The sequence below is a fragment of the Candidatus Poribacteria bacterium genome, from assembly GCA_016866785.1.
Classification (GTDB): domain Bacteria; phylum Poribacteria; class WGA-4E.
On sequence record VGLH01000012.1, the window covers coordinates 1 to 50,342 of the forward strand.

The window sequence follows — 50,342 nt, forward strand, 5'->3', positions numbered from 1 at the left end:
GGTCGCGGAACGGCTCTCCCATGATGTCGTGCGGCGGCACGCAGACAGCGCCTTCGCCTCGTTCATGGACGACCATCAGATGGCGGTATTGGACTCCGGCGTGGAACCCGCGGTCCGGGGTACCGATGGCGGCGCTCACCGCCTCGATCAGCTCGGACGCCTCCTCGGACGTGATGTGCCCCGCCGAGTAGTCCAGCATCAGATCGCCGTCGAGCGTCACCAGGTTGCACCGAAACGCGACGTCTGTTGGCGACAACGGCACGCCCATGCTGGCGGCTTCCAGCGGGGCTCGGCCGGTGAGGTACTCGTCCGGGTCGTACCCCATCACGGACAGGTTGCCAACATCGCTTCCGGGCTTTTGGGTGGCAGGAATCACGTCGACGAGTCCCACGACCCCGGCGGCGGCGATGGCATCCATGTGCGGCGTGTCGGCGGCTTCCAGCGGCGTCTTTCCACCCAGTTCGTCCAGTGGGAAGTCCGCCATTCCGTCTGACAAGATGACGATGAACTTCGTGTCGGCGAGTGCCCTCACCCGAAAACCTCCGCGAGAATACGGTCGGCGTGTGCCGGAACGACGACGGGCTTCTCCGCGACCACGATGGCGCGGTCCGGGTCCTTCAAGCCGTGCCCCGTCAGAATGCAGACGATGGTGTCGCCCTTTCGGAAGTACCCCTGCTGATGCAGCATGATCGTCCCGGCGAGGGAGATCGCCGACGCGGGTTCCACGAATACGCCCTCCATCGCAGCCAGCATCTTGTAGGCTTTGACGATGTCCTCGTCTCGCACCTTCGCGATGGTTCCATCGGACTCGTCGCGAGCTGCCACGGCGAACTGCCAACTGGCTGGGTTCCCGATCTTGATCGCTGTCGCGATGGTCTGCGGATGGGGCACGGGCGCTCCGTCCACGATGGGCGCGGCTCCCCAAGCTTGAAACCCCAACATGTGGGGGCGCTTCTCGATCCTGCCCAGGTCGCGATACTCCGTGTAGCCTTTCCAATAGGCGGTGATGTTGCCGGCATTGCCGACCGGCATCGCCTGGAAGTCGGGCACCCGTCCCAGTTGGAGGCAAATCTCGAACGCGCCGGTCTTCTGCCCCTCGATCCGGTGAGGGTTGACGGAGTTGACCAGCGCCATCGGATGGTCTGCCGAGATCGCGCGGACGAGCTCGAGGGCGTCGTCGAAGTTGCCGTCGATGGCGATGACCTTCGACTGATGCACCATCGCCTGGGCGAGCTTGCCCAGCGCGATCTCGCCGTTGGGAACCAGGACGACGTTCGCGATGCGCGCCTTGGCAGCATAGGCGGCGGCGGATGCGGACGTGTTGCCGGTCGATGCGCAGATGAGCGCCTTCGCTCCTGCTTCGACCGCCTTCGAGACGGCGACCGTCATGCCGCGATCTTTGAACGAGCAGGTCGGGTTCAAGCCTTCGAGTTTGAGGTGTATCTCGAGGTCCCCGCCCAACGCTTCGCTGATGTTCCGCGCTGAAACGAGCGGCGTGTTGCCTTCGAGCAGCGTGATAACGGGGGTGGAATCGTCAACAGGGAGGTGGCTGCGGTAGCCTTCGATGACGCCGCGCCAAGGGAGCATGTCTGGCGGATCCGCCATCCGTGGGAGTTCCTCGGTGTCGCGTCGTGAGGTCACAGGTCTGCCTCGACGCGGATGCAGGCGGTCGGAGCCTTGACGCACGACAGCCGATCGATCTCATCCAGAGCCGACCGCAGGTTCCGCTCGACGGCGCGATGCGTCATCAGGACGATCGGCACCGAATCCTCGCAGTGCGGTTCCTTCTGGATCACCGCCGAGATGCTGATGTCATGGCGACCTAGAATCGTCGCGATCTCGGCGAACACCCCCGGGCGGTCATCGACCTGCATGCGCAGGTAGTAGCGTGTCACACAGTCGCCGATGGGGTGGATCGGGACGGTCACGGCGCGTTCGGGATGCCAACATCCAGGTATCGTCGCTGGCGCGCCGGAGGCGACCGTTCGAGCGGCATCCACCAGATCGGCGACGACCGCGCTGGCGGTCGGCATTCTGCCCGCCCCTCTGCCGTAGAACAACGTCGGACCCACGGCGTCGCCCACCACGACGACGGCGTTGAAGGCGTCGTGAACGTTGGCGAGCATGTGGCGTTCTGGGATCATCGCGGGGTGCACGCGCACGTCCACTTTCCCGTCCACGCGACGCGAGATCGCCAGCAGCTTGATGACGTAGCCGAGCTCCCGCGCGTACTGAATGTCGTCCGGCTCGATCGCTCGGATGCCCTCGATGGAGACCGCGTTCACATTCACGTTGAATCCGTAGGCGAGTGACGACAGGATCGCGATCTTGTGCGCCGTGTCGAACCCGTCGACATCGAAGCTCGGTTCGGCTTCTGCGTATCCGAGCTCCTGAGCAGCCGCCAGAGCCGTCGCGAACGACTCACCCCGCTGGGTCATCTGCGTGAGAATGTAGTTGCACGTCCCGTTGACGATCCCGTAGATGCCCTGGATCTCGTTGGCAGCCAAGCCTTCGTGGAGGGCTTTGATGATGGGGATACCGCCGGCGACACTCGCCTCGAGGTAGACGCCCACGCCCGCCTTGTGAGCCGCTCGGAACACCTCATCGCCGTGGAGCGCGATGAGAGCCTTGTTGGCGGTGACGACGTGCTTGCCGTGCGCCAACGCTTCGAGGACGAACCGACGCGCATCGTCGGTTCCGCCCATCAGCTCGACGACGATGTCGATGTCGGACCGGCGAACGAGCGCCAGGGTGTCCGTGGTGAGGAGCCCGGGTCGCAAGGCGAATCCGCGCTCTTTGGCGAAGTCGCGCACCGCGACCATCCTCAGGTCGATCTGAGTGCCGACGTGGTTGGCGAGCCAGTCGGCGCGCTGCTCTAGGATTCGGACGACGCCGCCGCCGACGGTTCCTAGACCGATCAACCCGACGCGGATCGCGCGCGCTGCCATACCGATACCACTCCCGCCCGAACACGCTCGCTGGGATTTCACGCTGGGACGGCTGAACTATAGCACGGCAGGAAGCGCTGAGACAACGCGCGACGACTGAGCCTGCGCGCGACAGTCGCCCCCCTACGGATGGATGTCCTCGAGAACCTGCCGGACGAGATCCGGGCGATCCGAGATGATGCCATCGACCCCCAACGCGACGGATCGACGGATCGACGGCTCATCGTCCGCGTCGTACACGTGGACCTCGACTCCCCACCGGTGTGCCGCCCAAATGAATCCGTGTGACGCGATCTCACATCTGCGGTGTCGGAGCGGAACCTGCAGGGCGTCGTACGGAACCGACCACAGTCTCGGTAGCCATCGCAGGACGTAGGCGAACAGGCGCGCCTCGAACGGGGACGCAGACGTGGCGACTCGTCCCGAGCTGATCTCGCGGAACCTCTCCAGCGCGCCATGGTAGAACGAGGCGACGCAGACGCGATCTCGGGCTTCCTGTCCGTCGATGGCGTCCAAGGTAAGTTGCGCCAGTTCAGGCTCTTGGGATTTGAGATCCACGTTCACGCGGGTCTCAGGAAAGGCACTCAAGACGTCCGAAAAGAGCGGAACCACGACGCCGGTTCCACGGTAGGGATAGGATTTCCCGCCGTCAGGCGTGAACCGGTAGCCGGCGTCGAGCGACGACAGCTCGTCGAACGACATCCCGGCAATCGGTCCAGACCCGTTGGTCGCGCGGTCGACGGTCGCATCGTGGCTGACGACGACGCGACGGTCCCGGGTCAAGTGGACATCCAGTTCGAGCACGTCTACGCCGATTCGGACAGCGTTTTCGAACGCGACCATCGTGTTTTCGGGGGCGAGGGCGACGCCGCCACGATGCGCCATGTTGAGGGGCTTGCGTCGGGACTGCGATGAGAGTCCGGGTCCCAAAGCCGACATGCCTGGGTGACACTCCGTCACGCGCTGGCGCGTGCATTGAGTGGGGCGAGCCTACCGGACTTTGCGGGCGTTCCTCGTCTGGATGAGCTCGGCGACGATGCTGATCGCGATCTCCGGGACCGTCTTGGAGCCGATGTCGATGCCGATTGGCGCGTGGATCTCGGTGAGTCGGTCCTCCCTGGCGCCAAGCGCCCTGAGATCGTCGAAGATCAGCTTGAGCTTCCGGCGGCTCCCGATCAGCCCTTTGTAGCCAGCGTCCGAGCCCAAGATCGCGTCCAGGCACTCCTCGTCGTTGCGGTGACCGCGCGTGACGATGACCACGTACGACTGCGGTCCCAGCACACGCTCGCGAAGTGACTGGGCGATGTCCGCGACGACGATCGCGTGGGCGTCCGGCAGGTTCGTTCGGTTGGCGTACTCGGGGCGGTCGTCGATGACGGTGACGCGGAAGTCGCAGAGCGCTGCGAACCGGCACACCGCAGCCCCGACGTGTCCGGCTCCGGCGATCAGCAGATCGATCTGCGGCAGAAGCGGCTCCGTGTAGACGATGACGCCTCCATCCAGCGCAGTCCAGGTGCAGGCGTCGCGGTCCTCGATGGCATCGATGGCGACGCCGAGAGCCTGGTCATCGGCGGCATCGGATCCGAGGGAGCCCCACCGCCGACCGTCGGCGCAGACCAGCAGCTTGGACCCAACTGTCCGCCGGTCGTCCGGATCACGCGCTTCGATGACCGTGGAAAGCGTTACCGGCGATCCCTGTCCGTGGCATTCTTCGATTTGGCGATAGATCGCCGCGTCCTCGTCACGGTCGGTCAGATCGACGAACACACGCATGGTTCCGCCGCAGATGAGTCCGTCGTCCCAACCGTAGTCGTCGTTCAGGCGAAACGTCAGGAGCTCTCGCGTCCCGGACTGCATCGCGCCCGCCGCGCGCTTCCGGGCTTCGGCTTCGACACACCCGCCGCCCAGCGTTCCCATCGACGTGAAGTCGGGCAGAACCAGGAGCTTCGCGCCGGGTTTCTGCGGCGTCGAGCCCGTCGTCTCGACGACGGTGCAGAACGCTCCCCGGGCTCTCGCGGTCGCGAGATCTGCGGCATGCCGGAACGCTTCGCGCATGTCCACCGTTCCTCGGATGTCAGTCCGTCCAGTCGCGAGCCAACTGGGTCAGGAGCCGCGTACCGAACCCGCTGGCGCCTTTGACGGAATAGCCTGTCGTCTTGTCACTGGCGAAGACACCCGCGATGTCGAGGTGCGCCCAGGCGTGATTCCCGACGAACCGCTTGAGGAACGCCGCGCCCGCGATGGTTCCAGCGGCGCCACTCCCGACGTTCTTGATGTCCGCGACGTCGCTCTTGACGTCCTCATCATAGTCGTCCCACAACGGCAACTGCCACACGCGCTCGTGGGTCGCGGCGGCGGCGGCACGAACCCGATCCATGAGGGCGGCGGAGGAGTCATCTTCCCTTCCGAGCATGCCGCACGCTTGGTGTCCCAGGGCGGTGACGACGGCTCCGGTCAGCGTGGCAACGTCCACGACCGCCTTTGGGTTCAGCGACACCGCGTACGCCAGCGCGTCAGCCAGCACGAGGCGACCCTCGGCATCGGTGTTGAGCACTTCGATGGTCGTGCCGCCATACGCCCGAACCACGTCGCCCGGACGCTGCGCGGTTCCGCTCGGCATGTTCTCCGCTGCCGCGACGATACCGACGACCCGTCTCGCGATCCCGAGCTCCGCGGCTGCGAGCACCGCTCCGATGACCGCCGCAGCGCCCGACATGTCGTGCTTCATCTCGACCATGCCGCCCGCCGTCTTGAGCGACAGTCCCCCGCTATCGAAGCAGATGCCCTTGCCGACGTAAACGAGCGGCGCTTCATCAAGGTTCGCGTTGTGTTCGAGCACGATGAGAGCGGGAGGGTTGGCGCTTCCCTGACCGACTGCGAGAATTGTGTTGAAGCCCTGCTCTCGGAGCTGCTCGGGCCCCAGAACGGTGCACGCCACGCCAGCCGACTGGGCGAGCGCCGACACGCGGTCAGCGAGGACAGCCGGCGGGAGGCGGTTCGGTGGCTCGTTGCTCAAGTCCCTGGCGATGATAGTCGCCCGCGCGATCGCCTCGCCGATGGCGGTCCCGCGCTTCAGCTCCTCCCGGCGTCCTGGGTCCGCATCCAGCAATGACATGGAGGCGAGGCGCTTGGGCGGACGTTTCGGGTCGGGTGAGCGGTATTCACAGAACTCGTACAGGCCCAGCAGAGCGCCTTCAGCCAGAGCTTGACCAACCGATTCGCCGGTTCCCGGCACGCCTGAGTGGAGAACGCTCCCGGCGGAGCCGAGCCCGAGTCCGCGCAGATGGCGCAGCGCGTTCCCCGACGCTCGGCGCAAACCTTCAGCCGTGACTTCATCGCGGGGTCCCAGACCGATGAGCAGCACGCGCGGCGCCGGGATGCGACCGTGGACATAGACCAGCGCGAGCTGATCCTTGCTGCCGTCGATGTCGCCCGACTCCAGCACAGACGTCAACACGCCTCCGAGCGTGTCGTCCAGTGACCTGCCTGCCGGACTGAGTTCCTTCTCGTGGAACACGCCCACGATGAGCGCATCGCCCTTGTAGAGGACGAACTCGTTCCCGACCGTGATCGCCATCGGCTTCGCTTGGTCGTCGTTCGCGGCGGTCATCTACTGGCTGAGTCCTTTCAGCACGCTCCGTGTGACGGCTTCGACCAGTTCCTCAAGGTCCGAACCCGAAAGCCCCGGCGATGCGACGGTCGCCGATCCCGGTTCCTCAGTGTCCGATTGAGGAGCATCCGCGGACCCGATGGGTCGATTCGGCGGATAGCACACGTCGCACTCGACGCAGATGTCCGGGAACCGGTCGCAGACTCCGGCGCTGCCGAAGACCTGCATCTGCCTTGCGATGGTCGCGCGGATCGCCTGCCGCACCGTCGTCAGCAGCAGTGGGTAGCTGACAAGGTCCGGGTCGACTGTGAGCGTCTCACGGGCGGATTCGATGGCGGCGACACTCAATTGGGTGTAGTAGTTGATCTTGGCGATTCCGAGCGAGATGGCTCGTTTGAAGTCCCCATCGCTGACGCCGGTTCCACCATGGAGCACGATGGGCATCCGTGTCCGACGGGCGATTTCTGCAAGCCGGTCGAAATCCAGCTTCGGCGTGCCCTTGTAGAGACCGTGAGCCGTCCCGAAAGAGATCGCCAGCGCGTCGATGTGCGTTCGACGCGCGAAGTCCTCTGCCTGGACGGGATCCGTGTAGAGGGACGGGTCCGCCTCGAAACGCTCGCTGGTGCCTTCGCCGCCGAGCACCTGTCCGAGTTCGGCTTCGACGGTGACCCCCATCGCATGACAGACCCGGACGATCTCGGACGTCTCCCGGACATTCTCCTCGTACGGCAGGTGAGAGCCGTCGAACATCACCGACGTGAATCCCGCCCGAATCGCCCGCATGATCGTCTCGAACGTCTCGCCGTGATCCAGGTGGAGCGCGACTGGAACCGGAGCGCGTTCACCGGCGCGGCGCGCGACATGAGCCACGTCGTCGAGGTCGATGTACTTCAGATGGACCTCCGCGACGTCGATGATGACCGGCGACCGCTGCTCGGTTGCGACGTCGAGGATCGCCTGAAGCGTCTCGTACTCGGGCACATTGAAAGCGCCGACGCCGTAGCCGTGAGCTCGCGCGTGAGCCAGCAAGCCAGCGAGGTTGACCAATGCCATGGGTATCGTCCGTCGTGCGTGGGGTCTAGGCTGGATCGGCGGACTTCGGTTCGTCGCCAGGATCCGCGAGCGACTTCAGAGTAGCCAGATTGCGCGCATGGTATTGTAGATCATCCGGCGTCTCGATGAAACACGGCACGTGGCGCAGCCGGGAGTCGTTGACGACCCGGCGGAACGGCTCGATCCCGAGGCTGCCCTCCCCCGGATGTTCGTGCCGGTCCACTCGCCCTCCGAGGTCGCACTTGGAGTCGTTCAGGTGGATCGCCATCACTCGGTCGATTCCGACGGTCTGGTCGAACGCCTTCCATGTCGCGTCGTACCCATCGCCGCGAAGGTCGTAACCGGCGGCGAACACGTGACACGTGTCGAAGCACACGCCGAATCGCGCAGACGGCTCCAGGCGCGCCAACAGTCGTGCCAAGTCCTCAAACCGGTCGCCGACCGAAGCCCCCTGCCCCGCCGACGTTTCGAGAAGCACGACGGCGGTTCCATCTGCCGCTGCGATGACCTCCTGGAGACCATCGACCACATGGGACATCGATTCCTCGCGCGACCCGTCGAGTCCCGATCCCACATGGAGCACCACGCGGTCGATGTCGAGCAGTGCACACCGATTCAGTTCCGCTTCGAGCGCCTTCCGTGAGTTGAGGCGGACGTTTTCCTTGGGAGACGCCAAGTTGATCAGGTAGGATGCGTGAGACATGACGATGGGATTGCCGTGCAGCGCGCGCTCTTCGCGATACTGCGAGAGCTCTTCCTGGGTGAACCGGCGCAGAGCGTGCTGACGCGGGTTCCCGGTGAACACCTGGATCACTTCGGCTCCGTACTGGTCCGCGCGTTCGAACGCAGTAGCCATGCCGCCGGCTGCGCTGACATGAGCCCCCAAGGGCGGGCGATTCGGCATCATTCCTCCCAATCACGCTGCAGCGAACCCAGGTCATCCAGCCCGATCCGTGGGACAAGATGGCGCGCGTACCCGAACTCGCGCCCGTCCGGGTCCTTCTCAATGCGCTCGGCGCATTCCCGAGCCCTGCTCAACAACGCGGACACGTCGATGCCATGGAACTTCGGCGCGTAGGCTGCCAGATTGGTCGAGCCCCGTCGCAGCAGGTTGACGGCTCCGCGCCGGTTCCCGTTCCGCCAGTGGTAGAACCCCACAGACAACTGGATGAGTCCCTGGTAGAAGGGACGGCGGTTCTGCCGCCATTCAGAGCGCCAGACCTGCTCGAGCGTCTCATGCGCCTCGAAGAAGAGCTCGCGGTTGAACTCGTCGATTCCTCGACGAATCCACTCGATCATGCTCACCGGTACATCGGTCACCGTGACACTTCGACCAGAGTCGACGGGTGGTTGCCCCACTCCGCCCAGGAACCCGCGTAGTTGCGCACACGGGGGAACCCGAGCGCGCGCAGCACCCCGTACAACTGCGCCGAACGAAGACCGCGCTGACAGTAGACGACCACGTCCTTGTCCGGCGTGATCCCGCTGGATGAAAGCTCAGCCCGCAGTGCGTCTGTCGCGCGAAGGGACGCGATGCCCGATGCATCGACGGCGAGCGTCCGCACCCAATCGAAGTGTACAGCGCCGGGAATGTGCCCCGCCTTCTGCGACTCGCGCTCCGCGCCGGAGTACTCGCCGGCAGACCGTGCGTCGACGAACACCACGTCCCCGTCGCCGATCCGCTCCATGATCCACTCCATCGAAACGACCGAGGCGCGTTCCCCTCGCGGCGCGTAGGCGACGGAGCCCGACGACTGCATGGCGTTCGTCAGCGGCTTCCCTCTCGAATGCCATCGACGGATCCCGCCATCAAGCATGGCGACGCCACTGTGGCAGACTCGATCCAGGAGCTGCAGCGCGCATCCGACCTGCATCAGCGATCCGTCGTCGTAGAGCACGACTCGATCCGTCGAGCGGATCCCTGCTGCGCTCAGCCAATCGCCGATCCGTCGAGTTGCCGCTGGGCTCGCGAGATCAGGCGAGCAGTGTCTCGTGACATCGAAGGTCAGGGCGCTTGGAAGGTGGGCTCGGGCAAACAAGGCGGAGGGACGCGCGTCGACGACACATGAACCCTGGGTCGGTTCCCAAGCGCCGGCATCGACGATCTCCACGGCGTCGATCACCGCTCGACGCCTCTGCCGTCGGTCGGCATCGTGTCCTTCACCTCCTCGTACCAGATCATCTGGATGGCTTCGAGGGTTCGTTCGTTCGACGCCTCGGGGTCGTCATCGAAGCGTTCCAGTTGGCAGATCCAGCGATGGAGAGTGGGGAAACTGATCGAGAGCACATCGATGTCTGGATGCGCATCGATCAAGTCGAGGGCGATGTCCTCATGGTCTTCCCAAGTCAGCTTTGCCATGGAGTCGCTCGCAAAGGGTTCAGCTCAGATAGGGGCGACACGTGGCACGCGCTACGGGCGCGTCTACGGTCAGCCCTGAATCGTCCGTGGCTTGTCAGGCGGCGTCGCCCTTGCGGCTGCCCTTGGCGGCGGAGCCCACGGGCGCGCCCCAGGGCTTGGCGAACTCGTAGATCAGGTCGTTTCGGTCGTAGGTCGCGTACTCGAAGTCCTTGGTCATCTTCAGGCATTCCGTTGGGCACGCCTCGGTGCAGAGCCCGCAATACATGCACTGGGACATGTCGATGTCGAACCGCGACGCGTTCCGCCGGATGGGCATGCCGCCGGAGGTCGTCGCGAACTGCATCCCCTTGGGAGCCTCTTCGTACTCGATGTGGATGCAATCGACCGGGCAGTCACGCTGACAGGCGAGGCAGACGACGCAGTCCTCGAAGTGGTTGTGCAGTCTGCCGCGGTACCCGTCTGGAATCCGTGGTCGCTCTTCCGGGTACTGGAGCGTCACGGCTGGAGTGAAGAACTCCTTGATGGTGATTCGCATTCCCACCATGGCTGTCCAGACGCCCGCGTAGATGTTCCGGATGTATTGACGCATCTCGCGTACGATCTCCTGCTAGTCCGCGCCTGCCTGCTCGCGGTACTCGACTGCCTTCTCCCGCAGCCCCAGCGCGACGGCATCGGCTTCGTCGACGCCGCGTATCTTGGCGAACTCCCGGATGTCCTGCGTGATCCGCATGCTGCAGAAATGGGGCCCGCACATACTGCAGAAGTGTGCCACCTTGGCGGCGTCGGAAGGAAGAGTCTCGTCGTGGAACTCTCGCGCCGTGTTGGGATCCAGTGACAGGTTGAACTGGTCTTCCCATCGGAATTCGAATCGTGCTCGTGACAGTGCGTCGTCCCACTCCTGAGCCTTGGCGTGTCCCTTCGCCAGGTCAGCGGCATGCGCGGCGATCTTGTAGGCGATGACGCCCTCGCGCACGTCGTCACGGTCGGGGAGCCCGAGATGCTCTTTCGGCGTCACGTAGCACAGGAGCGCCGTGCCGTACCAGCCGATCATCGCCGCGCCGATCGCCGATGTGATGTGGTCGTAGCCGGGCGCGACGTCGGTGGTCAACGGGCCCAGCGTGTAGAACGGCGCTTCATCGCACCATTCCATCTGCTTCTCGACGTTCTCGCGGATCCGGTGCATCGGGATGTGACCGGGTCCTTCGTTCATCACCTGAACGTCGTACTCCCACGCGATGCGCGTCAGTTCGCCCTGGGTCTTGAGCTCTGCGAACTGGGCTTCGTCGTTTGCGTCGGCAATGGAACCAGGTCTCAGACCATCGCCCAGTGAGAACGCCACGTCGTAGCGGCGCATCAGATCGCAGATGTCGCGAAAGCGGGTGTAGAGGAAGTTCTCCTGGTGGTGAGCCAGGCACCACTTCGCCATGATGCTGCCGCCCCGCGAGACGATCCCCGTCAACCGGTTCGCCGTCATCGGGATATACCGCAGCAGCACCCCGGCGTGGATCGTGAAGTAGTCGACGCCCTGTTCCGCCTGCTCGACGAGCGTGTCATAGAAGATGTCGAACGTCAGCTCTTCCGCCTTGCCGCCCACCTTCTCAAGCGCCTGGTAGATGGGGACGGTTCCGATGGGCACTGCCGAGTTGCGGAGGATCCACTCGCGCGTCTCGTGGATCTGCTTGCCCGTGGAGAGGTCCATCACCGTGTCGGCTCCCCACCGCGTCGCCCATCGGAGCTTGTCGACCTCCTCCTCAGTGGAGGACGCGACGGCGGAGTTCCCGATGTTCGCGTTCACCTTGACGAGGAACCGCCTGCCGATGACCATCGGTTCCGATTCGGGATGGTTGATGTTCGCCGGCAGAATGGCGCGTCCAGCGGCGATCTCATCGCGGACGACCTCGGCGGACTCACCTTCCCGCAACGCGGCGAACCGCATCTCCTCGGTAACGGTCCCTTGTCGCGCATAGTGTAGCTGCGTGACGGTCTGGGTCCCGCGTAGCACGCGCCGCCGAAGGGTCTCCGGGATCCGTTCGGCGAGTCTGCTGCGCCGCTCGGCTGGGACATCCTCGACCCCGGGACGGGCGGCGATCCACTCGCTGCGCAACGCCGGCAACCCGACGTGCGGGTCGTGACCCTGGGGCCCGCTGGTGTCGTAGAGATCGACGTGGGGCGAGCCATCCGACAGATGGACGCGTCGTACCGGCACTCGGATGCCGCGCGAACCCTCGACGTACGCCTTCTCGATGCTGGGCACCGACGACCCGTGTTCGGCAGCGGAACGATGGCGCGGGCGGCTCTGCGGAGCCATGGGTTCCTTCCCGTTCAAGACTCTCGTTCAGCCGTGAGCGAAGCGCCAGCCCCTGCAAAGCTGAATACTAGCCGCCAATCCGCGACATGTTGCGGTCGGGACGAACGAACCCCGCCACGTTGATCATGTGTCCCCGCTCCTTGCCGGCGACGGCGTTGACCAGAGCCCGAGCGATCCGGTCGTCATCGGAACCGTCGCGGAGCATCTCGCGGAAATCGGTCTCCTGGACCGCGAACAGGCAGGTTCGCAGTTTTCCGTCGGCTGTCAATCGGATGCGGTCGCAGCGGTCGCAGAACGGGTCGGTGACCGAGGCGATGATCCCGATGCGCCCTCTGCCGTCCACAAACGCGAAATCCTCGGAGGGGCTGCTCCCACGTCCATCGACCGGTTCCAGCGGATAGACGGCGTTGATGCGGGAGAGGATCTCTTTCCGTGACAGCAGCTTCGTCCGATCCCATGCGCCGTCGCCATCCAGCGGCATGTATTCGATGAAGCGCACGACGATGGGGCGCTCGCGCGCCAATCGGGCGAAGTCGATCAGTTCGCGTTCCGAGATTCCCGCCATGGCGACGACGTTCACCTTGAGCGGCGTGAATCCCGCCTCCAGTGCGGCGTCGATGCCATCCAGAACCGCATGGAGGGCGTCGCGGCGGGTTAGTTGGGCGAACAGATCGCGGTCCATCGTGTCGAGGCTGACGTTCAGTCGGTGAAGTCCCGCGTCGCGCAGGGGTCCGGCGAGCTCGTCGAGACGAACGCCGTTCGTCGTAAGGGCGAGGTCCTCGACGCCCTCGATCTCGCCGATGGCTTTCACGAGGCGCGGCAACTGACGCCGGACGAGCGGCTCGCCGCCTGTGAGCCGAACCTTGCGGATGCCGAGTCGAACCGCGATTCGAGTGAACCGCTCGATCTCGCCGAACGTGAGCACCTCGGAGCGGTCGTAGAACGTCATCTCTTCGGGCATGCAGTAGACGCACCGGAAGTTGCAGCGGTCCGTCACGGACACGCGCATGTTCCGAATCACTCGCCCGAATCCGTCCGAGAGATGGTCGGGAAGCGGGGCGTCCGGGTCCGACGTGGCTACGCCTGGTCTCTCACCGGCGCGCCATGTAGTCGGGATCGAGGTCCATTCGTGGCTCATGGCTCAGGAGCCGTTCTCTGTCGAAGATGAAGTCCTCGCGACGACCGAAGACGGGAACCGTGACGTTCGTGTCCATCCGGATCGCATCCTCGGGGCACGCCTCGACGCAGTAGCCGCAGAAGATGCACCGGAGCTCGTTGATCTCGAACACGGCGGGCATCTTCTCACGGTCTGCCCACTCCGCCGGCGTCGGCTGGGCGGCGATCGTGATGCAGTTCGCCGGGCACGCCGTCGCGCACATGAAGCACGCGACGCATTTGACGCGCCCCTGGGAGTCCTTCGTCAGCCGGTGCATGCCGCGGTAGCGTTCCGGGTTCGGGCGGAGGTGCTCGGGACGCGTCTCAGGGTACTGGATTGTCTCTTTCTTGGCGGGGATGTGGCGCAGCGTCGTGGCGAGCCCGCGGAACACTGCGGGGACGTACATCCTCTCCCACCAGCCCATTTCGTGCGTCTGTTGCTTCACCGACAACTCCTCGCGGACGGTTGGGACACTCCGTCGTCAATATATGCCGTATTCGGTCAGCATGTCCAGTGCAGCTGCCATGTTGACGGGCGGGACACTCGCCTCGACGATTGGGCACGGGCTCCAGATGAGCCCGCCGCCAGGCGCGAATGCGTCGAGCGTACGCTTCACGGCGTCCTGGGCGTTCTCTTCGGTTCCAAGGAGGAACACTTCCGGTTCCGTGGTCGTCGCGCCAACAAAGGTCAGCGAGTCGCCGTACTCACGCTTCAAGTAACGGTCATCCACCTGGGTGGCGCTCCGAGGCGCGAGTCCGACGACACGAACCCCTTCGCGGATGAGAAGGGGTAGGACCTCGTGACGGTACGAAGGGCAGAAGAGCGCGATGTGCGCATCTGCCCGGATGCGTCGGATCGCTCCCAAGACGTCGCGCCAGAAGGGCACCAGCAGGTCCTCGACCTCGGCGTCGTCGAGCGGAAGTCCCGGAACGATCTCGAGCCGTTCCGATTCGGCAACGATCAGCGGTTCCAGGTCGCTGAGGAGCGGATCCGCCAGTCGGGTTTCCCAATACCGCGATTTCGTCTCGCTGACGCGCTCGAGGATCGACGCGGTGGGCCCGGAACCGGTGGCGAGGTCTCGCAGCACGTCCGACGCGCCCCGCAGCCGCAGAGCCGTCTCGAGAACGCCGCCGCCAAGCCCGCGCACGACGGACACTCGCCCGTCCCGGGTCGGGGTACCCAGCCAGCGCAGCGGATCCTCCGGGTCGGGCAGACGGAACGCCGTGGCGTGATCGACGGACACGGGCCCGGACAGTGGCGAACGCTCGATGGTGTAGTGGGGCTCGGCGCTTTCCCGTCGCCATACAACGCCCCAGTCGTCCTCGACTCGCTCGAAAGTCTGCGTCCGGGCGTCGGCTCCGCTTGCCGATGACTGGAAGGACTTCGTGCGCCACTCGTAGCGAGCGTCGCCGTAGTCGTCAGGCGGGATGAACGACCCATCGGATGGTCTGAGGAGCGCGAGAGCGAGGTCGTATCGCTCGATCAGTGCCTCGTGCGGCGACGCCAGTCGCTGGATGTCGTTCGCGACCGACTGGGTTCGGTCGTCGATCCGAAGGTGATCGAGGAGTCGATCATGGGCTTCGACACGGAACCCCGTGAATCCGGTCGCGCCCCCGTCGATCGGGACGCGATCGGGCTCGCGGTGGGCGAGCGCACAGTCCACGCGCGCGCGAGCGTCGAGCTGAGGCATGTCGCCCTAGACTCGCGGTCGTTCGCGCAGCCGGTTCACGGCGAGCTTGGCTTCCCAGCGAACGGCGGGGGTCTCATCCATGTCGCGGGCGATCACTTCGAGCGCCTGCCGAGCGGAGACATTCCTCACGGCGGTCAAGGCTTGGATGGCAGCCCGTCGAGCCCCTACCGTGCCCTCGCGCACGACTGCGAGAAGGGGATCGACAGCGGATTCGCCGATCATGCCCAAGGCGCGCACCGCTTCTTGGCGCACCGCGCCATTGGGGTCGTCCAGCACCGTGACGAGGGCTGACACAGCCCTGCTGTCTCGGATCGCGCCGAGGCACTTGGCCGCCTGACCGCGCAGGTAGTGGTCATCCTCTTCGAGTAGAACGATCAGCGAATCGACCGCCTCCTCGCCGAGCTCGACCAGCGCGCGCGACGCCGTGTACCGGACGTTCCAGTCCGGGTCGCGCAGTCGGACCAACTGAGATTCGAGGTCCTTCGGCGCCCGATCCGCACCGGATCCAACCTTTGCCTGTCTCATCTTGGTGCTCCACCTCGGGCAGTTCGCCCTAACCGTCGTCGACGCAGATCAGCTTCCTCGGCGACGTCTCGCCCGTCATGATCCGGACCTGCGACGGGCGGACGCTCAGATTGTCGGCAATCACTCGCAGGAGCTCCCGGTTCGCCTTGCCGCGCTCGCGAGTCGCGTGAACCCAGACCTTCGCATCGCCGTCCGGGAGCCACTCCAACGCTTGTCGCGAGGACTTGGCGACAACGACCACCCAGAACGTGCGCATACGTTCGCTCCTGATGCGCTCAGTCTATCACGCGAGACCCGTCGCCACAACGGGCGGGCGGCGCCGAGTACGCTGAGACGCCGATCAGTCGCTGAGTGCGTCCGTCACCGCGTCGACGATCTCCTGCAGTCGGTTCGCGTCGCGAACCCGCTTCCTGTCTGCGTCGGTGACGTAGAAGACATCCACGGCGCGGAACGCCTCCGTCGATATCTTGGCGAGCGAGATATCCAATCCCAGTTCGCTCAACGCGTGCGCGATTCGGTACAGCAACCCGACGCGGTCGTTCGTACGCACGTCGATGATCGTGTAGTCCCGGGAATCCTCGTTGTTCGCCCGGACCACCGTCTCGATGGGAACCGTGCGGTGCTGCGGCTTCGATCTGCGACGAGCGTGCGACGCCAGCAGCGCCTCGATGTCCAGCTCGCCTGCATCCACGGCGATCAGGCGTTCCTCCAAGTGCTTGACCCGATCCTCATCGATGGACAGACCGGTCGCCCCGTCCGCCACGTGGAGCGTGTCCACGGCAATGCCGTCCTGCCGCGTGTTCAGGTCCGCGGATAGAATGCTCACGCGATCTGATGCAAGCACGCCTGCGATGTCCGCGAACAGACCGTGACGGTCGCGTGCTGCGAACACGATTGATGAGTAGTTGTGCGAACACTCGAACATCTTGATGACGCAGCTTCCGTGAGAGAGCTCGCTCACGGCGCGGACCTGCGCTTCGATCTCCGCCGGCGTAAAGAACGCCATACGCTCCAGTCCCATCGCGGCGAAGTGGGATTCGAGGGAACCGTGCCAGTCGGGGCCCATCTGCTCCTTCACGCGCGCGAGCACGACATGCGCCTCGTTCGGGTCGAGGTGAAGCTCGCCGCGATACAGGCGCATCGCTCGATTGTAGAGCCGCTGTACGAGGGTCGCGGTCCAGTCGGTCCACAGCTCCGGGTTCACGGCGCGTATGTCAGCGTACGTCATGAGATACAGCATCTGGAGACGCTCTGGCGTTTGGACCACGTCGACGAAACGCTGAATCGTCTCCGGGTCGTCGAGGTTCCGACGCTGCGCCGTGTGGGACATCGTGAGGTGCTCTCGGACTAGGAACCGGATATCGTCCCGCTGCGTCTCCGATAGCTGAGCCAGGCGACCAACAGCCGACTCGACGAGCGCCCATCCTCGCTCCACATGACCGCCCTCTCCGTCTACTCCCTTGCCTATATCGTGCAGCAGCAGAGAGATCCTGAGAGCCACTCGCTGAGCGTCGGTTAGTTCTTCGAGCACCTCGCTCAGCGACCGACCATGGTGGAGGGGAGCCACGACGCTCGTGTCCAGGTTCTCGATGGCAAGCAGCGAGTGTTCGTCTACGGTGAAACGATGGTAGTAGTCGTACCGCACCAGGGCTCGGAGCTTCTCGAACTCCGGCATGAGCCAGCCGAGAACGCCGAGATGGTGCATGTCGCGGAGCGTTTCGCCCACATGGTCGCGCTTGGCAAGGAGCCGAAGCCACCCCGTGACGGCAGGCTCGGTCGGCTCGACCGGCACGGTGAAGGCGTCGACGATCTGCTGCCTCGTCCCGACACTCAGGGGCAGTCCTCGCTCGGATCGATGGTTGAGCAAGGAGAGCAACAGAGCGTCGGCTGCCTCGCGGGACGTGCACCTGCCCAACGCGCCGCGTTCGAGCCGCACACGTTGTCGGAGCTCGATGACGCCAGGCGCGATGCGACGGCTCTGGATGCGATCGACGAGTCGTCGCCAAGAGCTCCACTCCCATCGGCTCTGCATGATGATGATGCGAGCGCATTCGTGGAGCCATTGGATGTGGCGGAAGAAGTCGCGCATCAAGCGCTCTTCCGCGAGGCGATCCTCCTCGTCGACGTACCCGAGCGCCTTGGCGACGTGCTCCTGCATGGCGAACGTCAGGACATCGCTCCTCCGCTTCGCCAGGTAGTGGAGCTCGTTGCGGACGCGCCACACGAAGTCGAGTGCGTCGCCGAACGCGTCGAACGCCGGTTCCGGCAACACACCATGCGAGACGAGCTCCCGCATATCCCAGATGCCGAAGCGAGCTCGGGCGACCCAGCGCGCCGTGTGCACCTCACGCAATCCGCCGATGCCGAGTTTGATGTCGGGCTCCAGCACGTACACGGTGGCGGAGGGGTCGCCCATGGTCGTCCGCCAATCGTGCACCTTCTCGTCGATGAAGCCGCGAACGCCTCGGCGCATGGCTCGGTTTTGGATCTCGCTCTCGTATTCTGCCCAAAGCCGGCGGCTGCCGGTGATATACCGTCCCTCCAGCATCGCAGTGCGTGCATCGACATCGGCGTACGCCGACTGCTTGCAGTCCCGGATCGTTCGTACGGCGTGACCAACTTCGAATCCGATGTCCCAAAGAGCCGTGATCAGCAGGCTGGAGAACTCCTCGAGGGACTTCCGAGGGCATCTCTCGGGAGCGTGGAGAATGAGGACGTCCAGATCGGAGTGGGGGTTCAGCTCAGCACGACCATACCCACCGAGGGCAATGAGAGTGAGAGACGCTTCGTCGCTGATGACGCCTTGATGGATGGCGCTCGTGTGGAGCCGTCGGATGACGGTGTCGGCGAGCTCGGTATGCTCCTGGACGATCTCGCTCCCGGTCACGTACACGCCATCGGAATGGTATCGATGGCGCGCCATGATGCGCTCGACACTCGTCTCGACGAACGCGCGCAGCGTCGTCACATCGGAGCTCAAAGACGGGGGCATCATCGTGCGTCCCTCACCGGGGGGTGCCGTTGTCTGCCTTCTCATCCTGAGAGCGCAGCTCGATCCTGCGTCGGAGTTCTGCGATCTGGGCGCTTCCAGGGGCTGCCGCGTCGGCGCGCGCGATCATGTCGCCTGCCAGATCCCACTCGCTCCGGTCTGCGTACAAGGTCGCCAGCGCGTACAAGGCGCCGGCATGGTCGGGCTTCTGCGTGAGGAGTTCTGTGAACTCCGTACGCGCGCTATCCACGCGGTTCGCGTACATGCTCGTGAGACCATACAGATAGAGGAGCTCGGCGTCTGAAGGGGCTGCGGCAAGCGCCTGCGCCAACTCCGCCCGCGCGTCCGCATTCAGGTTCGCGGCTTCTAGGCGAGCCTGCTGCGCATCCGGCGATCCTACGGGCAGCGAATCGATGCGTTCGCGGATCCGCTCGACTTCGGACAGATAGACGATGGCGCGCGCCTGTCGGAGCTGTGCCTCGGAGCCGAGGATCGCGTCACGTTGGGCGAACATCGTCAGACCGACGATTGGCAGAACCGCCAGGAGCCCGTACGAGACCGGCAGCATCCTGCGGTACTTCCGAGCCTGCGGGTCGCCCGCGATCACACGCTCGACGAATGAGGTGCGGTCAGCTATCGGCGGGTGCGTTTTGGTCCAGCCCACCCATCGACGGATTCGGGTCGGCAGGGCGTGAAGCTCAGCCAGCTTCTGGAGGGCTCGTATGAACGCCTGTGGGTCCGATGCGTTCGTCGCCGCGAAGTAGTCCGCCTGGCGTTCCAGACGTCGAGACAGGAACCCCAGCAGGACCACGAAGTACGCGTAGAAGAAGACGATGACGATCGCGGCTCTTCCCAAGCCGGTGTCGGTCACTACCTTGGGAAGAACGGGTACGAGCAAGCCCAAGAGGGTGAAATACACTCCGAAGTAGGCGACTGAAAACGCCATGTAGAGCCACATGTGACCGTGCCGCACGTGACCGATCTCATGCGCGACGACGCATTCCGTCTCGTCGGCGTCCATGTTGCGCAACAGCCAGTCGGTCACGAACACCTCGCGAGATCGCGGCAGAACGCCCGAAACCGCCGCGTTCGCGATCCGCAGACCGCGTGTATACCACACGGAGAAGCGGTCCAGCCGCAGGTCGTGGCGCGCCGTGATCACACGAGCGCGCGCGCGAAGCTCACCGTCCGGCAACGGTTCCACCGGTAGGAGCCACCGGAGGAGCTTGGGCGCGTTCAGGTACGCGGCGACGATCAGGACCAGCACGATCAGCAACTGGAGCGAGGGATGGGAGGCGGCAAACAGTCGCACTGCCAGCGGCGCGCGCTCAAGGGCAGATGACGACAGCACGAACAGCGCGAACGGAACTAGCGGCAGCGCAGCGAGCTTGATCTGCCATCTCACAAACTCGCCGTACGCCTGAGTCTTCCCATGCAGAACGTACCCGGCGAGCCGACATGCCACAATCCCAATGACCAACGGGACCACAGCGATGGCGCGACGCACATCCGAAACGGGCAGAACCTCGAGCAGGCGATCAGCGATTCCGCCGAGATCGGACATATAGACATGGTAGAGGAACGACGCCAATGTCGCTGCCTCCGAGGCGGCAACCAGTGCGCGGAAGCGGGGTTGTAAACGCTGCCACAGGGAGTCGTGTTTTCGAGCTGCCCATGTTACGACCCAGAGCAACGCCCCTGGAGCCCACACGGACGCCACAGACGCCAACCCGCGAAAGGCGTCGTCCGGGCGAGGAGCGCTGTGCGGGTCCATGGTGAACAACGCGATCAGAGCGACGATGATCGGAACGCTGACGAGCGTCATCGCGGTTCCCGGGAGGAGCGCAGTTTGTGGCGGCGGCGTCGCAGGCGAGTATCCCACACGCGCGAACGATCTGACAAACCGTGGCACTGCCGAACGCGCCGGGAAGAAACATCACGACGCAACGATTGCTGAAAACGCTGTAACGGGTCACCGCCCATGCACGTATGATCCGACGTGGCATTGGAATCATCGCACTCGTAGGATGGCCGGCGTGACTCGCCGGCTTTTTCTCTGTACGTCAGAGACTGTTCATGCTTGACGGGCAGGCCCCGCGCTCCTACACTGCACTGCACCGAACGCGGGTTGGATTCGGAAGGCGACTGGCAACGACGACGCGGTCGAGCCCAGAGCCTTGTTGCCCTCCGTACCCACGCTGAGAAGGCGGTCTCTCATGGATAACGACCCGACTCACGGATCGGATACAGGAGCGGACGCGAGCGCGGAAACAGGACTCGAACGCAGTGGTCCCGTCTGGGAAGACCCTCGGGACGTACCGCTCGTCACGGCTTTCTTCCAAACTGTGGTGGCCGTTCTTGGCAGACCCAAGGCGGCGTTCGCCACGATGCGCGTTTCACCCTCAATCGGTCGAGCCTATCTGTTCACAGCAGTTCCGGGCATCGTCTCGGCGGTGATTTCATCGGCGCTCCAAGGCGCGACCAGCGCCATCTTCTCCAATTTCATGCCCACGGACCAGTACGAGCCGACGCCGCTGGGCACGCAGCTCATGATGGGCGTTGTGGCAACCGCCGTGCTGCCGTTCGTCTTTGCCGCCGTCCTACATCTGCTGCTCATCGTCGCCGGGGCGGCTAAGAACGGTTACGCCGCGACGTTCCGGGTCCTGGCGTATGTCGGCGGCAGTTGCTCGCTGTTCGTCTGGGTGCCTTGCGTGGGAGCACTCGTCGCCCTGGTGTGGGGCATCTACTTGTGGACCGTCGGAGTCCGTGGCGTTCACGAGACGAGCACGGCGCGCGCGGCAACCGCCGTCGGAATCTTCGTCGCGATCCTGCTGACCGTGGCAATCGGCGTCGGTTTGGCAATGGCGCTGTCTGCCATGTCCTCGCCTGGTTTCCGCGGCGAGGTGTAAGGTTGCCTGAGCCGACGACCACGATGCGACACGCCGTCCTATACTACGACGCGGGCTGCCGACTGTGCCGAGCCTGGGCTGAGTGGGTGGTGAACCATCGCGACCCGGCAACGCTCTCCTGCCTGCCCGTGCAGAGCATGGACCGCACCGATTCTGGAATCGATCCTGGTGACGCTCTCGTCACGCTGCACATGGTCGTACGGGATGGCTCGCGGGAGCATGTGTTGCGGGGCGTCGACGCGGTCCTCTACGCCCTTCGCGCGTGCCGAGGGTACCAATGGCTAGGCAGGCTCGGAAGCAGGCGCCCGTTCCGTGTCTGTGCGCGTGCGCTCTATTCATGGACGTCGAAGCGACGGGCACGGCGGGGCGAACGCCATGATGCCTGCTGTGGCTACCCGTCGGATCGCCTTCCGCACGGGACGGATGACGCGTCTTCTGTGAGCGTTTCGCCAATCAGGAAGGGCGTGTGAACGCGAATCGCATGTGGCACCTGATCGCAGAGATGGTCGCGAACTACGCCGAGGAGGGCGACCTCGACACGGCGATGGAGACCTTGAAGAAGGCGCTGGCGTTACAGCCACAGTGGGTTCCCAACGCCGTCTTCGACGAACGAACGCGCGCGTTGCGCGGCCGCTCGGACTACGCCGAAGCTGTGGCGCTGCCCCCCGATGACGCGCCGGCACACTACAACATGGCGCAGGTCGCCGTCGAGTATCAGAACGTCGATGCCGCCTGCGAGTACCTGACGGCGGCGTTCCAACTGGCACAGGCTGACGGTACGGTCGAATATTTGGTCGAGGCAGTGCGCGAAGACGACACGTTCCGCGCCATTCTCGCCGACGCTCGAGTGTCGGAGTTGCTGTCCCAGCACGCGTCCTAGCGCCGCCGCAACGACTTTCGCGTCCTGGTTCCCCGCGTAGCGATCTGCCCCTTGGCTTTCTCCGTCCGCGCTCGCCGGAGTTCCTCCCGCCTCTGCTGGGTCTTCTGAACCCGATCGCGGTGTCGCCGCTGGATTCTAGACAATGGGCGGCTCTTCGTCCTACTGCTGGTGAACCGTGCGGCGATGTACGGCTTGGGCATTGGCAGCCGCCGCAGAAGCGCCAACACCGATTGAACCCAGTGCTGCTTCGATCGTCGCGGCTTCGACCCGTGTCCGCAGATCTGCGACGGGGCTCGGAAGCGTCTCCCGACGCCGAGGCTGTACTCGCAGGTCGCGCAGTCGGCGGCGTCTCGATTCAGCCCCTCGATCAATGGGCACCGCACGATGGTGCGCTCGCCGACGCGGTATTGCCGTATACGTCGTGGTCGTGTCCGCACAGGACGCAGCCGGGCGAGCGCACTGTCAATGAGACGCCGCAACTGCACGGTCGGCTCCGCACTCAAGGGCTGTTCCGTCTACTTACCGTCGTGTCCCAATGCCGGTTCGTGGATTAGGAGTTTCGCGATCCCGTCAACGTCGCCGAACCCGAACACGCGTCCATCCCAGTCGACCGCGTCATCCGTCACCAGAGCCAGCAGATGCGGGTCCTCGAGGCAGATCGGGCTGCTGCTGTGAGCCCGCCTGAACACCTCGACCTTGGGCAGTGGGCTCCATTTGAACCCCTCGGCGATGACCAGGTCCGCCCCCGCGAAGAGGCGTGATGCAATCTCACCCGCGCCCGACGGCACCCGGTAGTCCAAGTACATGGTCGCCGTGGGGGTGACGAGAGCGACCTGCTGAGCGCCCGCTCGCGCATGTCGCCAGGTATCCTTCCCGGGCACGTCGAGGTTCAGTCGGTGGTGCGTGTGCTTCAGCGTTGCCACCGTGACGCCCTTGGACCGAAGCGCCGGGACGACCGCTTCGATCAGAGTCGTCTTGCCGGATCCGCTGGCTCCCACGATGCAGACGATGCGGGGATTGGTCATGTTGCTGCCGATGGGTGCGTGCCGGACGCTCCTCGATGCGGTTCCGCCAAAACCGTCACTAGGCTACGGATGTCGTCACCGAATGGCAAGCGACGCCCGAAGCGCGTGCTATACTCGTCACCCGCAGAGCCCGATGCACCCACACGGAGGAACCGATGCGCCAACCGAAGAACCCGACTGCCATCTACGATGACCATCGGTGGCTCGTCGTCGAGGGGCATGCGTCCTACGTCGTCTACCTGATGAACGGTTGCGCGACGAAGCCATATCTGTCGATGATGACTGCCGCAAGCGGACGCAACCTGATCGCCGATTGCCCGGCAGATCACCTGCACCACCACGGCGTGTGGTGGGGACATGGAGACGTCGACGGGGTCACGTTCTACCTCGAGCTGCCCTCGGAGAACCCGGGCTGGATCATGCACCGAAGCTGGCTGGAGCACATTCGGACAGATCGACAGTTGGGCTTCCGCGAGTCGCTCGACTGGGTGGCGCCATCGGGCGAGACCCTGATACGCGAGGAGAGACGTCTCAGCGTCCGGTTCGGTCTGGCGCAGGGTTACGGGATCGATGTCTCTCTCACGCTCTTTCCGTCACGCGAGTTGCGACTGGGAACGACGAAAGAATCCGGGATGCCCCTCATCCGGCTCGCGGATTCGTTCAATGGCAGAGCCGGCGGGATCATCGTCGACAGCGAGGGGAGATCCGGGGAGGCGACGACGTTCGGGCAGCGGTCACGCTGGGTGGACTACCATGCGCCCGTGCCTCCCGCGTACGGTTCCCATGGTCGAGAGGGGCTCGCCTGTTTCGACCACCCGGCGAACCCCGACTTCCCGAACGCATGGTTCACCAGGGAGTATGGTCCGCTCTCGCCGCGGGAGGGGAATCACTTCATCGGAGAGACGATCCTACGTCCGGGCTCGCCGCTTAGACTCCGGCATCTCCTCTACTCCCACGTCGGGGATGAAAAAGCCGGCGACGTGGAGTCGGTCTACCAGCGGTTTGCCACGGACTCGTGGGAAGCCTAGTTTTCAGGCGTCCCTGCGGGGAACTCGCTCGGAACGCTCGGGGCGACCAGCGAGGCGGCGCGGCTTCGGACATGGTCGGACGGTTTCTGGGTCACGCCCGCGTCGAAGTACCGTACGATGCCGGATGCGTCGACGTAGACGCACGTCGGCAGCGACCGAATCTGGTAGCTGCGGAACGCGTCGGATGACGCATAGAGGTGACGGAACGGCGCATGGACGGACGCGAAGAGGAGCTCACGAGACGTGTCGCTCGCCCGGTTGACGCCCACGACATCGATGCCCAGGCTGTCTAGCTCCGGCAACGCTTCCGCGATGGCTTTCAGCAACCGCTCGCTCGATCGCGACTGGGACTCCCAAAACACCAAGATCGCTGGCTGCGTCGCGGGTTCCCAGGCGGCTTCAGCCCCAAGCTGATCGCGTCCTGCGATGGGTGGCGCTTGTGAATCGATCAGCGCGGTGCCAGGCTCGATCTGCGTGCGAAGCTGTCTGGCGGCATCGGATTGGTCCCGCTGCTCGTAGATGGACGCGATCCTGTCGATCATCTGCCGAACCAGCGGGTGGCTCAGCGACGTGCTCGCCGGCATCGCCCTGAGGAGCCACATCGACGAGTCCAGAGCCGCGTCCAGATCGCCAGCCGCATACGACACGTCGCTCATGGCAACGCGGTAGCCGAAGCTCCTGGGTCTCATCACGGACTGAAGCGCTCCGTAGATCCTTTGCACACCTTCTGTGTCGCCCGACTCGGCGTAGATCGCTCCCAGTTCGCGGATGACATCTACCGTATCCGGCTGTAGCTCAAGCCCTCTTGAGAACTGCTTGACCGCTTCGTCACGCTGATCGGAAGCCTCCAGCAGCACTCCCGCAAGGAAGTGGACTTCGGCGTCGTCTGGGAGGAGCTGGGATGCCTCTACATAGGCTTCCCGAGCGCCAGCTTGGTCCTTAGCCGCCCGGCGAAGGGCTCCGACAAGCTTCAGCAATCCGCCGCGAGCTCCGCCGGCACCGAGGGTAAGCGCTGATTCCGCCTGCTCCAGCAACGCGTCTCGCGCGTCAGAAGACAGCAGGTCAGCCACGCCGAACGAGCTCCGCACGAGCTCGTAGCGGTCTCGGCGGCGAACCGCGGTCCGGACCTCCCGAAGGATCGTGTCGAGCACTGCCGAGTCCTCGGTCCACTCCGGCAAACTCGTGACGACACGCAGCCCACAGTCGAGCCCCAAGACGGTCTCATGGGCGAGCCCGTCGGATCCCCTGGCAAGAGCCAAGTGGTGCCAGCACCGGAGCACCGGAGCGTACGCCCCGTATAGCCGCTGAACGCTGCGGGCGTTCTCGTAGTTGGAGGGGGCGAACTCGTACGCGTAGCTGGTCTTGACTCGCGGCTCGGGGTCGCGACGGAAGACCGGATCGCCACCCTCTTCGTCGGCTGGGCAGATCAAGACCGTCGAGTCGGCGATGTAGGTGGGAACCATATCGGACAGCAGCTCGGGCCATGCACCATTGTGATCGAGCCGGTAGAGCCGGAAGCCCTCCCCAACCTGGCTCAACTGCTCGCGGCAGATCGCGGCTGCCTGGGCGTCGAAGCGCGCCGTGACCGGTGCCACGGGCTGTCCATCGGCACCGTCGACGTCGGGTCCGAACTCGATCACCTCGCCCGATGCCCAAGCATCATCTGGAGCCGGGTCCTGCGCCCACACCGAGGGCGCGGACCGCAGCGACAGCCCGACGAGCAGCAGGACGTTCAGGCAGCGCCGCAACGTGCGTGCAGTCCGGTCGAGGGTCCCGCTCCGGCGACTACGCCGACAGCGAGACACGCGCATACCGCAAGTCAGTGCCATCACCGGGTCCAAACAGGTCGAGGGTGTAGGACGGCATCGAGCCGCCGCGCTCAGGCGCGGTGAAGAACATCGAGAATGGCTTCGCGAGCGGAAGCGTGATTGGCTCGCCGTCGCGATCCACGGGCAGCATCCAGTTTCCGGACGTCGCCGAGCCGTTGTTCACCCGCGAGGTGACCTGGCAGACGACCCAGAGCCCTTCGGGAGTGGCATGGAACCGGGCGTACCCGGGCATGGGGGTTCTCAGGTTCTCACCGCCCGAAAGCAGCTCGCGGCTTTCGACCACAGCGCCATCCCGCACGACGACGTAGCACAGATGCGCCGTCAGCGCAGTGTCGAGGAAGAACCGGTCTCGCATCGCTGCTGACTGGACAGGTCGTTTTATGTAGAGCAGATGCGCTGAACTGTCCGACCCGATCCACATGTCTAGGTTGAGGATGTGCCCAGCGGTGTCCTCGACGGAATCGATCTCGATGGGAGCCGCGAACCCACGCGACGTCACGTCGGGCGTCCAAGTGTAGAAGAGACGCCGGAACACATAGTCCCATTGTGACCCGGTCGACTCGAACTTGAACCGTCGCCACGCTTCTACCGGCTCGACGATGTCGCCAATCGCCATCACGTGCCCTGCGCGGCGGCGCAGCGCCACTTGGGGGTAGCACGAGCGGATCGGGAACGCGATGCGTCCTCGTGCAGCCCAGTTGCCCTCTGCCCCTCGCCATGACCAGAACTGGTCGCCGGTGGGCGCATCGATGTTGAGCAGCAATAGCTCGCCGCGCTCTCCGTCTGCGGCGACACCACGGTATGAGTGGTCTGTGAACCGAGCCCCCGGTTCCCAGATCGGTCGATGGATCACAGGCTGCCGGTACGGGGCGCCGGCTGAGAACTCGAGGAGTTGGGGCTCACACGCCTCATACTGGGCCCCGGCGGGTCGCGTGGACGGGTTCGCCGAGAGGAACAACCTGCCATCCCGGAAGCCGACCAATGGGCACGGCTCACGTTGGCGGAACTCGCCATCGGCGTAGGCGAGCTCCCAGGCGGAGCCCTCGCGTCCTGCGAACAGCCGCGCGCGCGTGTTGCACAGTGGCGGGACGCTCCGCGACGCCTCCATGGCTTGTACCAGCACCATCGAGCCGTGACGGAAGACCAGCGGGGAACCGTAGCACCAATACGGTCCAGCGCCGTTGCCAGGGGGATCGCACGCCCCGATGACGACATCCTCTTCGACTCGAGGACGAAGACTTACCACGTTCCAGCCCTCCCTGCCGCGTCGCGTTCGACACTCGTCCGAGACCGATCACAGCGACGTGCGACCCAACCGAGGCGCTTAGCCTGCGGATGGCGCGATTGTGTAAGCCTGTATGACGGAGTTGACGAGCAGTCGGGAACAGATCCGCTCGACGTCGGTTCTGCCCAACGGTCCTGATAGGTAGACCCGCCTGCCCGTCGCCACTCGCTCCACACCCGGAATGCCGATGTCGCGCGCGCCTTTCAGGGCGCTCTCACCGACGGCGTCTGTGACTCCCGGCTTCAGCCGGACCTCGATCGCCCAGTCCATCCCGGCTGGAACCTGAAGCATCCCGTCATCGATTCGGACGACGGCTTCCTCGGCGATCCTGTCCGCGAGCAGACGGAACGCCATCGCCTCAACGTCAGCCTCTTGCGCGCCGCCCTCGACCCAGTACGCGCTCGCGCACCGCGCGTGGACGCCATCGGCGATGCCAAGATCGGCGATGTCGTGCTCCACTTGGCGTGAGGCGGCGTCTGCCAATCCTTCTCGAACGAAGACCTCGACAACCCACCGCTGCATGGCGCGCTAGTCCTCCCTCGACGGCGACGATGGTACCACATAGCCGGTTGGATAGACCTGAACGTTCCCGATCGTTGTGCGGAACACCCCCTGCTTCGGCGTCACCAGCGCAATGTCCATCTCGCCCAGCACGGAGTCGGCTTCCTGGTCCGCGTTGATGGCATGATAAGGCACGATACCGAGGAGGGAGCGATACGAATCGACGTAGGCGATGTTCCAGTGCAGGTCTCGAAGCCGTCCGAGGTAGATTTCCTTGTGCCGCTGCCCGCTCTTCAGAGACCAGACGCTGACGCGCGTGTCCAGTTCCGAGCTCGGAAGAGGGGACATGCCAACGCTCGAAAGGATGCTGCTCTCCCAGTAGAGGCGGTTGCCCGTGTCGGTGGTCAGGAAAACCTCGACCCGGATCCCATCCGCGTAGAGCTGCGCGGCAGCCTCGATGCCGCCAAGGTTCTGGATCGTCTGCGAGTCGCACCCAATGCTTGCGAAAGCGAGTGCCGCGAGCACGACGAGCGCGGCTGCCGCCAACCGGTCTGCCGACGGTAACGTTCGCCGGACTCGATGGTTCACTCGCGATCTCCCGGCATCCCGGATCCGTCTGCCTCGACATGGGGATGGATGGTCACGCCCTGCACGACACGGCTGTATGACCCGTTGGGCCCTGCCGGATCATCGGGATCGATCCCGAGCGCGATGGCGCGAAAGACCCCGAGCATCTGACCCACGACGACGGCGATGGGAGCCCGGAACTCGTCAGGCACGTCCGAGTATCCGTGAGGCGAGACGATGGTGTCCGTCGGTACGGAGGGCGCGTCGCAGTCTTCACCGACGAGGATGCGCGGCGTATCCGCCACCTGTGCCAGCAGGTCTCTCTCGTACCTCCGCGCGTGACTCGTGGACGCCGACAGAAATGCCACAACCAACGCGCGCTCCGAAAGCGCGGCGATGGGCCCGTGACGGAAGCCGAGAAATGTCTCTGACTGCGTCATCACGGTTCCGCGCGTCAGCTCCTGCATTTTCAGAGCCGACTCGGTGGCTGCTGCGTGCAGCCCGCCAGTGCCGAGGTAGAAGGCACGTTCGAGGCTTCCGCCAACCGCATCCGAGATCCGGTCAGACTCCGTGTCGATGAGGTCTTCGGCGCATCGGGCGAGTTTGGCAGTCAGCGACATGAGCCCATCCGGGTCGGCGAGCCAATACCCCGCCAGCACCATGTTCGTGTATGAACTGGTCATCGCCAATCCCTGATCGTGCGTCTCCGGCGGCAGGACGGTGAGCGAGTAGGACCGGGGATGCCGTAGCGCCAGTTGAGCGAGCTGTCCGTCGGGATTGCAGGTCACGATCCAGTGGCGAATGGCGTCTGTGTCCTCGCTCAACGCCACTCGCAGCGTCTCGCAGCTCTCCGGACTGTTCCCAGACCGTGCGAAGTGAACCATCAGCGCCGGGCGACGGATCGGGAGGGCGCGATCGGGCTCTGCGATGATGTCCGTTGTCGCGCACGCGTACGCTGGAATGCCACGACGATACCGTACAGCGGGGGCGACCGTTCTGCCGACGTAGTCGCTTGTGCCGGCGCCGCAGAAGACGATGGTCTTCAAACCCGACAGGTCGCGCAGGTCTTCGGGAGCCGCGTCCGAGAGCAGCTCTGCCGTGCGCATCCAGGTCCAGGGCTGCTGGACGATCTCTCTCGCAGTCACGCATCCGTCCACTCGCCGCGCGATGGCGGTTGTGCGTTCGGCGCGTCGTCGCAGATAGTGTTCGACGGTTGTCAACGGTGTTCTCCGACGGACGCATGCGGCGGCTGAGCAAGCCCGCCGAACCTTGACTGGCGGATGCGACGATTCTACAATAGCCAATGGTCGTTGGCGAGTCTGGATGGTTGGCTCTGGGCGGTCCGACCATCGTCTTCGTCGTTCGGGCCCGTCCGTAAGTCCGGCTAACGACCGTCTGTCTGGTACCCAGATGCTCACCGTTCACCACATGCCCAAGGTAGTCTATTCGTGCTTCACTCGTGAGTGCGAGGCATGCGTGTTGTCTCGCATCGCGGGTTCACGTGTTGCTGCGCAACGGGAATCGCGGGCACCTGAGGCGGCGTTCAGCCGATGACCATACCGGAACACCGACCGGTGCTGTTGGGCGAAGTGTTGACGTACCTCTCCCCCATGCCGGGGATGACGGTCGTGGACGCCACCGTGGGGTTAGGCGGACACTCGGCGGCTGTCCTCGAAGCGACGGCTCCCGACGGAGTGGTCGTGGCGATGGACCAGGACCCCGACGCGCTGGCAATCGCACGGGATCGCCTCGCGTCCTACGGGAACCGCGTCCGGTGGCACTCCGGGTCTTTTGCCATGTTTGGGGCGGCGTTGGACGCCGCAGGAGTCGGCAGCGTCGACGGAGTCCTCATGGACCTCGGTATGTCCTCATACCAGCTTGAACACTCCAAGCGGGGGTTCTCGTTTCTACGCGATGAACCGCTCGATATGCGGATGAATCCCGAAACACGAGAGACCGCAGCCGACGTAGTGAATAGGTGGAGCCGAGACGACTTGGAGTGGATTCTGCGGACGTACGGCGAGGAGCGTTGGTCGAGGCGCATCGCGACCGGCATCGTCAGCGCCCGCGCGCAGCAGCCTCTGTCTACGACGGCGGACCTCGTTCGCGTGATCGACCGATGCGTGCCGCGACCACGGGGCAACCCAAGGGCGAGGATCCACCCGGCGACGCGCTCTTTCCAGGCGCTTCGTATCGCGGTGAACGATGAGTTGAGCGCCCTTGAAGCAGGAATCGACGCCGCGCTTCGTCGGCTGAAGGCAGGCGGTGTGCTGTGCGTCATCGCATTCCACTCCTTGGAGGATCGCGTCGTGAAGCATCGGCTGCGCGGCGCCGCAGGAGTGGGCGTTGACGCCGCCGAGTTCGAGCTGTTGACCAAGAAGCCCGTCGTCGCATCGGCAGACGAGGTGGCGTCGAACCCTCGGGCGAGGAGCGCCAAGCTCCGAGCCATTCGACGTCTGGCAGTCTGACACGAAGCGCACGGACTCGCGGCGCTCCGGCGCCGATCATCGACGTGTTGGACCGGCAGGTGTGCCGGTATCAGAAGGCATTCCACCCGATGAGACCTGATCGCTCATCCGCCTCAGCCACGCCGAACGAGTCGTTGTCGCCCGCACGACGGTCGGCAGACGACGCGTTGCGGAAGGCACGAGGACGTTTCGTCCGCTACTACTTCGTCTGGGCCCTGCTGCTGCCTGTCGGGATCGCCCAAGCCTGGTTCGCTCAGGCTCGGCGGCACATCGCTTACACGCTGCCCGACGTGGAGAACCAGATATCGCTGGTCCGGTCTCACATCGACCAACTCCACATCGAGAGCGAGTCGCTCAAGGCGCTTGCGAACGTCGATGCGATGGCGAGCCGCCTCGGGTTCGTGAGACCGGAGTTGCCACCGATAGTGCTCGCGCCACTGGACCCCAGTCGGGTGCCAGGTCCTAGCGCGTCCAGCGCCGCCGGTCCCACGGCATCGACGACGGCTTCTGCCGCCCCAACGACGCAAGCCGGGCTGCTCCCGCTGAAGGTCCCTTTCGTTGGGAACCAGAGCCATAGCGTCGAGCGGGCAGCACCTCAGACGGAGCAACAGCCATGAGCCCGGTCCCCTTCGACAAACGGCTCCGCATCCTCCTTGCCGTCTCGCAGGTGTTGTTCGTGGTGCTGGTGGGGCGTCTGTTCCAGGTCCAATGGGCGCAGAGCGATCGGTTCGACGCGAGAAGCAAGCAGGAGCGCGCGATCGTCACGAGCATGGTCAAGCGCGGAGCGGTGTTGGATCGCCGCCACCACGAGCTCGCCGTGACCAAGACGGTCTACTCGATCGGGGCGTATCCTCAGTTCTACCGCGATCTCATCACTCGCGGCGGGAAGTCTCCCGACGTCGTTTCCGAGCGGGTACAGCGCGTCGCCGAGATCGTCGCTCGTCACACGGACCAAACGGTCGAGTCCGTGCGCAACGCGCTCGAAAGCCCACGAGGCTTCGAGTGGATCCAGCGAAGGATCGAGTTCGCCAACATCCTCGCCATCGAGGACGAGCTGCGCGCCATCAAGATGCTGTGGTTCCCGCGCAGCGCCCTCGTGTATGAGCCAGAGGAACGACGGTTCTACCCACGGGGTTCGCTCGCCGCGCAGACCATCGGGTTCACGAACATCGACGGCGAAGGCATGGAGGGCGTCGAGCTCGCGTACGACAGCCGACTGAAGTCGCGACTCGTCGCCACGCGAACGCTGCAGGACGGCAAGGGAAGGTCGATTGATCCGGTCGCAGTCGCTGCCGAAATTCCACAGAGCAGCGAGTGCGTCGTCCTGACGATTGACGAGCGGATTCAGTACACACTGCAGACGGAGCTGACGAAGCAGATCGCCCAGTTCGAAGCCGCTGGCGGCGTCGGAATCGTCATGGATCCCAGCACCGGCGAAGTGCTCGCGATGGCGAGCATCCCAGACTACGACCTGAACCACTACAACGACCCGGATATCGCGCCGGTCGTCCGACGTAACCGCGCGACGTGGTGGCCCTATGAGCCCGGATCCGTGTTCAAGGTCGTGACATTGGCAGCGCTGCTCGATTCCGGTCGTATGCCGTTGACCGAAACGATCCACTGCGAGAACGGGAGCTACAAGCCCCACCCCAAGATCAAGACGATCAGAGACGCCCACCCATACGGACCTTTGACGTTCGCTGAGGTCATTCAGAAGTCCAGCAACATCGGCACGCTGAAGGCAGCCCAGCGGCTCAGCCAGCAGGAGTACGCCGCATACGCCCGGAAACTGGGGCTGATGGCGACAACGGGCATCGACATCCCGTACGAGCGTCGCGGCAACATGGTTCAGCTCACGGATCCGAGCGTCTACTACGGAATGTACTTCGCACCGTGGGGGCAAGGTGTGTCGGTGACACCGCTCCAGATGCTGAACGCCGTCAACGCGATCGCGAACGGCGGAGTCCTGCTCAAGCCGCGCATCGTCAAGGAGATCGTCGACGCTGACGGCGTCGTGGTTGAGCAGTCGTCGCGTACTGAGGTCGGGCGAGCGATCAGCGAGTCGGCTGCGCGAGCTGCGACGGACGTGCTCGTCGGAGCCGTCGAGCGCGGCACAGGAACGGCAGCCAAGCTCGATGGGATCCGCGTCGCGGGAAAGACCGGGACGTCGCAGAAAGCCAGCGAAAGCCAACGCGGATACGAACACGGGCAGTATATGAGCAGCTTCGTCGGCTACTGGCCCGCTGAGAAGCCGCGCTACTCAATGCTCATCGTGATCGACGAGCCGCATGGCCTTCACTACGGTGGGCAGGTGGCAGCGCCGGTCTTCCAGCGTGTGGCGACCCAAATCAACGCTTTCGAGCGGCTTGGTGACGTGTTCGAGGCGCAGATGCCCCGGATGCCGGAGGGACAGGAGTTCCGACGCAGCCGCAGCGAGGCTCCCAGCCTAGTTCCAGACGCGGTTGCCAGTCCCGCGATTGCCGCACGCGACTCCTTGCCGTCCACAGGGACCGCAGGCAGATGACAGTCTCCGAGCTCGTCATGGGGGTTCCGGGCGCAGTCGTCACGGGCGATTCTGCGCGCCTCATCATCGACCTGGTGGCGAACCACACGAAGTGCACGCCGGGGTCGGCGTTCGTCGCGATCCGTGGGGCGAGGTTCGACGGACACGCATTCGTCTCGCAGGCGATCGCTTTCGGAGCCACGGCGTTGATCGCCGAAGAAGAACCCATCGCCCATACTGACGCCACATGGATTCGGGTCGGGGACACGCGTCGGGCCCTGCCCCGTCTCGCGTCGACCTTCTTCGGGAATCCTGCCAACGGGCTTCGGATGGTCGGTATCACCGGAACCAACGGCAAGACCTCCACCGCTCACTTGGTTCAGGAGCTGATCGAAGCAAGCGGAACCCCATGCGCCCGTCTCGGCACCATCGGACACGAGATCGGCGGCGAGCTTGTCGAAGCGCCGAACACCACGCCGGACGCGTTGGAGCTCAACCGACTGCTGCGCGACGCCCTGATAGCGGGCGACCGTGCCGTCGCGATGGAGGTGTCCTCGCACGCGCTCTGCACGCACCGCGTCGAGGAGGTCCTCTTCGACGCCGCGATCTGGACGAACCTGACGCAGGATCACCTCGACTTCCACAAGACGATGGAAGCCTATCGAGACGCCAAGCTGGTTCTCCTCCGACAACTGAAGCCGGGAGCGGTCATCGCCCTGAACCGAGACGATCCGTCGTTCCCGGACTTCGCCCGGGCAGCCGTGGCACAGCGCCACGCAAGACTGTTGTCATTCGGTCTGTCACCTGCTGCCGACGTGCGGGCGACGAACGTCCGGTCGACGCGCGAGGGCTCCCGGTTCGACCTCGAGTACGAAGAGCGGCGAGTCCCGATCCATCTCCGACTTCTGGGCGACTACAACGTGTCGAACGCCTTGGCGGCTGTCGCGGTGGGCATTGGCTTCGGGCTCGACGACGATACGTTGGCTGCGGGTGTCGAAGCCCTCGGCGCGGTTCCAGGAAGATTCGAGCCGGTTCCGAGCGAACGCCCCTTCTCAGTCGTCGTCGACTACGCCCACACCCCCGATGCGCTGGAACGGCTGCTTCTCGCCGCGCGTTCGCTGAACCCACGCCGGCTGCTCGTGGTGTTCGGATGTGGAGGGGACCGCGACGCGACCAAGCGTCCGATCATGGGCGAGATCGCTTCGCGCCTGGCGGACGTCGCGATTGTCACGTCGGACAACCCGAGAACCGAGGACCCGGCGGCGATCATCGACCAGATCGTGGCAGGCATCGACGCCGACGCCTCGGCGGTCTCGATCGCAGCCCGCGAAGAAGCCATCGCCCGCGCCATCTCAATGGCACGAGACGGCGATATTGTCGTGATTGCGGGCAAGGGACACGAGGACTACCAGATCGTCGGCACGACGAAGACGCACTTCGACGACCGAGAGGTCGCGAGACGCTACCTCGATCGCGGCTGAGCCGGTTCGCGGCTCGCACAGGGAATCATCGTGAATCTCTCCGCTGAGCGTATCGCTCAAGCCACCCAGGGCGTTGTCCTCCGGGGTCCTGCGGACACCGCCTTCACGTCCGTTTCGACCGACTCCCGGACTGCCGCGCCCGGAGACCTGTTCGTCGCTCTCGCTGGCGAACGGTTCGACGGGCACGACTACGTTGCCGACGCCGTCAGTCGGGGCTGCCGTGGCGCAGTCGTGCGGCGTGATCGTGGCATCGACCTGAACGACAGGGATGTCGTGCTGATCGGCGTCGATGACACGACCGAGGCGCTGACTCGCTGGGCGCGCGAAACGCGGCACAGCATCGCGGTTCCCGTGGTTGGCATCACCGGCAGCAACGGAAAGACGACGACCAAGGAGTTCGCGGCAGCCATCCTGGGAACCGACACGCTCAAGGCGGAGGCGAGCTTCAACAACGTTCTGGGCGTCTCACGCACGTTGTTGAGGTTCGAGCCGCACCATCGATACGTCGTCCTGGAACTGGGCACGAACCATCCCGGGGAAATCGCGTCGCTCGTCGATCTGGCGACTCCCGACGTCGGAGTTCTTCTCAACGTCACGGCGTCGCATACGGAGTTCTTCGGCGACGAAAAGGGTGTGCTGCGCGAAAAGAGCGAGCTCCCGCTCGCGACGGATCGATCCATCCTGAACGCAGACGACCCGCTCGTCGCCGCGCTCGTTCCACGGTGCAGGCATCCCCTGACGTTCGGCTCGTCCACTGGCGCAGATGTTCGTGGAACCGACATAACTCTCGACTCCCAGGCGATCCCATCGTTCGAGCTGAGCATCCTGGGCGGCTCGCCGATGCGTGTTCAACTCTCGACGCCCGGTTCCCACAACGTCTCGAATGCCTTGGCGGCAGCGGCGATCGGCACGCTCATGAACGTCGACGCCGATGCCATCTGCGCTCGTCTCCGCGACGCTCGCCCGCCCAAGATGCGGATGGAGCGCGTCGAGGTGCGCGGCGTCGTGGTCTACAACGACGCCTACAACGCCAACCCCGCGTCCGTGCGGGCCGCGTGGGCGTTCATGCGGGCTCTCGGCGCGTCCGGTCGGAAGTGGATCGTGCTCGGCGAAATGCTCGAACTGGGCGAGGAATCGCCCTCGTTGCACGAGCGCGTCGCGTCTGAGTTGACTCCCGATGCCTGCGACGTGTTCGTGCCGATGGGTCCCCATGCCGATGCGATGGCACAGGCTGCGCACGGGTCGAGAATACACGCCATTCTGCGCTGCTCTTCGTCGGAAGACGTTGCCTCCGCCATCCAGGACGGGACGGAACCGGGAGACGTGGTGCTGCTCAAAGCGTCGCGCGGTGTGAAGCTGGAGTCGATTCTGCAGTCGCTGACAGCCCAGGAGAGATGATCGCGTGCTCTATTTTCTGCTGTACGAGCAACTGCAACCATTCGTGTCTGCGTTCCGCCTGTTCCAGTACATCACGTTTCGGGCTGTCTATGCGACAATCCTGTCGTTCCTACTGGTGCTGCTGCTGGGACCGGCGACAATCCGCTGGCTGCAGAAGCTCAAATTCGGGCAGTACATCCGGCGCGAGGGACCCGAGTCGCACTACTCGAAACAGGGCACGCCGACCATGGGCGGCTTGCTCATCGCGGGAGCCTGGTTGGCGAGCACGGTTCTGTGGGCCCGATTGAGCAATCCATTCATCCACATGGCGCTGTTCGCTGTCGTCTGGTTTGGGACGATTGGGTTCCTTGACGACTGGTCGAAGATCAAGAAGAAGCAATCGCTCGGACTGACCGGGAAAGCGAAGCTGGCTCTACAGTTCGTCGGGGCAGCCGTAATCGCCATCTACATGACTGAGGTGGGCTCAGGCACGATGTCGTCGCCGACGACGCTGGCGGTGCCGTTCTTCAAGACGGTCCATCCAGAACTGCCCGTCTGGATCTATGTGCCGTTCGCGATGATCGCCATCGTCGGGTCGGCGAACGCGGTCAATCTGACGGACGGACTCGACGGTCTTGCCATCACGTGCTCCATATTCGTGGTCGGGACGTTGGCGATCCTCGCCTACCTCACGAGTCACCTCGACGTCGCGACCTACCTGGCGATTCCTCACAACGCGGACTCCGGGGAGTTGGTCATCTTCGGGACGGCGCTTGTAGGAGCCGGGCTCGGGTTCCTCTGGTGGAACTGCTACCCAGCCCAGGTCTTCATGGGAGACACGGGTTCCATGGCGATCGGCGGGGCGATCGGCACGATGGCGGTGGCGATCAAGCAAGAGCTGCTGCTCGTCATCATGGGCGGCATCTTCGTCGCCGAAGCCGTCTCCGTGATCGCGCAAGTCCTCTACTTCAAGCGCACGGGCGGCAAACGCCTGCTCCGCATGTCGCCGCTGCATCACCACTTCGAAAAGGGCGGTATGCCCGAACCCAAGGTGACGGTCCGGTTTTGGATCGTCGCAGCGCTGTTGCTCCTGGTCGCCGTCAGCACGCTCAAACTGCGCTAGCCCAGGTCATCGCACCCATGCCACTGCACGTCCTGAAGCCGCACGACATGTCGGATCGCTCGCGGTTCGCCGGGCTCCGGGTTCTCGTCGTCGGGCTCGGGCGGGTGAGTGGCGTCGCGGCGGTTCAGGTGTTGTCGCGTCTGGGAGCAGCCGTCGTCGCGAACGATGTCCGCCCCGAAGTCGAGCTGGGAACCGAGCTCCAGTTGTTGTCCGATGATCCCGCCACTCGCGGCGTTCGCGGAGTGTACGGAAGCCATCCTCTCGAGTTGGTGGAGAACACGCAGCTCGTCGTCATGTCACCAGGCGTGCCGTACGACCTGCCCATGCTGCGGGCGGCTCGCGACGCGGGAATCCCGACGATCGGCGAGCTCGAACTGGCGTACCGGCTCACATCGGCTCCATTTGTCGCGATCACGGGAACCAAGGGGAAATCCACGACGACGACTCTCATCGGACACGCGCTCAGCGACGGTTTGAGCTCTCAGGTGCGCGTCGCGGGGAACATCGGCATCGCTCTGTGCGCCGAAGCGATGGAAAGCCGCGCGGACGACACAATCGTCGCCGAAGTGAGCAGCTTCCAGCTCGAGAGCATCGAGACGTTCCGACCGTCCGTCGCCGTCGTGTTGAACATCAGCGCAGACCACTTGGATCGCCACGCATCGATGGGCGAATACGTCGCTGCGAAGGCGCGGATCACGGAGAACCAGCGCCCAGACGATCTGATCGTCGCGAATGCCGACGATCCCGTGGCGATGCGTATCGCGGCATCCAGCGCCGGACGCCGCATCGCGTTCGGCGTGAAACACGGCGAACCGACTTGCGCGACACTCGACGGTCACTTGCTGATATGGCGAGAGGGCGGGACGGAAACCGTCGTGGCTTCAGTGGCTGACATCGGCGTTCCCGGCAAGCACAACGTGCTGAACGCGTTGGCGACGATTGCCACGACGATGCCGCTGGGCGTCGATTCCGAGGCAGTTCGCGGCGTGCTACGCCGGTTCCGAGGCATCCCTCACGCCTACGCGTTGGTGGGCGAGATACACGGCGTCCGCTACATCAACGATTCGAAGGCGACGAATATCGCAGCGGTTCGCGCCGCGTTCGATGCGACAGACTGCGAAAATGGGCGTATCGTCGCGATCATGGGCGGCGTAGACAAAGGCAACGACTATGGTCTCCTGTTGCAGCCCGTCAAAGACCGAGCGCGCCATCTAGTTCTTCTGGGCAAGGACACGTCTCGGCTGGCAGAGTCGTTCTCGGGAGTCGTTCCACTCAGCACAGCTTCGACGATGCACGAGGCGGTTCAGATCGCATCGCGCGTCGCTCTCGCCGGGGACACGGTCCTCATGTCTCCCGGACACGCGAGCTTCGACTTGTTCGCGAACTGGAAGGAACGCGGGGATGCGTTTGAGCAAGCCGTCCGAGAACTGGGTTGACGAAGGCGCGCGGCAGTCGTTCCGGGCTGCCAGGGAGACGCTGGCGGAAGAGCGCGCGCCGCGTCTTCGCCAGGCGCGTCTGCCGCTCTGGCTGCAGGTGGACCCGTTCCTCGCGTTTTGTATCGTCAGTTTGACGGCAATCGGCTTGGTCATGGTGTACAGCTCGAGCGCCGCCATGTCCGCGGATCGTGCTGGGTCCACCATCAACTACTTCCGCATCCAACTGATCGCCGCAGCGCTCGGCGCAATCGGCGGCGTCGTGGCGATGCGCGTGCCGATGACCTTCTTCTCCCGAAACGCCAAGCCGATCCTCCTGGCGTCCCTCATCGGCTTGATCCTGGTGTTTGTGCCGGGCATCTCGTCAAGCAAAGGAGGTTTCCATCGGTGGATACGGCTGTTCATCTTCCCGTTCCAGCCGGTCGAGATCGCCAAGATCGCGCTCATCATCTATGTGGCGCGGTTCCTGAGCTCCGGCAACAAGAGCGTGCGGAGCCTTTTCCAAGGCGTGTTGCCGAACGTGATCGTCATGCTCGTCGTCGTGGGGCTCCTGATCCTCCAGCCGGACTTCGGATCGGCGGTGCTCATCTGCGCTGTGGTCTTCACGATGCTGCTCGCGGGTGGCGCTCGCGTGTCGCACGTCGTTCTGCTGGGCATTCTGGCGGCGATACCGGCGTACCTGCTCATCGTTTCGGACAGCTACCGGTTCCAGCGCGTCACGTCGTTCGTGAAGTGGATCGGGGGAACCGCTCCGACGCCAGACGACAAGGGCTATCAGATTTGGCAGTCGTATAACGCACTGAGCGCCGGTGGTCTGTGGGGAACCGGTCTGGGCGAAGGCATCTACAAGCTGTTCTACCTGCCTGCGCCCCATACGGACTTCATCTTCGCGGTCATCGGCGAAGAGCTCGGGTTCATCGGCGGAGCGGCGGTCATTGCGCTCTTCGCAGCGCTCGCGACGCGCGGTGTCATGATCTCGTACCGGGTCCGCGATCCGTTCATGCAGATGCTCGCGTTCGGCGTGACGATCCTGCTGTGCCTTCAGGCGATTGTGAACATCGGCATGGTGCTGGGTCTCCTGCCGACGAAGGGCTTCACGCTGCCGTTCATCAGCTATGGCGGGTCGTCGCTCATGATGACGCTCATCGCAGCCGGCATGCTGCTCAATGTGTCGCGCTACGCCCAACCCGACGAGGCGGAACGATGAAGCGCGTCTTGTTCGCGGCTGGAGGAACGGGGGGTCACGTGCTCCCTGCTATCACGGTCGCCAATGAACTCCGATCCCGGGACCTGGGCATCGACATCGCCTTCGTCGGGAGCAGATCGCGGATCGAGGCTCAGATGGTGCCGGATGCCGGATATCGATTCATTTCGGTTGCCGCCGCCGGTTTCCCCGGTCGTCTCAGCGTGCGATGGATTCCTGCGCTCGCGACCCTGGGTCGCTCGTTGGTGCAGGTCCGAAGCGTCCTGCGGCGTGAGAACCCCGCAGCGGTCTTCGGCACGGGAGGCTTCGTCTGCGGACCGCTCCTGGCGATGGCGGCGCGACAGGGCATACCCACGATCATCCACGAATCGAACACATTGGCTGGGAAGACCAACCGCTGGCTGGGAAAGTCGATGACGGAGGTCCACGTCGGTTTCCCAGATGCGGTCGCCGGATTCGGATCGTCGAAGGCGCGCGTGAGCGGGAACCCGATCCGTCCCGATATCCTCGGCGTTGCTCACCGAAGGCGTGAGCGGCAAGGACGGAACGAAGTGCGCACACTCGTCGTCCTCGGCGGCAGCCAGGGTTCTCGACAGATCAATGACGCGATCGTGTCCTCGCTGCCTGAACTGCGGCGGATGTCGGTGCGGATCGTCCATCAGACCGGACACGGCGACCATTCGGCGATTCAGGAAGCCTACAAGCAGTCGCTGAATGACGACCCCGTTTCCGAAGACGTGGGCGCGCTCTGCGCGACGCACGATGTCCGTGTCGAAGCCTTCATCACGGACATGGCGGCGGTCTACGCCGAAGCCGATTTGGTCGTGTGCCGCGCGGGGGCGATGACGGTATCTGAGCTGGCTGTGTGCGGCGTCCCGGCTGTCTTCGTGCCGCTGCCCGGTTCCCAGGATCAGCCCAGGAACGCGGCAGCGGCAGCCAGAGCGGGAGCCGGGGTCGTCATGGAGTCATCGCCGCTGGATGCGCAGGCGCTCGCGCGGACGATCACGTCGCTCCTGACGGACGACGCGAGGTTGGGTGCGATGTCCGCGGCATGGGGTTCCATTGCCAGACCCGATGCAACGCGAGTCCTGGCGGACGCCATCGAGAGATACCTGTAGCGCTGACCGCGAGTTGGGGGGCTGAGATGTTCGGCAAGACGCGCACCATCCACTTCATCGGCATCGGCGGCTCCGGCATGTGCGGCATCGCTGAAATACTCATGACGCACGGCATGGCGGTCAGCGGATCCGATCTCGCCGACGGCGAGAACACGAGTCGATTGCGCAGCCTGGGAGCGGCTGTGGCAATCGGGCATCGCGCCGAGAACCTGGGCAGCGCGGACGTCGTCGTCGTCTCCTCAGCGGTGCCCGAATCCAACCCGGAGATCGTCGAAGCTCGTCGGCGGAAGATACCCGTGATCGCCCGCGCCGAGATGCTGGCTGAGCTGATGAAGCTCAAGTATTCGATCGCTGTCGGAGGAACCCACGGCAAGACAACGACGACTGCCCTCGTCGGCACGGTTCTCGAGCATGCAGGGCTAGACCCGACGGTGATCGACGGCGGACGGCTTGTGCACCTCGACTCCGGCGCGCGAGCCGGAAAGAGCGAACTGATGGTCGTCGAAGCTGACGAAGCCTATGGCAGCATCAAGCGCTTCGACCCCACAATCGCGGTCGTTACCTCGGTCGACGCGGACCACCTCGACTACTACAGGAACATCGACGAAATCCGCCAAGTGTTCCTCGACTTCGTGAACCGGGTGCCGTTCTATGGGATGTCGGTCCTGTGCCTCGACCAGGAGAACATCCAGGCGCTGATCCCCCAGGTTCAACGGCGCTTCATGACCTACGGCATCGCGACCAACGCCGATGTGACCGCGTCGGACCTCATGTTCAACGGCGTCAACACCCAGTTCATCGCCCGCTACCGGGACAACGTGTTGGGCAAGGTGAGGACGCACCTGCCCGGTGAGCACAACGTGCTGAACTCGCTCGCAGCGATCAGCGTTGGGCTCGAAATGGGAGTGCCGTTCACGACGATGGCGGACGCGTTGGGCGCGTTCCAGGGAGTGCGCCGTCGCTTCGAGGTGGTCGGCGAAGCGCAAGGCGTTCTGATCGTCGACGACTACGCCCACAACCCCGCGAAGCTTCGCGCGGCGTTTGCAGCGGCGCGAGCCGGCTACCCGGAGCGTCGGCTGGTGGTCGTCTTTCAACCGCATCGTTACCATCGCGTTCACCATCTGTCCGCTGAGTTCGCGCGTTCGTTCTATCAGGCGGACGTCGTCTACGTCACCGAAATCTACGGAGCTGGCGAGGAACCCATCGAGGGCGTCAGCGGAGAAGGACTGGTGGCGGCGATCCGTGAACACGGTCATCGTTGCGTCATTTCAGCATCGTCAAGGCCGCAACTAATCGAAGACCTCAAGCGCGAGGTCGCTCCGGGCGACACGGTCATGACGGTCGGAGCAGGCGATGTGTGGAAGGTAGGCGCCGAGTTCTTGCAGTGGTTGAACGCCGAGGAAACCGCCCTTGAGTGAGGTGCGCGCGGCTTGGATGCGCCGACTGGAAAGCATCGCCGGACTCCGCATCAGTTGGGATGAGCCGCTGTCGCGGCACACGTCCTTCAAGATCGGAGGACCCGCCGATGCTTTCGTCTGGGCGGACACGCGGGACCAGCTCGAAGCGGTCGCTCGGATCGTTCGAGAAGAGAGCGTGCCGCTGCTGGCGATTGGGCGTGGCACAAACCTGCTGGTGGATGACGATGGCTTCCGCGGCATCGTTCTCCGCCTGGGCAAAAGGTTCGAATCCGTCTCAATCGAGGGCAGCAGGCTCCGTGCTGGAGCGAGCGTGCCGATGAGCGTGCTCAGCAAAGAGGCTGCGAAGCACGGGTTGGCGGGCGTCGAGTTCGCCTTCGGCATTCCGGGGAGCGTCGGCGGAGGCGTCCGAATGAACGCCGGCGCCCACGGCCGCTGCATGGCTGACGTGGTTGTGGACGCTGAGGCGCTAGATTGGGAATACCGCCTCCGCGTGCTGACAGCGTCCGAGCTCAAGTTCGCGTATAGGACATCGTCGCTGGGAGACTACGTGTGCGCCACGGAAGCGCTCTTCGCGTTGGAGCCGGATGACCCCAACGAAGTCGAACGCCGCACGAAGTCATACTACAACCAGCGCCGAGCGACGCAACCGCTGTCGATGCCGAGCGCGGGCTGTGTGTTCAGGAACCCGGACGTCGGAGCTGCGGGAAAGCTGATCGATGAATGCGGTCTCAAGGGATTCGCCATCGGCGGGGCGAGGGTCTCGGAGATCCACGCGAACTACATCGTCGCCGAAGAGGGTGCTACTGCAAGAGACGTTCATGCGCTGATCGACGAGGTTCGGCGGCGCGTGCGGGAGAGTACTGGAGCTGACCTTGAACTCGAAGTCAAGATCATCGGTCCGCAGGGCCCGACGCGGTAAGGGGTCGGTGGCGGAGGCGTGGGAGAAGGGGTTCGGACGCGACAAGCGCTCGTCCCTGGGCATGGATCGCGCTCCAGTGCCGCGGCCGAAGCGCCGACGCGGAGCGTTGCCGCCGCCACAGGCGGTTGTCGCAGGCGACCGGACGGAGCGCGCGTCGAGACGTGCGACCCGTCCTGACGCTCAGCCGGCGTTGCCGCGACGCTCCAGATTGTCTCGCAGAACCGTGCAACGGCGTGCCAAACGATATCGTTGGTACTTCGTGATCCTACTCGCCATGGCGGCTGTCGGTGTTGCGGGCTTTGAGGCGTACCAGTATCGGTCGTCCAAGACGTGGGGATCGGAGCTGTTCCTCCTGGAACAGGTCGCCGTCGAAGGAGCCCAGCGCATCTCGGAATCCGAGTTGATCGATTCCGCTGGGCTGGTTATCAACACGACGACGATGCAGGAGGTGGTTCCCAAGAGGATCGAGGAGACGCTGAGCACGGCGTACCCCGATCTGAAGAGCGTCGAGGTCGCCCGCGAAATGCCGGGCAGGGCGGTCATTCGCGTCGTCGAGCGCGTGCCAGTCGCTCGCGTACGGATCGGCTCCGAGACGCACATCGTCGATGAAGAAGGCGTTGTGTTGGTGCGACCATTCGTGATACGGTCTGAGTCGCATCTCCGAGCTGAACCGCAGACGCACACACCCGCCCATAGAAACCCGATGGCCCCGGCGCCAATGGATGCCGTCCTGCTTGCACGTGAGAGCGGTCGGCTACCGTGGGTCGAGGGGCCCCTAGCTATCGTCGGCGAACCGGTGGCGCATGTCGAAGGGACGAGCCTCGCATCGGCGCTGGACCTAGTCGCGATGAATGCTCGAATGTCGCTGTCGGATTTCGTGCCGAACCCTCTGCCGCCGGTGCGTGCGGTTGTCGCTGACGAGGGCGGCAGCGGGACCGTGCGAGTCGAGCGCGATCCTGCGGAGCGTGTGCTGCGGCGTGACGAGATCGAACGGCGTCCATTGTCGATTGAGCGTGTCCGAGCGCTGGGGAACGGTCAGTTGGTCGTCACGTTCCGCCAGCATGCTCGGCGTGGAGTTACCGCGTGGTTCTCCGAGGGTTACCTGAGTTCCGGCCTGAGTAACCTGTACCGTGTCTATGTCCATCGCCTCCTTACCGTCCCGACGCGATACTCGGGACTTGAGGACGCTGACGGCGTCGCGTCGAGCGTCGCTGACTCATCGTCATCCCTGCCCCCATCGTCTCCGCACGTGGATGTCAGCAGGGAATCATCGCCGTCTCCGGCGTCTGGGGCAGGTTCCCGGGTCGAGGAACCCGTCGCCTCCGCTGGAGCCGATCAGGAACAGGAATCGCACGTCCGGCGAGCGAACGTTGCCGCAGACTCGCAATCCGCAGACGCGCGCAAGCAACGACCGTGGATTGAGGAGCGGTACGACGCTCGTTACGAAAGCACTCTATACATATCATCCATAGCGCAAATGAGCGGAGGACAGAATGGCGCGGGAGGACATCGTAGTCGGTCTTGACATCGGCACGAGCAAGATCGCCGCAATCATCGGGGACGTCAGCCGCGGCGTCATGGACGCCATCGAGATCATCGGCGTCGGAGTCTGCGAGTCCACGGGTCTCCGCAAAGGCGTGGTGGTCGACATAGAGAAGACCGCCGCGTCGATCCGCCAAGCCGTCGAACAGGCGGAGATAATGGCGGGCGTACAGATCGGCTCTGTCTACACCGGGATCGCCGGCGGACATGTGATGGGACAGAACGTCACGGGTCTCGTCGCGGTCTCAGGCGACAAGCACGTCATCGGTCGCGAGGATGTCGAACGGTGCATCAACGCCGCCAAGGCGGTGGCGATTCCCGTCGAGCGCGAGGTGCTGCACATCTTGCCCCAGGGCTTCATCGTCGATGGCGAGGAGGGCATTCGCGACCCGATCGGCATGACCGGTGTGCGGCTCGAAGGATCGGTTCACATCGTGACGGGAGCGGTTACGTCGGCAGCGAACCTGGTTCGTTGCGCTCACCTCGCGGGCTTGTCCGTCGAGGACGTGGTACTGGAGCCCCTGGCGTCGGCTGAAGCCGTGCTGACGGAAGACGAGATGCAGATCGGCACGGCCCTGATCGACATGGGCAGCGGCACGACCGACATCGTCGTCTACAAGAACGGGTCGCTGATGTACACCGCCTCGCTGTCGATAGGCGGGTGGCACATCACCAACGACCTGGCGATGGGTCTGCGCATGACCCCCATCGAAGCCGAAGCGCTGAAGCGCAACAGCGGCGCAGCGTTGGTCGACGCGGTAGACGAACGCGAAACCGTCACGCTCACGACGCTCGGGTCGAGCAAGCCCAAGGTGGCGCTGCGGCGACACGTGGCAGAAATCATCCAGCCTCGCGTCATCGAGATCATGGATCTCGTCCTGCAGGAGCTAGGGCGCAGCAAGCTGATGCTGCCCGGTGGCATCGTCATCACCGGCGGGTGCGCTCTGCTGGAAGGCATCCAGGAGCTCAGCGAGCAGATGTTCAACATGCCGGTCCGGATCGGCTACCCGCGACAGCTCAAAGGGCTGTCCGACCGAGTCCACTCGCCGATCCACGCCACGGGCGTCGGGCTCCTGCTTCACGGCACGCGCGAACGATGGAGCGGCAAGGGGAGCCAGCGGTTCATCAAGGGGAACCTGTTCGACAATATCCTTAAGAGGATGAAGAGCTGGTACTCCTACCTGAAGGAGGACTACTTCTAGTCCAGACACCCATCCAGGGTCGAGATCGAATCACAGGAGGGGAAGGCGGATATCCGCCTTCCGCCTCCTTTCCCTGTTTGGTGCGGTTTGGCGTGCTGCGATCCGCATCGGGAAGCTGAACCGGGAACGGCATTTCGAGGGTGCGCCCCATGGGCGCCCATGTTACACTGGCGGTCGGGTCGCGTGTGGAGCCGATCTCGTTTTGGTAGACGAGAGCGGCTGGGGTTCGTCGGGAGTAGGGGCTTTCGATGCTGGAGTTTGAACAGGAACAGCAGTACGCCGCCACGATCAAGGTGATCGGTGTCGGCGGGGGTGGCAGCAACGCAGTCAAGCGGATGATCGAGTCGGACCTGGACGGCGTGAGCTTCTATGTCGTGAACACGGACGTCCAGGCTCTCCAAATGTGTCACCATGCCGAGAAGGTCCAGATCGGCGCGGAACTGACTCGTGGGCTCGGCGCGGGAGCCGATCCGGAGATCGGTCGCAAGGCAGCGCAGGAGGATAACGAAGTCCTGCAGAAGATGGTCGCGGGAGCCGACATGGTGTTCGTCACCGCAGGAATGGGCGGGGGAACCGGCACCGGTGCCGCCCCGATCATCGCGCAGATGGCGCGAGAAGCCGGCGCGTTGACCATCGCCGTGGTGACGCGTCCGTTCAACTTCGAGGGCAAGAAGCGGAAGATGGTCGCCGAGGAGGGTCTCGACGCCCTCAAGTCCGGCGCCGATGCACTCATTATCATCCCGAACCAGAAGCTGCTCGAGAACCTGGACCGGTCGACGCCCCTGATGCAGGCATTCCGCCGGGCTGACGATGTACTGTCGCAGGGCGTCCAGAGCATCTCCGACCTCATCACGAAGAGCGGCGAGATCAATCTCGACTTCGCCGACGTGAAGACCATCATGGCGGGGTCGGGTTCCGCTCTGATGGGCATCGGCACCGCCCAGGGCGAGAACCGGGCTGCCATCGCCGCCGAGAAGGCGATCACGTCGCCGTTCCTCGAAGAACAGTCGATCCGTGGCGCGACGGGCATTCTCGTGAACGTGACGGCGGGACTGGACTTCACGCTCCACGAGCTCGACCAGGCGATGCAGATCATCCACAACGAGGCATCCGAAGACGCCGAGATCATCTTCGGCCTCGTCCCCGACGTGGAGATGGAGGGTCACGTCAGCGTGACCGTCATCGCCACCGGGTTCGACCATCGCGCGGGTCATCGCGCCACGCCGCGCTCCAGCGCCGGCGACGTCGTCGACCTGAACCGCATCCTCAAGAAGGATTTCGACACGGATGAGGACGACCGCGACACGGTGGGTCGGCCCTCGGCGACGCCGACGGCTCGACCGCGACCGGTCGCGCCACATGAGGGCGACGATTCGCTGGATATCCCCGCATTCCTTAGGGTGAACCCGAAGGCGACCAAGAAGTAGGTCGCCATGCGCAAGCGATGTCTGGGGCGTTGCGGTTCGGGTGCCGTCTGAGCCGCACGCCCCTTCGTTCTGCCGACTCCCAGAGGGCTACATGCCGCATCGCTTCCTCGATCCGACGGCGCTGGTTCGCCTTGGAGGGATGGAGTTCGTCGCACGTCTGGTCGTCGAGGGCTTCATCACCGGCATGCATCGGAGCCCCTACCAGGGCTTCAACGTCGAGTTCGCGGAGCACCGGCAGTACATGCCTGGGGACGACCTTCGACGCGTCGACTGGAGGGTCTACGGCAAGTCCGACCGGTTCTACATCAAGCGCTACGAGGAGGAGACCAACCTCCGAGCCTACCTCGTCGTCGACGCCAGTCGTTCGATGACCTATTCCCGGGACCGGGGCAGCAAGCTGGAGTATACCTGCTACGTCGCGGCGTCGCTCGCATATCTGATGCTGCGACAGCGGGACTCCGTGGGTATTGCGACCGTCGACGACCGCGTCCGGGTCTACATCCCGCCTCGAGCGACACCAGCCCACATGAGCGCGATGCTTTCCGCCCTCGAGTCGATAGACCCAGGCGCCGACACGGATCTCGGACTGGCACTTCACGAGCTCTCCGCGCGACTCGTGAAGCGTGGACTCATCGTGCTCCTGTCCGATCTCCTGACCGATCCGGATTCGACGCTCAAGGCGCTCCGCCTGCTTCGGCACATGAAGCACGAGGTGGTCGTCTTCCATATCCTGGACGAGTCGGAGCGGACGTTTCCCTTCACGCAGCCAACAATCTTCCGAGACGTCGAATCCGGCGAAACGCTCGCGACCAACCCGCGTGTCCTCAAGGCGAGCTACCTGGAAGCTTTGAACCAGTTCGTCGCGACCTACCGAGACGGATGCCGGGCGCACGGGATCGACTACGTCCTGATGGACACGTCCACGCCATTCGACTTCGCGCTGTCCACGTACCTCTCACATCGCAAGTGAGCGGGTCTGCCGTGCACTGGTTGAGGCAAGGAAGAACCATGTTTGGGAACGCTGGCGTGTTCCGACACACGATTCGGCTGGTCTGTCTGTTGGCGGCAGCGATGGCGCTGATCCCAGGATGTCGCAAGGGCGATGTCACGGATTCGACGTCAGGGGCGAGGAACCCGGAGCTCTTCGCCCCGGGAGCCTGGGTGACGCGCGGCGCGGCTTCCGTGACCGTGCGAGACGCCGCCGGCACGGAGTTCGAGGCGATGCCGGACAGCAGGATCGTTTCCGTGGCGCCCAGCGCGACCGAGGTCGTGTTCGCGTTGGGATTGGGCGATCAAGTCGTCGGAGTCACGACCAACTGCAATTACCCGCCCGAAGCCGGTCTGAAAGACAAGGTCGGCGACTACAACCTGAGCTTTGAGAAGATCATGGCACTGAAGCCGAACCTCGTGATCGGCGCCTCCAGCTTCACCGACGCCGCCGCAGAGCCGCTGCGCCGCGCCGGGATTCCGTACTTCGCCATCGCGCAAGCCAGCTTCTCCGATCTGCTGGAGTCCGTGTACGCCCTCGGTGTCCTGTTCGACAAGGAGCCAGAGGCGGAAGCGATCGTCGCGAGTTTCAACGCCGCGGTCCAGGAAGCGAAAGCCCGCTCCGGCGGCTCGCGAACGCGTGTGTTCTGGGCGCAGTGGAACGAGCCGCTCTCGACCGTGGGCCCGGGGAACTTCCACCACGACCTGATGCAGCTCGCCGGGGGCGACAATATCGCGGCAGACATCGGCGTGCCGTACGGTCAGTTCAGCGAGGAAGTGCTGGCGGAACGACAGCCGGACGTCATCCTGGTTCCCAACACGGACATAGCGCAGTGGATCGAGAGACGGTTTCCGGCGCTGCCGGCGGTGCGAAACCACCGCGTGCACGTGTTCTCCTCGGACGAATCCGCCAGACCCGGGCCCCGGCTCCCGGTCGCGCTGACTGCCCTGGCAGCACTGCTCCACCCGAGCCAATGAGTCGCCTACGATTGCCCCTGCGCGTACACACCGCCTGGGTGTTGGCAGCCTTGGGAGCCGGCAGCCTCATCGCCGTTCTGTCGGCGTGCGCCGTCGGAGCTGTGTCCATCTCCTTCGCCGACCAGTTCTCGATCCTGGCGCGATGGGCGACGGGACAGTCCGGCGGCGGCGAGTTCGACTACATCTACCTGTCCATCCGGCTTCCCCGCGTCATGACGGCGTATCTCGTCGGCATGTCGCTCGCCTGCGTCGGGGCGTTGTTCCAGTCGCTGCTGCGGAACCCGTTGGCGGAGCCCTACATCGTCGGCGTGTCGCCAGGCGCATCGTTGGGAGCCACGGTGTTCCTGGGCATGACAGCGAGTGGCGGCACGGCCGCGGTGTCTGGCAGCGGGCTGGGAGGTATGCTCGCCTTCGCGTTTGTCGGAGGGATCGTGGCAGTCGGGGCTGCCTACATCTTGGCGAGCCAGGGCAAGTTCCTGAGCCTGGCGGACATACTGCTC

47 protein-coding genes are annotated in these 50,342 nt (G+C 64.5%); 21 read left to right on the plus strand and 26 right to left on the minus strand.

Going from position 1 to position 50,342, the window contains the following annotated elements:
* The 20 genes from FJZ36_03190 to FJZ36_03285 form a co-directional block, all read right to left on the minus strand.
* On the minus strand, nucleotides 1–484 hold a 484-nt coding region (locus FJZ36_03190; GenBank protein MBM3213903.1), incomplete at its 3' end, for a phosphoglycerate mutase.
* Between the two features lie 44 nt (nucleotides 485–528).
* Complete coding sequence (locus FJZ36_03195; protein ID MBM3213904.1) at nucleotides 529–1,587, minus strand: threonine synthase; 1,059 nt, start codon at nucleotides 1,585–1,587, stop codon at nucleotides 529–531.
* A 50-nt stretch (nucleotides 1,588–1,637) separates the two neighbouring features.
* On the minus strand, nucleotides 1,638–2,948 hold the full coding sequence (locus tag FJZ36_03200) for a homoserine dehydrogenase (protein MBM3213905.1): 1,311 nt from the start codon (nucleotides 2,946–2,948) through the stop codon (nucleotides 1,638–1,640).
* Between the two features lie 123 nt (nucleotides 2,949–3,071).
* Entirely contained in the window at nucleotides 3,072–3,887 is an 816-nt protein-coding gene (locus FJZ36_03205) for a glycerophosphodiester phosphodiesterase (protein MBM3213906.1), read from the minus strand.
* Nucleotides 3,888–3,938: 51 nt separating this feature from the next.
* Nucleotides 3,939–5,003, minus strand: coding sequence for an XdhC family protein (locus tag FJZ36_03210; protein MBM3213907.1), 1,065 nt, complete (start codon nucleotides 5,001–5,003; stop codon nucleotides 3,939–3,941).
* Between the two features lie 19 nt (nucleotides 5,004–5,022).
* A complete protein-coding gene (locus FJZ36_03215) occupies nucleotides 5,023–6,558 on the minus strand; it encodes a leucyl aminopeptidase (GenBank protein MBM3213908.1) in 1,536 nt (511 codons plus the stop codon).
* The gene (locus FJZ36_03220) at nucleotides 6,559–7,611 is read right to left on the minus strand and encodes a class II fructose-bisphosphate aldolase family protein (protein ID MBM3213909.1); all 1,053 of its coding nucleotides are present in this window, start codon (nucleotides 7,609–7,611) and stop codon (nucleotides 6,559–6,561) included.
* Nucleotides 7,612–7,636: 25 nt separating this feature from the next.
* On the minus strand, nucleotides 7,637–8,518 hold the full coding sequence (locus FJZ36_03225) for a deoxyribonuclease IV (GenBank protein MBM3213910.1): 882 nt from the start codon (nucleotides 8,516–8,518) through the stop codon (nucleotides 7,637–7,639).
* Nucleotides 8,515–8,931: a DUF309 domain-containing protein gene (locus FJZ36_03230; GenBank protein ID MBM3213911.1), complete on the minus strand. Its 417-nt coding sequence runs from the start codon at nucleotides 8,929–8,931 to the stop codon at nucleotides 8,515–8,517. Before FJZ36_03230 ends, FJZ36_03225 begins: the two co-directional genes overlap by 4 nt.
* Nucleotides 8,928–9,734 (minus strand): sulfurtransferase, encoded by an 807-nt coding sequence (locus tag FJZ36_03235; protein MBM3213912.1) that lies wholly within the window; start codon nucleotides 9,732–9,734, stop codon nucleotides 8,928–8,930. The genes FJZ36_03230 and FJZ36_03235 overlap by 4 nt, the downstream gene beginning before the upstream one ends.
* Nucleotides 9,731–9,970: a Fe-S cluster assembly protein IscX gene (gene iscX, locus FJZ36_03240; GenBank protein ID MBM3213913.1), complete on the minus strand. Its 240-nt coding sequence runs from the start codon at nucleotides 9,968–9,970 to the stop codon at nucleotides 9,731–9,733. Before iscX ends, FJZ36_03235 begins: the two co-directional genes overlap by 4 nt.
* A gap of 94 nt (nucleotides 9,971–10,064) precedes the next feature.
* Nucleotides 10,065–10,559: an NADH-quinone oxidoreductase subunit I gene (locus FJZ36_03245; protein MBM3213914.1), complete on the minus strand. Its 495-nt coding sequence runs from the start codon at nucleotides 10,557–10,559 to the stop codon at nucleotides 10,065–10,067.
* An 18-nt stretch (nucleotides 10,560–10,577) separates the two neighbouring features.
* The gene (thiC, locus tag FJZ36_03250) at nucleotides 10,578–12,278 is read right to left on the minus strand and encodes a phosphomethylpyrimidine synthase ThiC (protein MBM3213915.1); all 1,701 of its coding nucleotides are present in this window, start codon (nucleotides 12,276–12,278) and stop codon (nucleotides 10,578–10,580) included.
* A 67-nt stretch (nucleotides 12,279–12,345) separates the two neighbouring features.
* Nucleotides 12,346–13,416, minus strand: a complete 1,071-nt coding sequence (gene moaA, locus FJZ36_03255; GenBank protein ID MBM3213916.1) for a GTP 3',8-cyclase MoaA — start codon at nucleotides 13,414–13,416, stop codon at nucleotides 12,346–12,348.
* Nucleotides 13,370–13,858 (minus strand): NADH-quinone oxidoreductase subunit I, encoded by a 489-nt coding sequence (locus FJZ36_03260; protein MBM3213917.1) that lies wholly within the window; start codon nucleotides 13,856–13,858, stop codon nucleotides 13,370–13,372. The genes moaA and FJZ36_03260 overlap by 47 nt, the downstream gene beginning before the upstream one ends.
* A 57-nt stretch (nucleotides 13,859–13,915) precedes the next feature.
* Nucleotides 13,916–15,124 carry a hypothetical protein gene (locus FJZ36_03265; GenBank protein ID MBM3213918.1) on the minus strand — a complete coding sequence of 403 codons (1,209 nt, stop codon included), beginning with the start codon at nucleotides 15,122–15,124 and terminating at the stop codon, nucleotides 13,916–13,918.
* Nucleotides 15,125–15,130: 6 nt separating this feature from the next.
* Nucleotides 15,131–15,649, minus strand: a complete 519-nt coding sequence (locus FJZ36_03270; protein ID MBM3213919.1) for a HEAT repeat domain-containing protein — start codon at nucleotides 15,647–15,649, stop codon at nucleotides 15,131–15,133.
* Nucleotides 15,650–15,677: 28 nt separating this feature from the next.
* Nucleotides 15,678–15,905 (minus strand): DUF167 domain-containing protein, encoded by a 228-nt coding sequence (locus tag FJZ36_03275; GenBank protein ID MBM3213920.1) that lies wholly within the window; start codon nucleotides 15,903–15,905, stop codon nucleotides 15,678–15,680.
* A gap of 84 nt (nucleotides 15,906–15,989) precedes the next feature.
* Nucleotides 15,990–18,686 carry a [protein-PII] uridylyltransferase gene (gene glnD, locus FJZ36_03280; GenBank protein ID MBM3213921.1) on the minus strand — a complete coding sequence of 899 codons (2,697 nt, stop codon included), beginning with the start codon at nucleotides 18,684–18,686 and terminating at the stop codon, nucleotides 15,990–15,992.
* Nucleotides 18,655–20,463 (minus strand): hypothetical protein, encoded by a 1,809-nt coding sequence (locus tag FJZ36_03285; protein ID MBM3213922.1) that lies wholly within the window; start codon nucleotides 20,461–20,463, stop codon nucleotides 18,655–18,657. The genes glnD and FJZ36_03285 overlap by 32 nt, the downstream gene beginning before the upstream one ends.
* Before the next feature lie 391 nt (nucleotides 20,464–20,854).
* On the opposite strand from FJZ36_03285, the gene FJZ36_03290 reads away from it, so the two are divergent.
* From FJZ36_03290 to FJZ36_03300, 3 genes are read left to right on the plus strand one after another with little or no spacing between them, the layout of a single operon-like run.
* Complete coding sequence (locus FJZ36_03290; GenBank protein ID MBM3213923.1) at nucleotides 20,855–21,547, plus strand: hypothetical protein; 693 nt, start codon at nucleotides 20,855–20,857, stop codon at nucleotides 21,545–21,547.
* 23 nt (nucleotides 21,548–21,570) lie between these two features.
* On the plus strand, nucleotides 21,571–22,017 hold the full coding sequence (locus FJZ36_03295) for a DUF393 domain-containing protein (GenBank protein MBM3213924.1): 447 nt from the start codon (nucleotides 21,571–21,573) through the stop codon (nucleotides 22,015–22,017).
* Nucleotides 22,014–22,427 (plus strand): hypothetical protein, encoded by a 414-nt coding sequence (locus FJZ36_03300; protein MBM3213925.1) that lies wholly within the window; start codon nucleotides 22,014–22,016, stop codon nucleotides 22,425–22,427. Before FJZ36_03295 ends, FJZ36_03300 begins: the two co-directional genes overlap by 4 nt.
* A 515-nt stretch (nucleotides 22,428–22,942) precedes the next feature.
* Here the strand turns inward: FJZ36_03300 and mobB are convergent.
* Nucleotides 22,943–23,452, minus strand: coding sequence for a molybdopterin-guanine dinucleotide biosynthesis protein B (gene mobB, locus FJZ36_03305; GenBank protein MBM3213926.1), 510 nt, complete (start codon nucleotides 23,450–23,452; stop codon nucleotides 22,943–22,945).
* Nucleotides 23,453–23,607: 155 nt separating this feature from the next.
* Between mobB and FJZ36_03310 the strand changes: the two genes are divergently transcribed.
* A complete protein-coding gene (locus tag FJZ36_03310; GenBank protein MBM3213927.1) occupies nucleotides 23,608–24,480 on the plus strand; it encodes a hypothetical protein in 873 nt (290 codons plus the stop codon).
* On the opposite strand, the gene FJZ36_03315 is transcribed toward FJZ36_03310, so the two are convergent.
* From FJZ36_03315 to FJZ36_03335, 5 genes are all read right to left on the minus strand, one after another.
* Nucleotides 24,477–26,309, minus strand: coding sequence for a redoxin domain-containing protein (locus tag FJZ36_03315; protein MBM3213928.1), 1,833 nt, complete (start codon nucleotides 26,307–26,309; stop codon nucleotides 24,477–24,479). The two genes, FJZ36_03310 and FJZ36_03315, sit on opposite strands and share 4 nt — an antisense overlap.
* Nucleotides 26,266–27,555: a hypothetical protein gene (locus tag FJZ36_03320; GenBank protein MBM3213929.1), complete on the minus strand. Its 1,290-nt coding sequence runs from the start codon at nucleotides 27,553–27,555 to the stop codon at nucleotides 26,266–26,268. The genes FJZ36_03315 and FJZ36_03320 overlap by 44 nt, the downstream gene beginning before the upstream one ends.
* A gap of 78 nt (nucleotides 27,556–27,633) precedes the next feature.
* Nucleotides 27,634–28,116 carry a hypothetical protein gene (locus FJZ36_03325; GenBank protein ID MBM3213930.1) on the minus strand — a complete coding sequence of 161 codons (483 nt, stop codon included), beginning with the start codon at nucleotides 28,114–28,116 and terminating at the stop codon, nucleotides 27,634–27,636.
* A gap of 6 nt (nucleotides 28,117–28,122) precedes the next feature.
* Nucleotides 28,123–28,683: a hypothetical protein gene (locus tag FJZ36_03330; GenBank protein ID MBM3213931.1), complete on the minus strand. Its 561-nt coding sequence runs from the start codon at nucleotides 28,681–28,683 to the stop codon at nucleotides 28,123–28,125.
* Nucleotides 28,680–29,882 carry an SIS domain-containing protein gene (locus FJZ36_03335; GenBank protein ID MBM3213932.1) on the minus strand — a complete coding sequence of 401 codons (1,203 nt, stop codon included), beginning with the start codon at nucleotides 29,880–29,882 and terminating at the stop codon, nucleotides 28,680–28,682. Before FJZ36_03335 ends, FJZ36_03330 begins: the two co-directional genes overlap by 4 nt.
* Before the next feature lie 330 nt (nucleotides 29,883–30,212).
* Between FJZ36_03335 and rsmH the strand changes: the two genes are divergently transcribed.
* The 17 genes from rsmH to FJZ36_03420 form a co-directional block, all read left to right on the plus strand.
* Nucleotides 30,213–31,130 (plus strand): 16S rRNA (cytosine(1402)-N(4))-methyltransferase RsmH, encoded by a 918-nt coding sequence (gene rsmH / locus FJZ36_03340; protein MBM3213933.1) that lies wholly within the window; start codon nucleotides 30,213–30,215, stop codon nucleotides 31,128–31,130.
* An 89-nt stretch (nucleotides 31,131–31,219) separates the two neighbouring features.
* Entirely contained in the window at nucleotides 31,220–31,747 is a 528-nt protein-coding gene (locus tag FJZ36_03345; GenBank protein MBM3213934.1) for a hypothetical protein, read from the plus strand.
* Complete coding sequence (locus FJZ36_03350) at nucleotides 31,744–33,654, plus strand: penicillin-binding protein 2 (protein ID MBM3213935.1); 1,911 nt, start codon at nucleotides 31,744–31,746, stop codon at nucleotides 33,652–33,654. Before FJZ36_03345 ends, FJZ36_03350 begins: the two co-directional genes overlap by 4 nt.
* Nucleotides 33,651–35,114 (plus strand): UDP-N-acetylmuramoyl-L-alanyl-D-glutamate--2,6-diaminopimelate ligase, encoded by a 1,464-nt coding sequence (locus tag FJZ36_03355; GenBank protein ID MBM3213936.1) that lies wholly within the window; start codon nucleotides 33,651–33,653, stop codon nucleotides 35,112–35,114. The genes FJZ36_03350 and FJZ36_03355 overlap by 4 nt, the downstream gene beginning before the upstream one ends.
* A gap of 24 nt (nucleotides 35,115–35,138) precedes the next feature.
* Nucleotides 35,139–36,512, plus strand: a complete 1,374-nt coding sequence (locus tag FJZ36_03360) for a UDP-N-acetylmuramoyl-tripeptide--D-alanyl-D-alanine ligase (GenBank protein ID MBM3213937.1) — start codon at nucleotides 35,139–35,141, stop codon at nucleotides 36,510–36,512.
* 4 nt (nucleotides 36,513–36,516) lie between these two features.
* Nucleotides 36,517–37,614, plus strand: a complete 1,098-nt coding sequence (locus FJZ36_03365) for a phospho-N-acetylmuramoyl-pentapeptide-transferase (protein ID MBM3213938.1) — start codon at nucleotides 36,517–36,519, stop codon at nucleotides 37,612–37,614.
* Nucleotides 37,615–37,631: 17 nt separating this feature from the next.
* Nucleotides 37,632–39,050, plus strand: coding sequence for a UDP-N-acetylmuramoyl-L-alanine--D-glutamate ligase (murD, locus tag FJZ36_03370; protein MBM3213939.1), 1,419 nt, complete (start codon nucleotides 37,632–37,634; stop codon nucleotides 39,048–39,050).
* Entirely contained in the window at nucleotides 39,016–40,254 is a 1,239-nt protein-coding gene (gene ftsW / locus FJZ36_03375) for a putative lipid II flippase FtsW (protein ID MBM3213940.1), read from the plus strand. Before murD ends, ftsW begins: the two co-directional genes overlap by 35 nt.
* The gene (gene murG, locus FJZ36_03380; protein ID MBM3213941.1) at nucleotides 40,251–41,369 is read left to right on the plus strand and encodes an undecaprenyldiphospho-muramoylpentapeptide beta-N-acetylglucosaminyltransferase; all 1,119 of its coding nucleotides are present in this window, start codon (nucleotides 40,251–40,253) and stop codon (nucleotides 41,367–41,369) included. Before ftsW ends, murG begins: the two co-directional genes overlap by 4 nt.
* A gap of 26 nt (nucleotides 41,370–41,395) precedes the next feature.
* Nucleotides 41,396–42,787: a UDP-N-acetylmuramate--L-alanine ligase gene (locus tag FJZ36_03385; GenBank protein ID MBM3213942.1), complete on the plus strand. Its 1,392-nt coding sequence runs from the start codon at nucleotides 41,396–41,398 to the stop codon at nucleotides 42,785–42,787.
* A complete protein-coding gene (gene murB / locus FJZ36_03390; protein MBM3213943.1) occupies nucleotides 42,780–43,706 on the plus strand; it encodes a UDP-N-acetylmuramate dehydrogenase in 927 nt (308 codons plus the stop codon). The genes FJZ36_03385 and murB overlap by 8 nt, the downstream gene beginning before the upstream one ends.
* Nucleotides 43,707–43,713: 7 nt before the next feature.
* On the plus strand, nucleotides 43,714–45,231 hold the full coding sequence (locus FJZ36_03395; protein MBM3213944.1) for an FtsQ-type POTRA domain-containing protein: 1,518 nt from the start codon (nucleotides 43,714–43,716) through the stop codon (nucleotides 45,229–45,231).
* Entirely contained in the window at nucleotides 45,200–46,450 is a 1,251-nt protein-coding gene (gene ftsA / locus FJZ36_03400) for a cell division protein FtsA (GenBank protein MBM3213945.1), read from the plus strand. Before FJZ36_03395 ends, ftsA begins: the two co-directional genes overlap by 32 nt.
* Nucleotides 46,451–46,698: 248 nt before the next feature.
* Entirely contained in the window at nucleotides 46,699–47,877 is a 1,179-nt protein-coding gene (gene ftsZ / locus FJZ36_03405) for a cell division protein FtsZ (protein MBM3213946.1), read from the plus strand.
* Nucleotides 47,878–47,968: 91 nt separating this feature from the next.
* Nucleotides 47,969–48,847, plus strand: coding sequence for a DUF58 domain-containing protein (locus FJZ36_03410; GenBank protein ID MBM3213947.1), 879 nt, complete (start codon nucleotides 47,969–47,971; stop codon nucleotides 48,845–48,847).
* Nucleotides 48,757–49,842, plus strand: a complete 1,086-nt coding sequence (locus FJZ36_03415; GenBank protein MBM3213948.1) for a hypothetical protein — start codon at nucleotides 48,757–48,759, stop codon at nucleotides 49,840–49,842. The genes FJZ36_03410 and FJZ36_03415 overlap by 91 nt, the downstream gene beginning before the upstream one ends.
* A partial coding sequence (locus FJZ36_03420; protein ID MBM3213949.1) for an iron ABC transporter permease occupies nucleotides 49,839–50,342 on the plus strand: 504 nt, incomplete at its 3' end. The genes FJZ36_03415 and FJZ36_03420, both read left to right, overlap by 4 nt.

What these genes read in the sequence shown, in the direction of transcription:
- FJZ36_03295 (MBM3213924.1), top strand. Translation starts at nt 21,571, where the DNA reads ATGCGACACGCCGTCCTATACTACGACGCGGGCTGCCGACTGTGCCGA.
- murG (MBM3213941.1), top strand. Translation starts at nt 40,251, where the DNA reads ATGAAGCGCGTCTTGTTCGCGGCTGGAGGAACGGGGGGTCACGTGCTC.
- FJZ36_03325 (MBM3213930.1), bottom strand. Translation starts at nt 28,116, where the DNA reads ATGCAGCGGTGGGTTGTCGAGGTCTTCGTTCGAGAAGGATTGGCAGAC.
- FJZ36_03210 (MBM3213907.1), bottom strand. Translation starts at nt 5,003, where the DNA reads ATGCGCGAAGCGTTCCGGCATGCCGCAGATCTCGCGACCGCGAGAGCC.
- ftsZ (MBM3213946.1), top strand. Translation starts at nt 46,699, where the DNA reads ATGCTGGAGTTTGAACAGGAACAGCAGTACGCCGCCACGATCAAGGTG.
- FJZ36_03415 (MBM3213948.1), top strand. Translation starts at nt 48,757, where the DNA reads ATGCCGGGCGCACGGGATCGACTACGTCCTGATGGACACGTCCACGCC.
- FJZ36_03285 (MBM3213922.1), bottom strand. Translation starts at nt 20,463, where the DNA reads ATGACGCTCGTCAGCGTTCCGATCATCGTCGCTCTGATCGCGTTGTTC.
- murD (MBM3213939.1), top strand. Translation starts at nt 37,632, where the DNA reads ATGCCACTGCACGTCCTGAAGCCGCACGACATGTCGGATCGCTCGCGG.
- thiC (MBM3213915.1), bottom strand. Translation starts at nt 12,278, where the DNA reads ATGGCTCCGCAGAGCCGCCCGCGCCATCGTTCCGCTGCCGAACACGGG.
- FJZ36_03205 (MBM3213906.1), bottom strand. Translation starts at nt 3,887, where the DNA reads ATGTCGGCTTTGGGACCCGGACTCTCATCGCAGTCCCGACGCAAGCCC.
- FJZ36_03290 (MBM3213923.1), top strand. Translation starts at nt 20,855, where the DNA reads ATGGATAACGACCCGACTCACGGATCGGATACAGGAGCGGACGCGAGC.
- FJZ36_03245 (MBM3213914.1), bottom strand. Translation starts at nt 10,559, where the DNA reads ATGCGTCAATACATCCGGAACATCTACGCGGGCGTCTGGACAGCCATG.
- FJZ36_03220 (MBM3213909.1), bottom strand. Translation starts at nt 7,611, where the DNA reads ATGGCATTGGTCAACCTCGCTGGCTTGCTGGCTCACGCGCGAGCTCAC.
- iscX (MBM3213913.1), bottom strand. Translation starts at nt 9,970, where the DNA reads ATGGCAAAGCTGACTTGGGAAGACCATGAGGACATCGCCCTCGACTTG.
- FJZ36_03385 (MBM3213942.1), top strand. Translation starts at nt 41,396, where the DNA reads ATGTTCGGCAAGACGCGCACCATCCACTTCATCGGCATCGGCGGCTCC.
- FJZ36_03265 (MBM3213918.1), bottom strand. Translation starts at nt 15,124, where the DNA reads ATGCCTCAGCTCGACGCTCGCGCGCGCGTGGACTGTGCGCTCGCCCAC.
- FJZ36_03270 (MBM3213919.1), bottom strand. Translation starts at nt 15,649, where the DNA reads ATGAGACAGGCAAAGGTTGGATCCGGTGCGGATCGGGCGCCGAAGGAC.
- mobB (MBM3213926.1), bottom strand. Translation starts at nt 23,452, where the DNA reads ATGACCAATCCCCGCATCGTCTGCATCGTGGGAGCCAGCGGATCCGGC.
- FJZ36_03215 (MBM3213908.1), bottom strand. Translation starts at nt 6,558, where the DNA reads ATGACCGCCGCGAACGACGACCAAGCGAAGCCGATGGCGATCACGGTC.
- FJZ36_03410 (MBM3213947.1), top strand. Translation starts at nt 47,969, where the DNA reads ATGCCGCATCGCTTCCTCGATCCGACGGCGCTGGTTCGCCTTGGAGGG.
- FJZ36_03355 (MBM3213936.1), top strand. Translation starts at nt 33,651, where the DNA reads ATGACAGTCTCCGAGCTCGTCATGGGGGTTCCGGGCGCAGTCGTCACG.
- ftsA (MBM3213945.1), top strand. Translation starts at nt 45,200, where the DNA reads ATGGCGCGGGAGGACATCGTAGTCGGTCTTGACATCGGCACGAGCAAG.
- FJZ36_03195 (MBM3213904.1), bottom strand. Translation starts at nt 1,587, where the DNA reads ATGCTCCCTTGGCGCGGCGTCATCGAAGGCTACCGCAGCCACCTCCCT.
- FJZ36_03350 (MBM3213935.1), top strand. Translation starts at nt 31,744, where the DNA reads ATGAGCCCGGTCCCCTTCGACAAACGGCTCCGCATCCTCCTTGCCGTC.
- FJZ36_03275 (MBM3213920.1), bottom strand. Translation starts at nt 15,905, where the DNA reads ATGCGCACGTTCTGGGTGGTCGTTGTCGCCAAGTCCTCGCGACAAGCG.
- rsmH (MBM3213933.1), top strand. Translation starts at nt 30,213, where the DNA reads ATGACCATACCGGAACACCGACCGGTGCTGTTGGGCGAAGTGTTGACG.
- glnD (MBM3213921.1), bottom strand. Translation starts at nt 18,686, where the DNA reads ATGAGAAGGCAGACAACGGCACCCCCCGGTGAGGGACGCACGATGATG.
- FJZ36_03200 (MBM3213905.1), bottom strand. Translation starts at nt 2,948, where the DNA reads ATGGCAGCGCGCGCGATCCGCGTCGGGTTGATCGGTCTAGGAACCGTC.
- FJZ36_03225 (MBM3213910.1), bottom strand. Translation starts at nt 8,518, where the DNA reads ATGATGCCGAATCGCCCGCCCTTGGGGGCTCATGTCAGCGCAGCCGGC.
- FJZ36_03310 (MBM3213927.1), top strand. Translation starts at nt 23,608, where the DNA reads ATGCGCCAACCGAAGAACCCGACTGCCATCTACGATGACCATCGGTGG.
- ftsW (MBM3213940.1), top strand. Translation starts at nt 39,016, where the DNA reads ATGCGTTTGAGCAAGCCGTCCGAGAACTGGGTTGACGAAGGCGCGCGG.
- FJZ36_03315 (MBM3213928.1), bottom strand. Translation starts at nt 26,309, where the DNA reads ATGGCACTGACTTGCGGTATGCGCGTGTCTCGCTGTCGGCGTAGTCGC.
- FJZ36_03260 (MBM3213917.1), bottom strand. Translation starts at nt 13,858, where the DNA reads ATGGGCTGGTGGGAGAGGATGTACGTCCCCGCAGTGTTCCGCGGGCTC.
- FJZ36_03345 (MBM3213934.1), top strand. Translation starts at nt 31,220, where the DNA reads ATGAGACCTGATCGCTCATCCGCCTCAGCCACGCCGAACGAGTCGTTG.
- moaA (MBM3213916.1), bottom strand. Translation starts at nt 13,416, where the DNA reads ATGAGCCACGAATGGACCTCGATCCCGACTACATGGCGCGCCGGTGAG.